The 56550-nt window shown below is 61.5% G+C and carries 54 protein-coding genes and 2 pseudogenes; 28 read left to right on the forward strand and 28 right to left on the reverse strand.

Annotated features, from left to right (window positions below):
- Positions 1–387 precede the first annotated feature (387 nt).
- Both AB4Z15_RS18955 and dprA read right to left on the reverse strand, forming a co-directional pair.
- A complete protein-coding gene (locus tag AB4Z15_RS18955; RefSeq protein WP_442018487.1) occupies positions 388–792 on the reverse strand; it encodes a hypothetical protein in 405 nt (134 codons plus the stop codon).
- A 59-nt stretch (positions 793–851) separates the two neighbouring features.
- On the reverse strand, positions 852–1775 hold the full coding sequence (gene dprA, locus AB4Z15_RS18960) for a DNA-processing protein DprA (protein ID WP_442018488.1): 924 nt from the start codon (positions 1773–1775) through the stop codon (positions 852–854).
- A gap of 425 nt (positions 1776–2200) precedes the next feature.
- Between dprA and AB4Z15_RS18965 the strand changes: the two genes are divergently transcribed.
- Positions 2201–2428 (forward strand): hypothetical protein, encoded by a 228-nt coding sequence (locus AB4Z15_RS18965; RefSeq protein WP_442018489.1) that lies wholly within the window; start codon positions 2201–2203, stop codon positions 2426–2428.
- An 81-nt stretch (positions 2429–2509) separates the two neighbouring features.
- Here the strand turns inward: AB4Z15_RS18965 and AB4Z15_RS18970 are convergent, their stop codons facing one another.
- The 5 genes from AB4Z15_RS18970 to AB4Z15_RS18990 form a co-directional block, all read right to left on the reverse strand.
- A complete protein-coding gene (locus AB4Z15_RS18970) occupies positions 2510–2659 on the reverse strand; it encodes a hypothetical protein (protein ID WP_442018490.1) in 150 nt (49 codons plus the stop codon).
- Positions 2660–2844: 185 nt separating this feature from the next.
- On the reverse strand, positions 2845–3828 hold the full coding sequence (locus tag AB4Z15_RS18975) for a DUF4192 family protein (protein ID WP_442018491.1): 984 nt from the start codon (positions 3826–3828) through the stop codon (positions 2845–2847).
- An 81-nt stretch (positions 3829–3909) separates the two neighbouring features.
- Positions 3910–4260, reverse strand: coding sequence for a hypothetical protein (locus AB4Z15_RS18980; RefSeq protein WP_442018492.1), 351 nt, complete (start codon positions 4258–4260; stop codon positions 3910–3912).
- A 303-nt stretch (positions 4261–4563) separates the two neighbouring features.
- A complete protein-coding gene (locus AB4Z15_RS18985) occupies positions 4564–4797 on the reverse strand; it encodes a hypothetical protein (RefSeq protein ID WP_442018493.1) in 234 nt (77 codons plus the stop codon).
- 118 nt (positions 4798–4915) lie between these two features.
- Complete coding sequence (locus tag AB4Z15_RS18990; RefSeq protein WP_442018494.1) at positions 4916–5350, reverse strand: hypothetical protein; 435 nt, start codon at positions 5348–5350, stop codon at positions 4916–4918.
- Positions 5351–6736: 1386 nt separating this feature from the next.
- Between AB4Z15_RS18990 and AB4Z15_RS18995 the strand changes: the two genes are divergently transcribed.
- Genes AB4Z15_RS18995 through AB4Z15_RS19015 form a run of 5 tightly spaced genes read left to right on the forward strand, consistent with a single transcriptional unit; the run spans position 6737 to position 13062 of the window.
- Complete coding sequence (locus AB4Z15_RS18995; protein ID WP_442018495.1) at positions 6737–7321, forward strand: ATP-dependent DNA ligase; 585 nt, start codon at positions 6737–6739, stop codon at positions 7319–7321.
- Positions 7322–7350: 29 nt separating this feature from the next.
- A complete protein-coding gene (locus AB4Z15_RS19000) occupies positions 7351–8892 on the forward strand; it encodes a tyrosine-type recombinase/integrase (RefSeq protein WP_442018496.1) in 1542 nt (513 codons plus the stop codon).
- A complete protein-coding gene (locus tag AB4Z15_RS19005; protein ID WP_442018497.1) occupies positions 8889–10622 on the forward strand; it encodes a hypothetical protein in 1734 nt (577 codons plus the stop codon). The genes AB4Z15_RS19000 and AB4Z15_RS19005 overlap by 4 nt, the downstream gene beginning before the upstream one ends.
- A complete protein-coding gene (locus tag AB4Z15_RS19010; protein WP_442018498.1) occupies positions 10619–12664 on the forward strand; it encodes a hypothetical protein in 2046 nt (681 codons plus the stop codon). The genes AB4Z15_RS19005 and AB4Z15_RS19010 overlap by 4 nt, the downstream gene beginning before the upstream one ends.
- Positions 12661–13062 (forward strand): hypothetical protein, encoded by a 402-nt coding sequence (locus AB4Z15_RS19015; RefSeq protein WP_442018499.1) that lies wholly within the window; start codon positions 12661–12663, stop codon positions 13060–13062. The genes AB4Z15_RS19010 and AB4Z15_RS19015 overlap by 4 nt, the downstream gene beginning before the upstream one ends.
- Before the next feature lie 256 nt (positions 13063–13318).
- Here the strand turns inward: AB4Z15_RS19015 and AB4Z15_RS19020 are convergent, their stop codons facing one another.
- The 8 genes from AB4Z15_RS19020 to AB4Z15_RS19055 all read right to left on the reverse strand — a co-directional run bounded on the left by AB4Z15_RS19020 (position 13319) and on the right by AB4Z15_RS19055 (position 23168).
- Positions 13319–14221: an ROK family protein gene (locus AB4Z15_RS19020; protein ID WP_442018500.1), complete on the reverse strand. Its 903-nt coding sequence runs from the start codon at positions 14219–14221 to the stop codon at positions 13319–13321.
- A 9-nt stretch (positions 14222–14230) separates the two neighbouring features.
- Positions 14231–14437 carry a hypothetical protein gene (locus tag AB4Z15_RS19025; RefSeq protein ID WP_442018501.1) on the reverse strand — a complete coding sequence of 69 codons (207 nt, stop codon included), beginning with the start codon at positions 14435–14437 and terminating at the stop codon, positions 14231–14233.
- 217 nt (positions 14438–14654) lie between these two features.
- Positions 14655–17150, reverse strand: coding sequence for a glycoside hydrolase family 65 protein (locus tag AB4Z15_RS19030; protein ID WP_442018502.1), 2496 nt, complete (start codon positions 17148–17150; stop codon positions 14655–14657).
- A gap of 41 nt (positions 17151–17191) precedes the next feature.
- Entirely contained in the window at positions 17192–17917 is a 726-nt protein-coding gene (locus AB4Z15_RS19035) for an HAD family hydrolase (RefSeq protein WP_442018503.1), read from the reverse strand.
- A gap of 173 nt (positions 17918–18090) precedes the next feature.
- Entirely contained in the window at positions 18091–19956 is a 1866-nt protein-coding gene (locus tag AB4Z15_RS19040; protein WP_442018504.1) for a glycoside hydrolase family 3 protein, read from the reverse strand.
- A 31-nt stretch (positions 19957–19987) separates the two neighbouring features.
- Entirely contained in the window at positions 19988–20884 is an 897-nt protein-coding gene (locus tag AB4Z15_RS19045) for a carbohydrate ABC transporter permease (RefSeq protein WP_442018505.1), read from the reverse strand.
- Between the two features lie 8 nt (positions 20885–20892).
- Positions 20893–21840: a carbohydrate ABC transporter permease gene (locus tag AB4Z15_RS19050; RefSeq protein WP_442018506.1), complete on the reverse strand. Its 948-nt coding sequence runs from the start codon at positions 21838–21840 to the stop codon at positions 20893–20895.
- Between the two features lie 2 nt (positions 21841–21842).
- On the reverse strand, positions 21843–23168 hold the full coding sequence (locus AB4Z15_RS19055; protein WP_442018507.1) for a sugar ABC transporter substrate-binding protein: 1326 nt from the start codon (positions 23166–23168) through the stop codon (positions 21843–21845).
- Positions 23169–23384: 216 nt separating this feature from the next.
- Between AB4Z15_RS19055 and AB4Z15_RS19060 the strand changes: the two genes are divergently transcribed.
- The 7 genes from AB4Z15_RS19060 to AB4Z15_RS19090 all read left to right on the forward strand — a co-directional run bounded on the left by AB4Z15_RS19060 (position 23385) and on the right by AB4Z15_RS19090 (position 28412).
- On the forward strand, positions 23385–24494 hold the full coding sequence (locus tag AB4Z15_RS19060) for a LacI family DNA-binding transcriptional regulator (protein WP_442018508.1): 1110 nt from the start codon (positions 23385–23387) through the stop codon (positions 24492–24494).
- A gap of 731 nt (positions 24495–25225) precedes the next feature.
- Positions 25226–25480 carry a helix-turn-helix domain-containing protein gene (locus AB4Z15_RS19065; RefSeq protein ID WP_442018509.1) on the forward strand — a complete coding sequence of 85 codons (255 nt, stop codon included), beginning with the start codon at positions 25226–25228 and terminating at the stop codon, positions 25478–25480.
- A 344-nt stretch (positions 25481–25824) separates the two neighbouring features.
- Positions 25825–26256 carry a LexA family protein gene (locus AB4Z15_RS19070; protein ID WP_442018510.1) on the forward strand — a complete coding sequence of 144 codons (432 nt, stop codon included), beginning with the start codon at positions 25825–25827 and terminating at the stop codon, positions 26254–26256.
- Positions 26249–27547, forward strand: a complete 1299-nt coding sequence (locus tag AB4Z15_RS19075; protein ID WP_442018511.1) for a Y-family DNA polymerase — start codon at positions 26249–26251, stop codon at positions 27545–27547. The genes AB4Z15_RS19070 and AB4Z15_RS19075 overlap by 8 nt, the downstream gene beginning before the upstream one ends.
- A 28-nt stretch (positions 27548–27575) precedes the next feature.
- Positions 27576–27878, forward strand: a complete 303-nt coding sequence (locus AB4Z15_RS19080; protein ID WP_442018512.1) for a hypothetical protein — start codon at positions 27576–27578, stop codon at positions 27876–27878.
- A 117-nt stretch (positions 27879–27995) separates the two neighbouring features.
- Positions 27996–28259 carry a hypothetical protein gene (locus AB4Z15_RS19085; RefSeq protein WP_442018513.1) on the forward strand — a complete coding sequence of 88 codons (264 nt, stop codon included), beginning with the start codon at positions 27996–27998 and terminating at the stop codon, positions 28257–28259.
- A gap of 9 nt (positions 28260–28268) precedes the next feature.
- Positions 28269–28412, forward strand: a complete 144-nt coding sequence (locus tag AB4Z15_RS19090) for a hypothetical protein (RefSeq protein WP_442018514.1) — start codon at positions 28269–28271, stop codon at positions 28410–28412.
- A gap of 23 nt (positions 28413–28435) precedes the next feature.
- Here AB4Z15_RS19090 and AB4Z15_RS19095 read toward each other — a convergent pair whose 3' ends face one another.
- The 3 genes from AB4Z15_RS19095 to AB4Z15_RS19105 form a co-directional block, all read right to left on the reverse strand.
- Entirely contained in the window at positions 28436–28651 is a 216-nt protein-coding gene (locus tag AB4Z15_RS19095) for a hypothetical protein (protein ID WP_442018515.1), read from the reverse strand.
- A 396-nt stretch (positions 28652–29047) separates the two neighbouring features.
- Positions 29048–30469 carry a hypothetical protein gene (locus tag AB4Z15_RS19100; protein ID WP_442018516.1) on the reverse strand — a complete coding sequence of 474 codons (1422 nt, stop codon included), beginning with the start codon at positions 30467–30469 and terminating at the stop codon, positions 29048–29050.
- 124 nt (positions 30470–30593) lie between these two features.
- Positions 30594–30980, reverse strand: a complete 387-nt coding sequence (locus AB4Z15_RS19105; protein WP_442018517.1) for a hypothetical protein — start codon at positions 30978–30980, stop codon at positions 30594–30596.
- Between the two features lie 481 nt (positions 30981–31461).
- Between AB4Z15_RS19105 and AB4Z15_RS19110 the strand changes: the two genes are divergently transcribed.
- The 3 genes and pseudogenes from AB4Z15_RS19110 (at position 31462) to AB4Z15_RS19120 (ending at position 34059) form a co-directional block, all read left to right on the forward strand.
- Complete coding sequence (locus AB4Z15_RS19110) at positions 31462–31785, forward strand: hypothetical protein (protein WP_442018518.1); 324 nt, start codon at positions 31462–31464, stop codon at positions 31783–31785.
- 777 nt (positions 31786–32562) lie between these two features.
- A pseudogene (locus AB4Z15_RS19115) lies at positions 32563–33144 on the forward strand (DUF6308 family protein); the annotation flags it as partial.
- Positions 33145–33225: 81 nt separating this feature from the next.
- Positions 33226–34059, forward strand: a complete 834-nt coding sequence (locus AB4Z15_RS19120) for a hypothetical protein (protein WP_442018519.1) — start codon at positions 33226–33228, stop codon at positions 34057–34059.
- A gap of 355 nt (positions 34060–34414) precedes the next feature.
- On the opposite strand, the pseudogene AB4Z15_RS19125 reads toward AB4Z15_RS19120, so the two are convergent.
- Positions 34415–34986 (reverse strand): annotated as a pseudogene (locus AB4Z15_RS19125) (recombinase family protein).
- Positions 34987–35232: 246 nt separating this feature from the next.
- On the opposite strand from AB4Z15_RS19125, the gene AB4Z15_RS19130 reads away from it, so the two are divergent.
- A complete protein-coding gene (locus AB4Z15_RS19130) occupies positions 35233–36006 on the forward strand; it encodes a hypothetical protein (RefSeq protein ID WP_442018520.1) in 774 nt (257 codons plus the stop codon).
- An 890-nt stretch (positions 36007–36896) separates the two neighbouring features.
- Here the strand turns inward: AB4Z15_RS19130 and AB4Z15_RS19135 are convergent.
- Positions 36897–37559, reverse strand: a complete 663-nt coding sequence (locus tag AB4Z15_RS19135) for a DNA-binding protein (protein ID WP_442018521.1) — start codon at positions 37557–37559, stop codon at positions 36897–36899.
- 317 nt (positions 37560–37876) lie between these two features.
- Positions 37877–38497 carry a hypothetical protein gene (locus AB4Z15_RS19140; RefSeq protein ID WP_442018522.1) on the reverse strand — a complete coding sequence of 207 codons (621 nt, stop codon included), beginning with the start codon at positions 38495–38497 and terminating at the stop codon, positions 37877–37879.
- A 419-nt stretch (positions 38498–38916) separates the two neighbouring features.
- Here AB4Z15_RS19140 and AB4Z15_RS19145 point away from each other — a divergent pair, with 419 nt between their 5' ends.
- A complete protein-coding gene (locus AB4Z15_RS19145) occupies positions 38917–39867 on the forward strand; it encodes a hypothetical protein (RefSeq protein WP_442018523.1) in 951 nt (316 codons plus the stop codon).
- 258 nt (positions 39868–40125) lie between these two features.
- Here AB4Z15_RS19145 and AB4Z15_RS19150 read toward each other — a convergent pair whose 3' ends face one another.
- The 3 genes from AB4Z15_RS19150 to AB4Z15_RS19160 form a co-directional block, all read right to left on the reverse strand.
- Positions 40126–40992 carry a GIY-YIG nuclease family protein gene (locus AB4Z15_RS19150; protein WP_442018524.1) on the reverse strand — a complete coding sequence of 289 codons (867 nt, stop codon included), beginning with the start codon at positions 40990–40992 and terminating at the stop codon, positions 40126–40128.
- Between the two features lie 205 nt (positions 40993–41197).
- Positions 41198–41869 (reverse strand): hypothetical protein, encoded by a 672-nt coding sequence (locus AB4Z15_RS19155; protein ID WP_442018525.1) that lies wholly within the window; start codon positions 41867–41869, stop codon positions 41198–41200.
- Between the two features lie 346 nt (positions 41870–42215).
- Entirely contained in the window at positions 42216–42794 is a 579-nt protein-coding gene (locus AB4Z15_RS19160) for a recombinase family protein (protein ID WP_442018526.1), read from the reverse strand.
- 648 nt (positions 42795–43442) lie between these two features.
- Here AB4Z15_RS19160 and AB4Z15_RS19165 point away from each other — a divergent pair.
- From AB4Z15_RS19165 to AB4Z15_RS19175, 3 genes are all read left to right on the forward strand, one after another.
- Positions 43443–43655 (forward strand): hypothetical protein, encoded by a 213-nt coding sequence (locus AB4Z15_RS19165; protein ID WP_442018527.1) that lies wholly within the window; start codon positions 43443–43445, stop codon positions 43653–43655.
- A 593-nt stretch (positions 43656–44248) separates the two neighbouring features.
- A complete protein-coding gene (locus AB4Z15_RS19170) occupies positions 44249–45127 on the forward strand; it encodes a ParA family protein (protein WP_442018528.1) in 879 nt (292 codons plus the stop codon).
- Between the two features lie 362 nt (positions 45128–45489).
- A complete protein-coding gene (locus AB4Z15_RS19175) occupies positions 45490–45807 on the forward strand; it encodes a hypothetical protein (RefSeq protein ID WP_442018529.1) in 318 nt (105 codons plus the stop codon).
- A 198-nt stretch (positions 45808–46005) separates the two neighbouring features.
- On the opposite strand, the gene AB4Z15_RS19180 is transcribed toward AB4Z15_RS19175, so the two are convergent.
- Positions 46006–47844, reverse strand: a complete 1839-nt coding sequence (locus AB4Z15_RS19180) for a MarR family transcriptional regulator (protein WP_442018530.1) — start codon at positions 47842–47844, stop codon at positions 46006–46008.
- Between the two features lie 195 nt (positions 47845–48039).
- Complete coding sequence (locus AB4Z15_RS19185; RefSeq protein WP_017197895.1) at positions 48040–48273, reverse strand: hypothetical protein; 234 nt, start codon at positions 48271–48273, stop codon at positions 48040–48042.
- A 625-nt stretch (positions 48274–48898) separates the two neighbouring features.
- Here AB4Z15_RS19185 and AB4Z15_RS19190 point away from each other — a divergent pair.
- The 3 genes from AB4Z15_RS19190 to AB4Z15_RS19200 are packed head-to-tail and all read left to right on the forward strand — an operon-like array spanning position 48899 to position 50713.
- Complete coding sequence (locus tag AB4Z15_RS19190; protein ID WP_442018531.1) at positions 48899–49348, forward strand: hypothetical protein; 450 nt, start codon at positions 48899–48901, stop codon at positions 49346–49348.
- Positions 49345–49791 carry a hypothetical protein gene (locus AB4Z15_RS19195; RefSeq protein ID WP_442018532.1) on the forward strand — a complete coding sequence of 149 codons (447 nt, stop codon included), beginning with the start codon at positions 49345–49347 and terminating at the stop codon, positions 49789–49791. Before AB4Z15_RS19190 ends, AB4Z15_RS19195 begins: the two co-directional genes overlap by 4 nt.
- Positions 49792–49798: 7 nt before the next feature.
- Positions 49799–50713 (forward strand): hypothetical protein, encoded by a 915-nt coding sequence (locus AB4Z15_RS19200; RefSeq protein WP_442018533.1) that lies wholly within the window; start codon positions 49799–49801, stop codon positions 50711–50713.
- On the opposite strand, the gene AB4Z15_RS19205 is transcribed toward AB4Z15_RS19200, so the two are convergent.
- Positions 50710–51861 carry an alpha/beta hydrolase family protein gene (locus AB4Z15_RS19205; protein ID WP_442018534.1) on the reverse strand — a complete coding sequence of 384 codons (1152 nt, stop codon included), beginning with the start codon at positions 51859–51861 and terminating at the stop codon, positions 50710–50712. The genes AB4Z15_RS19200 and AB4Z15_RS19205 overlap by 4 nt on opposite strands.
- A gap of 190 nt (positions 51862–52051) precedes the next feature.
- Complete coding sequence (locus tag AB4Z15_RS19210; protein WP_442018535.1) at positions 52052–52387, reverse strand: winged helix-turn-helix domain-containing protein; 336 nt, start codon at positions 52385–52387, stop codon at positions 52052–52054.
- Positions 52388–52786: 399 nt separating this feature from the next.
- Here AB4Z15_RS19210 and AB4Z15_RS19215 point away from each other — a divergent pair, with 399 nt between their 5' ends.
- From AB4Z15_RS19215 to AB4Z15_RS19230, 4 genes are read left to right on the forward strand one after another with little or no spacing between them, the layout of a single operon-like run.
- Entirely contained in the window at positions 52787–53863 is a 1077-nt protein-coding gene (locus AB4Z15_RS19215; protein WP_442018563.1) for a CHAP domain-containing protein, read from the forward strand.
- Entirely contained in the window at positions 53860–54369 is a 510-nt protein-coding gene (locus tag AB4Z15_RS19220) for a hypothetical protein (RefSeq protein ID WP_442018536.1), read from the forward strand. The genes AB4Z15_RS19215 and AB4Z15_RS19220 overlap by 4 nt, the downstream gene beginning before the upstream one ends.
- Before the next feature lie 39 nt (positions 54370–54408).
- On the forward strand, positions 54409–55905 hold the full coding sequence (locus tag AB4Z15_RS19225) for a chromosome partitioning protein ParA (protein WP_442018537.1): 1497 nt from the start codon (positions 54409–54411) through the stop codon (positions 55903–55905).
- Positions 55906–55937: 32 nt separating this feature from the next.
- Positions 55938–56546: a DUF6668 family protein gene (locus AB4Z15_RS19230; RefSeq protein WP_442018538.1), complete on the forward strand. Its 609-nt coding sequence runs from the start codon at positions 55938–55940 to the stop codon at positions 56544–56546.
- The last annotated feature ends 4 nt before the right edge of the window (positions 56547–56550 follow it).

Here is a 56550-nt window from a genome sequence, read left to right on the forward strand (position 1 = left end):
AGGGACATTTCCTGCACCGCAGGCCCCGGAGTTCACGGAGGGGCTAGACGGGGTGGAGTGGACGCCTACAATCCGGAGGACAGCAACCAGAAAACGTCGTAGACAACAGGTGATGACGGGCAGGAGCTCCGCGACGGACCGGCAGCACCYAACAGCCGGCCACGGAGCTTGCGGAGTGGACGCCCCAAGGGGTGCGAGCCCTGCGAGCACGCTTTCCCTGCACCCACCAACCGCCCCAGGCATGAACAGACTCCGGTTTGCCGCACACACCAGGTGAGCGTCGCCGGCCCCGTTGCGGGAACGGCGGTCCGTCGCCGGCAACCACCCACCCAGGCGGCCACCCGCGGCGGACCGCCCGCCCACCCAAGGCGAACGGCCCACCAGCGCTTATGTGCCGCCGTCGGTCCTTGTCGGGTTCGGGTGGGTGTTGAATCGATGGAAGTTGGCGGCGATTTCTTGGGCGGTGTCCGTCATCGGTGTTCCCGGCGTGATGGTCTTCTCTTCGTCGTCGGAGAACTCCACCGGTTCCCCGTCTTCGTCATACTGGTCCGGGCCGTAGTAGAGCTCTGCCGTGGTGAACTGGGATTCCAGGGGGTCGTTCCAGTTATACGATCCGGGTCCAATCAGGAAGGTGTGGCTGCCTTCCCTCCGGAGGAAGAACGTTGCGGTACCTCCGCCGGTCTGTCCGACCTGAAGTTCCAAGCCTTCGGCTTTCATCGCATCTACCAGGTCACGCGCGGGAAACCATTCGATCTCTTCGGCGTGGGGCCGTGCTTCGGGGCATTCAGCCATGGTCCTGTCTCCTTCACATGTTGGGGGTGGCCGGGATGTTGTCCCGGCCACCGGTTGTTCTAGCTGGCGAGTAGTTCGGCCACTTCTTCGGCGTCGGAGACCAGCGCCGCCGTACCGTCTTTCAGGAGCCTGTGGCAGCCTGCGGAATTCGCGCTGTGCACGCTTCCGGGTACTGCCGCAACGTGACGGGCAATGGTTTCGGCGTGGTGCGCGGTGTTCAGCGCACCGGAGCGCCACCGGGCTTCGACAACACAGGTCACTCCGGCGAGAGCGGCAATGATCCGGTTACGGTCGAGGAAACGTGCCCGGGTGGGCGCGGTTCCGATGGGCTGTTCGGAGACGATCAGGCCGTTGGCTTTGATCGCGGCCGCGATGTCCGTATTACCTGACGGGTAAACCCGGTCAAGGCCACCAGCTGCGACGGCGATCGTCGCCGGGCCGTTGCCGGTACTGCCAGCAAGAGCGCCACGGTGGGCGTGGGCGTCGATGCCGTAGGCAAGACCGGAGATGACGCAGATGCCACGCCGGGCGAGTCCGTGGGCCATTTCCCCGGCCACGGCAGCGCCGTAGCTGGTGGAATCACGGGATCCGGTCACCACGGCCGCGCGGTGCGGGGCAGGGATTCCCTGGGCGATGTTCCCGACGTACCAGAGCCCATAGGGCGGGTTGGGCAGGTCGTTCAGCCCCTCGGGCCAGTGCTCGTCCCCGGGGACCAGGAACCCGCCTCCAAGGTCTTCGATGGCCTCCAGCTCAGCTTCGATCTTGTCGGTGTCGAGGTCGCGGGGTGCCGGTGCCCAACGGTCCAGCCCTTTTGAGAGTTGGTCAGCTGTGACTTCCCAGAGCGGGAACACGGGCAGCGCGCCAAGGGCCATGCGGTAGGCGGCGTGTGCGCCGTGACGGGCTACAAGCTGACGGGCTGCGTCATCGTCCGGGGTGAACATGCGGGTCAGGGCCGCGCGTGCAATACGGTTTTCGTCGTTCATGGTGTTGCTCCTTCTTGTCCGAGAAGTTGGGTGAGCGGGGCGACCAATGGTGACCGGCCAGCTTCCCCTCTCCCCGGTGTTTTTTGTTGCTGGCACGTAGTGCTCTACGGGGCCGACGGAGGCGTCTGCTCCCGCCAGGGCAAGGTGCTGGAAATCTTCGAAAGGAAATAAGCGAAGCGCCGTCGAAGAATTCCAGTGCCGCAGGGCCCCTGAGGAACGAAGGGGTCAGCAGCTGGAGCCGGAGCGGAACCGTATGATCCGCAGGACAGCCACAAAAAAGGTCGTAGACACAAAGGGCCAGGGTGTCCGGAGCTCTGCGACGGCGCGCCCTGGACCCAAGCGCCGGCCACGGAGCTTGCGGAGTGGGCGCCCAAAGGGGTGCGAGCCCTGCGAGCATGCTTTCGGCTCCTGAGTAGGGTGGGGGCATGACTGATCCGGCACCGCGGCCCGGAACCGGCCGGGCTCATCGCGGTCTTAGGTGGTTCCGCTTCTTGGCGGTGCTGTTCTCCGTTGCCGCCGCTGCTTCGCTCGTGCTGGTGGCCATTGATGTGTTCATTGGACGGCCTGCCGCCGGGGATCTGTTTATCGCCGGGCTAAACGCCCTGGCTGCTGTGGTGCTGTGGCGCGTGGTGGTCAAGCAAGTGGGCGCATGACGAAGGGCCGGCCTTGTGGCCGGCCCTTCTGGTTTCCTCGGACAAGGAAATCTGTGGTGCAGCGTCGTTGCTGCAGTGGTGTTAGAGCTCGCGGTGTTCCTGGGTGTGCGTGAAATCGACCGGCCCCAGGGATTCGCCGGCGGTGAGTAGCTGCAGTTCGATGACGTCTTCGAGGACGCTCGCGTCCGGGGTTGGTTTGTCGTCTTCGGTCAGGATGTATTCGGTTCCCATGCTGGATCTCCTGGGTGCAGTGTTCTCGTTGGAGTTCACTGTAGCCGTGGATCCTTCGCGTTGACTGGGTTTGCCGGCTGCGCCCGCGCAGCGTCGTGGCGGCCGGGGGAGCGCCAGCGGAGGAGGCCGCCCCGCTACTTGAACGGCCGGGCGGGACCTTTGTTGATCCTGCCCGGCCGTCCCGGTTAGCTGATGGGGCGCCTGTAGGCGGTTTCCCTGTTCTTGGTCACCTCCGCGATGTGGTCGGTGACGATCAGCTCGCGCAGCAACACGGCCAGCCGGTAGTCGGGGATATCCTCAGCTGCCAGCTTCAGGTAGCGGTCGGCGTGTGTTCCGGAGCCTTTGAGCCATTGCAGCCAGCCCATGAGTGTCAGCATGGGAGCGCGCTGGCCTTCGGGGACGACTTTCATCAGTTCGAATGCGACGACTTCGGCGTGGTCCACGCGCTTCCAGTCGGGGCGGCCGTCAAACTTGCCCCGCAGCAGGTCAAGGATGCTGCCGTTGTTCGTGGTGATCGTTTCGGCCATGAGCACGTCACGGAGGTGCGGGACTTGGAACCATGCCGCCAGTTTCCGGGCGGTCTCGGTCTCCGGTGTACCGGGTGCCTCCAGCGCAGTGTCCCATTCCTGTCGTGCCTGCTCGACGGCTTCTTCCGTGAGGACGGGCACCTGTACCGGCTCAACCCATTTGCCCAGTAATGCCGGGTTGTAGACGTCCACGGTTGCGGCGCTTCCCATGAAAGTCAGGGTGGCGTTGGCGTTGCTGTCGGTGATCTGTGACAGCGGGTACCGCTCGGTGGTGCCATAGGCGGCCCAGCAGGTGCTGGTGACGAGGTAGACCTTGCGGACCGGCATCCGCGCGGTGGCCAGTTCGTTGCCCAGGGCGGCGACGTGGGCGGCGTAGGGGAACCGGTCATCGTCGCCGGTTTCGTCGGTGTAGACGATGAGGTAAGAGGCCGTGGCGTTCTCGTCTTGCGCGGCGAGGCTTGTCACCGTTTGGGCGAAGCCCAGCGGGGCCGCGTCCATGGGTGCGTCCACGCGCAGCGTGGCGCCAAGGGCTCCGGCGGTGGCGGTGAGCACGACGAAGGAGTCAGTGGGGGTGCCTCCGAGCAGGTGCGGGATGTAGGCCAGCAGGTCAGCGGGGCCGGTCAGGGTGAGTTTTTCAATCATGGTGTTCGTCCTTCTTGTCCGAGAAGTTGGTAAGTGCTGGGTGGTGGCCGGGAACGTTTGGTTCCCGGCCACCGTTGGTGGCTAGGCCGCTGGCTGGATCAGGTGCGTATCGAAGAGTGCTTCGGCCCGGCGGATCAGGTAGTCCGGCACGTCGGTGTCGTGGTTCAGTCCTGCCCTGCCCAGGAACACGGCGTTCCCGGTCACCGGCAGGTCAAGGCAGGTGTCGTGGAGCAGCTGCACCGCGCGGACGTTTGAGGCTCCGGTGGTTTGCGTTTCCGCGTTCAGGTAGACCTGCCAGTCGCCTCGGGCAATGCATTCCAGTCCGCCGCCAACGATGATCTGCAGGCTTGCGTGTCGTGCGTCAAGGCTGTGGACGGTGACGCTTTCGCTCAGGCGTGCCGGTACATACAGCGCTATCAGGTGGTTAAGCATGGTGTTGGTCCTTCTTGTCCGAGAAGTTGGGTGGGTGGGGCGACCAATGGTGACCGGCCAGCTTCCCCTCTCCCCCCGTTGTTTTTTGGTTGCTGGCAAGCTTGCTTGCTTGGCGGCCAGCGGAGCCCCGTCTACCCGCAGGGCAAGCCCCAGGCATGAACAGACTCCGGTTTGCCGCACACACCAGGTGCCCGTCGCCGTCTCGTTGCGGGAACGGCGGTCCGTCGCCGGCAACCACCCACCCAGGCGGCCACCCGCGGCGGACCGCCCGCCGACACAAGGCGAACGGCCCACCAGCTCCTGCTAGAGGAACGTGGGGCGGTGTTCTGCGGCGAACAGGATGGCTATGGCTTCGTTGTGCCAGTCCAGTGCCGCGTACTGCCGGGTGGTGTTCAGTTCCGCGGGGTTCACGCGGGCCCCGGTGGTGACGGCCTCGGCCATGCCCCGGATGTGCGCGGCGAGGTCTTCGGCGGAGTCGGTGCTGTAGGCCACCGGGGATTTCTCGACGATCGCGGCGGGGGTTTCGAGGAATACCACGGCTTGGGCCGGGTCTGGGCGATGCTGCGGGTTTCGGTCATTGTCCTTGGTCCTTTGCGGGTGGGATCGGGGCCTTGCCGGGCGGTGGGGGTTCCGCCCGGCAAGGAGTCGAGGTCTGTTAGGCGGCGGCTGTCTGGAACACGGGCGGAATCCGGTAGCGGCTGGGAAGCTCTGCGGCGGCTTCGGGCAGGTCTGCCGGGCCGTGGGCTTGTCCGTTCTTCCAGTGGAAGAACGCCTGTTCACTGATCGCGTCCCAGTACCGGGCCTTGGTCCGGTAGAACGTCGTTTTCACGTCGCCCTCGCAGTAGGTGGCCATGCCGAACAGGTTGCCGATTTCATCCGCTGTGCGGATCCCGGCGACCATGACATAGGGCCACTGGCCCAAGTCCCAGCCCTCGGACCCCCAACCGGGAATCACTGCCCAGCCGTGCTCTGAGATGAGCCCCATCCAGTCGTAGCCGTCGTTCATGTGGTAGTCGCCCAGCACGGTGACGCCGTCGATGGTTTCGCCGGTGTCCTCGGTGGTAACCGTCGTGATGGTGATTGCGCTCACGTGGTGTTGCTCCTTCTTGTCCGAGAAGTTGGGTGGGTGGGGCGGCGCAGGTGACCGGCCAGCTCCCCTGTCCCCCGTTGGTTTTTTGCTGCTGGCGAAGCTTGGGGAGCTGTGGCCGACGGAGGCCTGTCTACCCGCAGGGCAAGGGGCAGGAAATTCCCGGAGGAAATAAGCGACGAAGGAGCGCCGTAGGGACATTTCCTGCACCGCTGGCCCCGGAGCCTGCGGAGGGGCTAGACGGGGTGGAGCGGACACGTACAATCCGAAGGACAGCAGCCAAAAACGTCGTAGACACATAAGGTCCAGGGTGTCCGGAGCTCGGCGACGGCGCGCCATGGACCCACCAGCCGGCCATGGAGCGAAGCGGAATGGGCGCCCCAAGGGGTGCGAGCCCTGCGAGCATGCTTATTCCCTGAGTGTTGTCAGAGTGGGTTGGTACGGTGGGCCTGTCCCGCCTGGTTTCCCCCAATCCCAGGCGGGACACTTATGTCAGAAGGAGAAGTGGGCAGTGGGACTGAGAAACTTTCTGAACAGGCGCCCCAAGACGGCGGCCTCTTCCGACCTGGAGGAGGCGTGGGTTGAGCTGCGGCAGACCGTCGACGAGTCCAAGCTGACGTCGTTCCGTGCCTGCAGCCGCAACGGACGCTCTTGGGCGGACGACCCGGCGGCGGTGCGGGCGATCGCTGCTGCGATCGGGCGCATCATGAACGACACGGCTGAGGGTCCAAAGGACAGCCCCGGCCCGGATCCAGCTAGCTGCCGTCTCCCCCGGTGCTTTGGAGTTGGCGCGGTACGCCATGATCGACGTTCCCAGTGCTGTGAGTGAGAGAACGAAGTTCACGATGGTCAGTGGTTCCATGAGTTTCCTTATCGGTGAGTAGGACTTAGTCTGAGAAGGAGCCGGTGGCCGCAACCAAAGCGGTCACGACCACCGGGTTTCGTAGCTACACCTACTTCCTTGCTTTACGCTTCCGCTTCCGAGTTCCAGCTCGGGAGCGTTTGCTTGTTAAGCGCGCGTTCCGCAGGGAGAGCAGAGCGATGACAGCTGTCATCAAGCTCACGACCGAAGTCGCGAGCTTGATCGCTTCGTCGATGCTCATGTAGCCACCTCCTTCCTGCCCCGCCGTGCGAGGCCCCCACCGGTCCAGCCGGTCGAGGGTGGGCCGTCAACCCCGAAGAGTGACCGGGGAATCCCGCGAAGTAGGGGAGCGCAGCGACCGCGTTGGATTGTCCGGTTGCGTGGGTTGACGGGTCGGGCCCCCGGACGGCTACGATCAGTGGCCTTGTACGGAGAACAACCCAGCCACATGTAAAGGCAAGGAAATGCTTTTACAGGCCGAAGCGCAGCGAAGGTCCGTTTTGGTCTTGGTCCTTTAGGCTGTGCGCATGGACGAGTCCATTCCGCGGGCACTGCAACCACCGGTTGCTGTTGCCCTGGCCAAACTCGTCAAGACATTCCCAGGCCCGGGGGCGCTGCCTGGCCCGACCTATGCCGAGCCCAAGTGGGACGGATTTCGCGCGATCATTTTGAGCGATTCCGACGGGGTGACCCTGTGGAGTCGCCAGGGCAAAGACCTTTCCCGCATATTTCCTGAGCTATGCGCAGCCGTAAGGGCTCAGGTCCCGCCCGGTGTAGTCCTCGATGGTGAGACAGTCATATGGAACGGCGACCGGCTGGACTTCGAGGCGTTGCAACGCCGCATGGTCAGCTCCAGGGCAGCTCTGCCGGCACTGATCCATAAACTGCCCGCCGCGTTCGCGGCCTTTGACGTGCTGGCCGTTGCCGGGCAGGACGTCCGGGGCGTCCCGTTCATGGGTCGCCGGCAGCTTCTCGAAGAACTGGCCCGCGACTGGGCCGCTCCGTTGAACCTCTCCCCCACCACCACGGACATGGAAGTGGCAAAGACCTGGTTGAAGGACCTGCCGGCTACAGGGGTGGAAGGACTGGTCCTGAATTCCCTGTTGAATTAGCGTGTTGATGCGGTTCAAGAGGGGTGTGAATGGTGCGAGGATGGCGTATTTTCTGGGTGCCGGCGGGGCGGTCTGTCGAGTCGAAGCGATTGCCGGTCTTGGGCGGTTGGGATGGCCTGGCGGAGGACGAGGAGCGGGCGGGTGTGCGTCCTGGGACGCCGATCCTGCTGTCGCCGGACTGCCAGATCGATGGACGGTTGGCCCGTTTCCTGGTCCGTTCGTCCTTCGCCCGGCTGGAGCAGGAGACGAAGCGGAACTATGCGACGGACTATTGCGTCTTCTTCGACTTCCTGTGGCGTCGAGACAAGAACTGGGATGAGGCAGGCCCCGATGACCTGTGGGATTTCGAGGACTGGCGCACGAGGTCGCTGAGCAACCCGCGGCGGGTCGGCGGTGCCCGTTGGAATCGGGGCCTCGCGGCTTTGGGCCGCCTGTACTCGTGGGCGGTCAAGCAGGGATACGTGTCCGCGAGCCCGATTGAAACGCGGGAGGCGATCGGGCGGCACGGGCAGGCGGTGGAGGTGCCTGCCGCCCGGGCGAAGGATGCGAGGTCCAGTGATGTGCGGTGGCTGACGCCCAGGATGTTCCGGCGTTGGGTGGATGTGGGCTTGCGCGGGTACTCCGCGCATGGTGTCCCGGCCGCGGCATGGGGCGGGCGGATGGAGGACCGGAATTCGGCTTTCGCCAATCTGCTGTTCTCATCGGGTCTGCGGCTGACCGAGGCCGCTTCGCTTCTCAGTCTCGAGGTCCCGCAGTCCGAGGTAGGACACCGACGGTACTATTCGGGCCGGCTGGCCCCGGTGGTGACGAAGTCAAAGCGTGCCCGCACGTTCTATATGGCAGCACCGGTGGTGGGTGAGATCGAGGCATACTGCGATGCGGGCCGGTCGAGGGTGATCCGCCGTGCCCAGCGGCAGGGCAGGTATGACGTGCTGCCGCGGATGCGTCTGGTGACGTCGGTCTCCGGGCACCGGATGAAAGTCCTTCACTGGCGCGATCGCGACGGAATGCTCGGTGAGACGGCCCTGGCCCGGGCAAGCGTCGAGGAACGGGCGATTCTTTTCACTGAAGGCCCCGAGGGTCCGGAACCGCTGTGGCTGTGGCTCAACGAGTCCGGTCTGCCGTTTCGGCCGGCATCCTGGGAGGGCGTGTTCCGGACGGCCACGGAACGGTCCGCGAAGACCCTGTCGGGAGAAAAGGGTGATGCTCCGTTCTGCACCCCGCACATGTGCCGGCATTCCTTCGCGCTCTACATGCTGGTCGCGCTCCACCACGCGATGGATGTCCGGCTCGGCCTGACACCGAAGGAGCGCCGGGACTTCCGTCTCCTCTACGGGGATCCGTGGCGGATGGTCCAGGACCTTCTCGGCCACGCGGACGTCGAAACTACACGCAGGATCTATCTGGCCCCGGTCTCCGACCTCCAGCTCCACTCGCTGATCTCCTCGCCTGCGCCTGGTTCGGGGGCCCCGGAGGGCGGGGCGGCCGACGATGTCTCCTGGATTCTCGCCCGGCTCGCAGCCGAAACGGGCACGATCCAGGACCTGATTGACGACGAGGCTGTCCTGTGAGCGGCCAAGGGCAGCGTGCTGCCCTGCCGCCGGAGCCCCACCACCGGCCGGTTCCGCGGCCCCATGATGGGCTGAAGGTCGAGCACCGCGACAGGAAGGGACGGGTGGGCACGTTCAACTTCGACGAAATCCCGGTGGGCCCGGAGCTGCAGCGCGCCTTTGCCCGGTGGTTCGCCGAGAAGTGTGCTCCGGGCGGCGGGTGGGACTCGCTCCCGTCAAGCAAGGCCATGTGGTTCCGCCTTACCGCATTCGGGCGCTTTTGCGCCGAACAGGACAATCCGCCCCAGCGCCTGGTCGACATCACACCGGCGTTGTGGAACAGGTGGCGGATGCGCCGACCGGAAGGCATCTACGGCTACTCACAGGTGATCGCGCTGGGTGGCTTCCTCAGGAGACACGACGAGCTGAGCGAGCCTACGAGGTCCGCGATGGCCAAGCGGCTTCCCTTGGTCACGTCCACGGGACGGGCGTTGGCCCCGGACGAATTCGAGGAAGTTCGCGCTGCAGCCCGGAAGATGTTCCGCTCCGCCCACCTGAGGATCCGGGCCAACACAGAACATCTACGGCGATGGCGTGAGGGATCCTTCGAGCAGCAAAGCCCGGACTGGATCATCGGAGAGGCCCTGGACTCGCTCGCCCGCACCGGACATGTCCCCTACAGGCTTCGCGAAAGCGGGACCAAACGTACTATTCACCGTTACGTCGCAGTCCTCGGCGGAGAGGCCCCGCAGTACACGTGGATGCGGCTATTTCTGAGCCGGTCCGAAGCCTATGCGCTGGCCGTATTGCTCGTGATGGAGTTCGGACTCAACGCGACCGTGGTGTCGGAAATGCGCACGCCGCGGGCCTTGCAGCACGGCGGATCCGGTGGCTTCCCCATCTACCGGTTGGAGCTGGAGAAACGGCGGCGGGGAGCCGGCCGCCACTTCGAGACCCGGAATGTCCCGGACACCGGCGCCGACACACCAGGGCGGCTGATCTCGAAGGCTCTGGAGGCGACTTCCCACGCGCGGGCCTTTGTCACCGCCGCCGACAGCGCCCTGGACTTCCTGCTCATCTGGCGGAACTCCCTGCCGGGGCCCAGGAACGCGTCCCCCGTGACGCCATTCGGGATCGGCCTGACGAAGAACGCGGCCGACTCCTGGCTCCGGGAAACCGGCCTAACCGGCGCTCCCCTGCAAAGACTGCGGAAGACGGTCAATGTGCTGCACCGCAGGGAGCCCGGCCAGAACAGCCAAGACACCCACGACGCGGTCTATGTCCTCCCCGAACCCCAAGTGCAGCAGGCATCCGTCCCGGTCGTCGCAGAGGGCGCCGAGAGCGCCCTCGCCCACGCCAGACACACCGTCCTGCGCGCACAGCTTGCCGACACGGCCGGCCCGGATTCCCAGGAGACCCCCACTGCCGCCTGCTGCGACTACAAGAACAGTCCATTCAGCCCCCAGGGAACGGGATGCCGGGCCTCGTTCCTGATGTGCACGGCGTGCCCGAACGCGCGGATACACCCGAAGCACCATCCACGCCTGGCATACCTGCACCGCTCGTTGGCCAGCCTGCGTTCGGTCCTGGGCGACGAGATATGGGCAGCGGACTGGGGCAACTCGTTTACGCGTCTGGAGGACCTCAAGCGCAGGGTCGGTGACCCGGTCTGGGCGACCGCCCTGGCCAGCGTGACCTCCACCGACAGAGCAACCATTGGCAGCCTTCTGGAAGGACAGTACGACCTGTGACCCTCGAAATCGAAGAGACCGCTTCTCGCCCGGCACCGCATGCCCACGCCATCTTGCCCGGTCTGGTCGCCGAGGGCTTCACCGGCTCGGTCCCCCGATATGGGGACCCGTCCTGGAGCCTGGACGCACTGGCGCACGGCCCCGGTGTATCGCGCGCGACGATCCACTGGGAGACTGTGCCCGCGGCATTCCGGGAGGAACTGCGGCACCTGACTTGGCTGCTGATCAACACTTCGCTGCCCGCCAGCTTCCTGATCGGCAGACACCCTCGGTGGCGGACCACCGTATCGCCCCGACACGTATATCCCACCGTGGCGATATGGAGGGCATTCTGCCAATGGCTGGAAGAAAGGGGAAACTCATCCCTCCGAGACTGCACTCCGGCAGACCTGCAGGCCTACGCCCTCCACCTCGTAACGGACCGGGCAATGACGCGCAACCCTGCCCAGAAAGTCCTCGCGGCCCTGACACGGCTCTGGGCCCTGGACGCCTCGAACCCTTTCCCGGTCGGCCTGTGCGAACCGCCGTGGCTGATCGAGGGCGCCGATGATTTCCTTCCGGCCGGGTCTTCCACGGGCGAGAACTCGACAGAGCCAATCACTCCGGAAACCTTGGGGCCACTGCTGATCTGGGCCGTGCGCGTGGTCGAGGACTTCGCCGATGACATCCTCACTGCCGTCCAACGGAAAGAAGAGATACTCGCCCGAAGCAAGCAGAACCGCGCCACTCCGGAAGGCCAAGCTGCGCTCGAGGATTACCTGGGACGTTTCATGGCCGCTGGCGCATCGCCACCGAGTATGGCAGCCGGGAACAAGAGCGGTCTCGCTGCCACGTACATCGCACACATGACGGGGGCGGCGGTCCATCAGGTCCACCATCAGGTAATTGCAAGCCCCTGGCGGGAACGGCTCCTGTCCGCCGATGGTCCCGCTCCCGTTCTCACCGAACTTTCCGGCACGATCGACGGCCGCCCCTGGAAGGAATTCATCGACTACTCCGAAGCGGGCACTCTCAAGACCCACCTGACGACCGCGGCCTACATCGTGGTGTCATACCTGACAGGAATGAGGCCCCGTGAAATCCAGGGACTCGAAAGGGGCTGCTGCCCGGAGCCGGAATCAGGGCGCTACCTGATCCACGGCCGCGTTTACAAGACGGCCGTCAACGACGACGGGAACCACGTACCGCAGGGAATCATCCGCGACGTTCCATGGGTGGCCATCGAACCGGTGGTCCGGGCCATCCGCACAGTCGAGAGGATCAACCCCGACGGGTATCTGTTCGGCGGCCTGCCGCCGGACACCATGAATCTGCGCGTCGAGAAGTTCATCGCATGGGCTTCGAACCTGGCCAAGACCTTGGACCGGCCTCACGAGGTGATCCCTGAGGACAAGTACGGCTCGATCGGGGTCTCGCGGTTCCGTCGGACTCTGGCATGGCACATCGCCAGGCGCCCCGGCGGGCTCGTCGCCCTCGCCGTTCAATATGGCCACATGCGCACCGCCATGAGCGCCGGCTATGCGTCCCGGAGCCGGAACGGAATGCACGACCTGCTCGACCTGGAAACGGCTCTCGCCGCAGCCGACACCCTCGCGTCGCTAAACGACGACCTGGCGAACGGCTCAGGCATCTCAGGCCCAGCGGCACGCAGAGCCATCAACGCCGCCCGGCACGCCCCCGAATTCGCGGGCACCATCGTCAACGCGAGACAGGCCCGTGCGCTTCTTGAGAACCCATCGCTGACCGTCTACGAGAACCCGTCCGCGATGCTCATGTGCGTCTACAAACCGGACCGCGCTCTCTGCAACCGCATGCCCGAACGCGAAGCACCGAGCCTCGACCGCTGTGTCCCCTCCTGCGGGAACATCGCGCGAACCGATGATCACGCACACCTGATGCGACAAGAGGCGGAATCCCTGGAGAAGCAAGCCCCGAAGTCCCCCGAGCCTCTCGGGCACCGGCTGGAAGCCCGGGCCCAGCGGCTCCGTCAAGAAGCCGATCAGCACGACCATTCCCGCATCGTTCTCGAGGAGACCAGATGAGCCCCGACCACGACGAACGCGCCCGCATCCAGAAAGCCATGGAACGAATCCTTGACGGAACCCCGGAACACTCCAACGGGGCACTGACCATAGTGGCCCTCGCCACAGAAGCGGGAGTGCCCCGCAACGCACTCACACAGAGGCACCTCGACCTCAAGAATCACTTCTACGAGAAGGTAAAGGCACTCGGCGGGACACCAGACAGCGAGAGACGCCTCCGGCAGGAGACAGCCAGACTGAAACGATTGCGGGAAGTCGACAGAAAAGTGATCCAACAGCTGACAGCGGACAACGAAGCGCTCGTCGGGGCCCTCCACCTCGCACAGCTCAAAAATGAAGAGCTCCGACAGCGATTAGCTGAGTCCGGAAGCAAAGTCCAGGCCATCGGCAGGAGGTGACGCGATCCTGCCCTACTTCAACACACTGATCGGCCATTGATTCCTTTGACATCTCGGCCTTCCAACGTTGGCTGGAATGTTCTTGATATCGTCTGCGGGGCAATTAGTGGTTCCCGAACTCAGCCCGCGGCTGTGGTCGCGGGCTACTGGTCGGGGACCAGCTGCGCATCGTGGGCCGCTCAACTGTCCTGTCCGCGAAGGTGAGTCGGGAGCTGGGCATGCCGTCCGGGCATTCCAGTTCTTCGGGTTCCGTATCTCATGCGGTTCGGTCGGGTTCTTGCGCGAGGTCTGCCGCGCCTACGGCTCCTGCGAGGGGGCCGAGAGTGGCTGCCCTGATGATCGGGCGGAAGCGTGGCGGGGTGGTTTCGAGGGACTGCTGGGCCTCCTGGACGATGGCGAGGAAACGGCGGTCGGTGCCGAGCCCTCCACCGAGGATCACCTGGGCGGGGTTGAGCGCGGCCGTGACGAGGGAGATGCCTCGGACGAGGTGGCCGGCTATCCCAGCGACAAGGTACCGGGCCGCGGGGTCGGTGGCGGCCGCGGCGAGGAGGTCGCGCCCGGCAGTGGCGGTGTCCCAGCCTACGGCGATTCCAGCCCGGTGGAGGGCGCTGCCGCTGGCGTAGCGCTCCCAACAGCCACGTGAGCCACAGGTGCAGGCCTCTCCTGAGGGTTCGAGGGGCATGTGCCCGATCTCGCCGGCGGCACCAGTGGCCCCTCGAAGGAGGCGCCCGTTGAGGACGAATCCGCCGCCGAGCCCGGTGCCGACGGTGATCATCGCGAAAGAATCGCCTCTGGAATGGCCGCCGAAACGGTACTCGGCCCACGCTGCGGCATTGGCGTCGTTGTCCACCCGGACCAATGTGCGCGGGGGAAGGTGTGGGGCGATCCGCCGGGCGATATCCAGGTCCGTCCAGCCGATGTTCGGGGCCGCGCTGATCACCCCGGTGGATGGGTCGACGTCTCCGGGGACGGCGAGGCCGATGCCAGAGAGCGCCTGCTGCCCGGTGTGGGCAGTGACGAGGTCGGCGATCTGGTCTATCACGGCGGGCCCGCTGCCGGCGGTCGGCACCGTGGCTGTGTGCAGGACCGTGCCGTCGTGATGGAGGAGGGCTGTGGCGATCTTCGTGCCGCCGATGTCGAGACCGAGAGAGTAGGTCATGGTAGTTCCTCAGCGTTGGTCGGCTTCGAGCGTCACGCCGTAGGGCATGGCATGACTGAGGTCGACGGTGATGGTGTGGTGTCGGCGGGTGCCACGGGCGCCTCCCGACGGAGCCGAGGCTGCGTTCCCAATGTCTTGATGGCACGGTCGACCTGAGCCTGCGGTGCTGCCTGCCAGGTCAGCGACTCCCATCCGGCGGGAGGATGCCTTGTTCATCGGATCAGGTAGGTCCTCCTCAGGATCGGAAGCAGCCCCTGCCGGGCATGCTGGTGAGGATGACTGTTACAAAGGAATCCTCGTATCGGCATGCGAGAACGCCGCGAGAAGGTTCTGGATGTGGTGTCGGGCCAGGGCCAGGGCCAGGCTCGATTTGAACTCCCGGTCTCCGCTGAATAGTTCCCGTTCCTGAACCGCAGATGGAATGTCGAGAGCGTCACGAATTGCTCAAGCTCATACGCGATCCATGGGACGCATCTCCAGGCGGGCGTTTCTGGCGACTTCTCCCGGCCAGCGGTCCCTGGGCTTCTGACCGGGGAACGACTATCGGGATTTCAGCGGTCGGAAAGACGCTCGGGAACACCGATGGCTGCGGCACGGCTATCGCATCGAGCGGCACTGTCACTCCGGCCGGGGTGACCACGACGCTCTGGTCACGCACGCTAACGTCCAGCGGACCGCCGTCGAACCCTGTTCCCGCAACGAGCGAGAGGCTGACGACGCCGGGGGCGAGGTCCACGGCAAGGAGCCGGCCGCGGATCCTGAGCCGGAAGGACAGGCTGTCCCAGCCGTCAGGAAGGCGCGGATCGAAGTGCAGCAGCTCGCCTTGATCACGCATGCCGGCGAAGCCTGAAACGAGCGAACTCCAAATCCCCCCGGTGGAGGCGATGTGCACCCCGTCCATGGTGTTGTTGTGGGTGTTGTCCAGGTCGATGAACAGTGCCTCGGTGAAGTGCTTGAGCGCGACGTCGGAGTAGCCCACCTCGGCCGCTATGATGCCCTGCACGCAGGCGGACAGGGTGGAGTCGCCCGTGGTGATGGGATCGTAGAAGTCGAAGGCGCGCTGCTTTTCCTTGGCGGTGAAGTCCTGCCACTGCAGGAACATCGCCAGCACGGTGTCGGCCTGCTTGAGGACTTGGTGCCGGTAGATCACCAGCGGGTGGAAGTTGAGCAGCAGCGGGTACTTGGATCGCGGCGTGGACCAGTCCCACGGCTCCAGGGTCATGAAGTCGTTGTCCTGGCTGTAGATCTCCATGTCCGGATCGTAGGGAAGGGACATGCGTTCGGCGGCCTGTTGCCACACCATCCGCTCGGTTTCCGGGACATCCGGATGTTCCAAGGCCGCGGCGGTACGCAGGTTAAAGCGGGCCATGACGTTGGTGTAGAGGTTGTCGTTGACCACGGCAGTGTATTCATCCGGGCCGGTGACACCGTGGATGTGGAACAGGCCGTCCTTGCCGAAGAAGCCCAGCGAGGCCCACATGCGGGCGGTCTCAATCAGCAGGTCGGCGCCCAGCTCCGCACGGAAGCTGGCATCACCGCTGGCCCACTCGTAACGCCAGGCAGCGAATGCGATGGCCGCGGCGATGTGGAATTGCGCGGTACCGGCGGCGTAGTAGGCGCTGGCCTCGAGGCCGTTGATGGTCCGCCACGGGAACAGGGCGCCATCCACGCTGAGCTCCTTGGCGCGGACGCGCGCGTCCGGCAGCATGGCGTGCCGGGATTCCAGCACCTTTCGCGCCCCGGCGGGGTTCGTGTAGGTCAGGTACGGGAGGAGGTAGATTTCCTGGTCCCAGAAATAGTGGCCCTCGTAGCCGGATCCGCTTACTCCCTTCGCCGGGATTCCTGCGATGCCGGCCCGAGAGGTGGCCTGGGCCAGCTGGAACAGGCTCCACCGGACCGCTTGCTGCAGCTCGGGCTGTCCGCCGATGACGATGTCCGCGGTCGCCCAATACTGGCTGTAGTGCGCCGCGCTTTGCGCGAAGATCTCGGGGACGGGAACGACGGCGGCTTCTGCCGAGGCGGCGGTATCCTTGTCGGCGGCTTCGGCCGCATCCGCAGATATCCGGGCGGGGAGTCCGCTGGCGTCGGGAATGGCGGCATCACCCACGACGTATGACACGGACTTTTCGAGCCGGAAGGACTCGCCTTCGTTCACCGGTAGTACGTAGCGGACCGTGGACTCGTCATCGGAAACGACCGTCTCGAAAGGCTGGTGGTCGGAGGAAATCCAGTGGTCCACGGCCATGCCGATCCGCTGCTTGGACGCAGCGGTTTCCCAGACCAGGCGCAGCGAACCATCGGCACCGTGCAGGTTCACCTGAAGCAGGACCCGGCCGGCGTGCCGGCCCGAGCGCCTCGGGTCGTGCGCTGAGTGGTCCTCCACAGGCTGGTCCTGCCGGTTGATCACGGCAGAGGTGATGTCGGCAGAAATCGCCCGGTCCGCGGTCAGGGTCAGCTCAATCCCGAGGGCTCCGCGATCCTCAAAGCCGACGGCACGGCGTTCCACCGTAGTGACGGTCGCCCCGGAACGGCAGGCCCATGTGACTGCGCATTCGTACGCGCCCGTGGCGAAGTCCACGCTGCGACGATAGTCCAGCACTGTCGACTCGGCCAGGGCCAGCTGCTCGCCGTCGATGCTCAAGGTGAAGTTGTTAGCGTCCGGGATGTACACGATCCGCTGCCCAGTGCGGGCGAAGCCGTACGCGTTCTCGGCGTGTTTGATGTCCCAGATCTCATGGAAGCCGTTGATGAAGGTTCCCGCCAGTTCGGCGTCGGCTGGCGCCGAGTGAGCACCGCGGATGCCCAGGTGGCCGTTCCCCACGGTGAACAGTGTCTCCAGCGTTCCCGCATCACCGGGTACGTGGACATTTTCGACGAGCTTCCACGGGTCGCAGGAGAAGCGCAGCCGGTCGGAGCTGATTAGTGCCATGAAGGTGTCTTTCTCGAAAGAACGGAGGTCAGAGATGTCAGTTAGAAAAGTTCGTTAAGGTCGTCGACGACGAGCGTGGCCCCTGCGTCGAGCAACCTCTGGTGGCCCGCGCCACGGTTCACGCCGATCACGGCCCGGAAGTGTCCGGCGCTGCCGGCGTTCACTCCGGACACGGCGTCCTCGACCACGATGCAGTCTTCCCGCGGGACGTCCAGCAGCTTGGCCGCGTATTCGAAAGTGGCCGGATCCGGCTTCCCGGGAAGCCCTGCGTCGGCGGCCACCTGGCCGTCCACGACCACCCGGAAGTAGCCGTCCAGACCGGCCGCCTTCAGCACCGCCGGGGCGTTGCGGGAGGAGGAGACGACGGCGACTTTCAGTCCCAGCGCCAGCGCGGCGCCGATGAAGCGGACCGAGCCGGCGTATGGCACCACGCCATGGGATTCGACGATCTCGTTGAAGATCAGGTTCTTGCGGTTGCCCAGGCCCTGCACGGTGGGATGCGCGGGGTCGTCATCCGAGGGGCCCTCCGACAGGATGATGCCGCGCGAGGCCAGGAAGTCCCGGACGCCCTCGAAGCGCGGCTTGCCGTCGATGTAGTTGAAGTAGTCAGCCTCCTGGTAGCCGTGAGTGTGGCCTGTTTGCGAGAGGTAGCCATCGAAGAGTTCCTGCCAGGCCTGTTCGTGCACGACGGCGGTGGGTGTCAGCACGCCGTCGAGGTCAAACAACATCGCGGCGGCGCCGGTCCAGAAAGTGCGGAGTTCAGTCATAGGAGTTCCTTGTGGGGGCGCAAAGGATCGCGAATCGTTCAGCCGGCTCGCATTCCGACGCCAATAGGGGGTGCGCCGCGGGCAAGTCACCGGTCTGCCGTTTCGTGGGCAGCAAATTTTGCCTCGCGGACATTCTGCTGAATGGGCAACAGGCGCCCGCTGTGGACAGTAGCTCAGGCGGTGGAGGTGCCCCGGATCAGTGACAACCCGTGCCCGTGGGCGAAGAGCGGAGACGGAGTGTCGGATGCTACATCAGGTCGTGAGGCGCGGACTTCGTCCATGGAGGACGGCAGCTCGAAGGGCAGACGGCCGCCCGGGAGGATCCGCCCCGTGAGGGCATCCACCAGTGCGGCGTCGGAAACGCCGAAGGTTCCCACCAGTACGCTCGCGAATGGGATCAGCGGGGTGAGGATCGCGGGGCGGTCCAATCTGACGTCAATGATCAACGGAACCTTCCTGGACAGAGATTTCAACCGAGAAACGAGCCCGGGCGGGAAGTTGAGGGAGCCTGCATGGAAGCCCTCCTCAAGAAACAAGTCCTCCCTGTGCTCCCACGGTGCATGGAGGCGGATGATGGCAATGTCTGCGTCCTCGGGCGCTTCAACGAGGGTGCCTGCTCCGGCCAAGGACGCAGGATCAAGGCCTTCCGCATAGACGCGTGGCGCGCCGGACAACGGCAGCACATGACCGCCGTCGGCCCCTTTGTCTGCCAGCACGGTAACAGAGAGGGCTTGGGCCCGGTGTCCTTCGGCACGGAATTCTTCGTTGCCGACGAGGACGGCTGCTGCGTCCTCCGATACGTAAGGGTTGTCGAAGAGGCCCAGCTGGAACTTGACGATCAGCAGCCGGCGGGCGGATTCGTCGATCCGCTCTTCGCTGACGATGCCATCACGGACCAGGCCAAGGAGCAAGTCCGTGCACTCTTCTCCGCCGAACTGGTCCACGCCGGCGTTGAGGATTTTCTCCATGCGTTCAGCTGGGGAGAGGTCCTCCACACCCCAGGCGCGGGCGGGTAGGACCTTGTCTCCGACGACATTGTCATTGATGAGTTCCCAGTCGCTAAGCACCACCCCGTCGTAGCCGAGCTTTTCGCGTAGGAGCCCGGTAATGATCTGCCGGTTGTAGCCGAAGCCGACCTCTTCGACGGGTTCGCCGTCGAGCTCGAGGCCGACGGGCATTCCGTAGTAGGGCATGATGGCGCTGGTGTGGTTGGCGATGGCGGTCCGGAAGGGTTCAAGGTGCTCCTCGAAGCGTCCTCCGGGGTAGACCTGCTCGCGGCCGTAGGGGAAGTGCGGGTCTTCGCCGTCGCGTTGGGGGCCGCCGCCGGGGAAGTGCTTGGTGGTGCAGGCAACGGAGCCCGGGCCAAGGGACTCGCCTTGGAGTCCCTTGAGGTATTCGACGGCGAACTGCGAGGTTTGCTCTTTGTCCTGGCCGAAGGTACCGGCCTGTCGGCCCCAGCGCGGTTCGGTGGCAAGGTCCACCGTTGGGTGCAGCGCGGCGCGGATGCCGACGGCGGTGTATTCCTGCCGTGCGATGTCCGCGAATCGCCGGATCAGTTCTGTACTGCCGGTGGCGGCGAGACCGATGGGTTCGGGCCACTGGGAGAAGTGGCCCGCGTTGAAGGAGACGCCGGTGTTTTCAATGAAGGCGTGCCTCGGGTCCGTGGAGATGGTGACCGGTATGCCGTGCGGGTTTGATTCGGCGAGTTTCTGGATGGCGTTGTTCCAGCGGGCGGCGTGCCTTGGGGTCCCGAGGGCGTGCACGTTGAAATGATTCATGAACTTCTGCGCGACGACGGCAGACGTTCCCGACTTGCTGATATTTCCGGGGTGCTCCAACAGGGTCCCGTCAGGTCCAGTCTCAATGACTGTGTGAAACAGCAGACCCACCTTCTCTTCGAGGCTAAGACGAGGCAGGAGGTCAGCTGTCCGTTCCTCCGGGCTGAGTGATGGATCCTCGAATGGATCCATGACCCCGTTGCTGTTCAAATCCCGGTAAACGGTTCCGTTGGGTGCGATGGAAGTCTGCAGGTGGTTCAAGGTTGTACCTCTCAGCTGTTCGGGGAAAGCGTTACTTGATGCCGGTGGCGGCGACGCTTTGGATGAAGAAGCGCTGCAGCGCTACGAAAAGGGCGACGATTGGGGTAATGACCAAGACCGATCCGGCCAGCAGCAGGCCGTAGTTGGTGGCATTCTGCCCGGTCGAGAAGAGGGACAACGCCACCGGCAGGGTGTACATGTCCTCGCTCTGGGCCGCGACCAGCGGCCAGAGGAAGTTGTTCCACGAGCCCAGGAAAGTCAGGATCCCCAGCGTGGCCAGAGGCGGGCCACAGAGGGGCATCACCACGCGGGTGAAGATCCGGAACTCGCTGGCTCCGTCGATCCGTGCCGCCTCAATGATTGAATCCGGGATGCCCAGCATGAACTGGCGCATCAGGAACACCCCCACGGGCGAGGCCAGGAACGGAAGGAACAGGGCCGGGTAAGTGCTGACCAGCCCCAGTTTGCTGACCATCACAAAGAGGGGAACGAACGTGACCACCCCGGGCACCATCAGGGTCACCATCACCAGCAAGAAGAGGAACCGCTTCCCGGGAAAGTTCATCTTCGCCAGTGCATAGCCGATCATTGAGCAGAAGAGCAGGTTGCCCAAGACCGTGACGACGGCAACGATGAGGCTGTTAGTGAAGAACGTCTCTATATGCAGGTCAGTGAACCAGGCGGTGTAGTTGGCAAGGGTGCCGTCCTGTGGCCACCAGGTGACAGGCCTGCGAAGGAGTTCACCCTGGGTTTTGAAGGATCCCAGCAGCATCCAGGCGAACGGCAGGAGGGTAGCGGCCACGGCGAGCAGCAGCAGGGCGTACACGAGGGGCCGGCCGTGCTGACCGCGACGGCGGGGACGGCGTGCAGGTCCACCGGATTCGGTCCGCAAGGGTCCGGGCGTGAGGGTTTCTGTGGGAAATGTCATGGCAGTGCTTAGTCCTTCGACCGGAGGGCACGGAACTGGACGAGGCTCAGTAGCGCTATGGCGACGAAGAGCACATAGCTGGCGGCAGATGCCAAGCCGTATTTGCCGAACCCGAACTGGTTGTATGTGAAGTAGCTGATGGACAGGGTCGAGTCGAGCGGCCCGCCCTTGGTCATCACGAACGGCTCTTCGAAGAACTGCAGGTAGCCGACGGAGAGCAGCACCGCGCCCAGCAGCAGTGTCGGCCGCAGGGTGGGCAGCGTGATCCTGGTGAACCGCTGCCAGGCATTGGCACCGTCCACCTCGGCGGCTTCGAGCATTTCCGCCGATACGTTCTGCAGCCCCGCCAGGAAAATGATCATCAGCGTGCCCATGTTCCGCCACACGGCCATCAGGATCATGGCCGGCATGGCCCACGTGGTGCTGTTGAGCCAGTCGGGGCCGTGGATTCCCACAGCGCCCAGGATGGTGTTCAGCAGGCCATCCGGCTGCAGGATGAACCGCCACACGACGGCCACGGCAACAATGCTGGTGACCACGGGGGTGTAGAACCCTACGCGGAAAGCCGTCCGGAAGCGCTTGATTCCACTGTTCAATGCCACCGCCAGGGCCAGCGCCACGGCCATGGTCAGTGGTATGCCGACGACGACGAAATAGGCCGTGTTGAGCATCGAATGGACGAACTGCGGGTTGGCGAACAACGTAGCGTACTGCTTGAGGCCGACGAAACCGACCGCGGCCGGGTTCTGGACGTCACGGCTGGTGAAGTCCGTGAAGGACATCGCGAAGGAGGAAACCAGCGGCACGAGCATGAACACGGCGAAGATCGCCACGAACGGGAGCGCGAACATCCATGCGATAAGCGCCTGCCTGCGGCGGCGCGCGGAGGGTCCGGCCGCACCCCTGGGCGACCGGGATGCGGTGGACAACGGGGTGCGGCTGGACGTCGTGCTCATGTTCAGCGGCCTGTCCCAATTGAGTCGGCAGTGGACTGCAGTTCCTTGAGGGCCGAGGCCGGGTTTTTGTCGGCCTTCACGATCTGTTCCAGCTGGGTGTCGGCGGCGGCGGACACCTGGGTCCACGTCGGGAAGGACGGCGGGGAGTTGACGTCCTTGAGCTGGTCGCCGAAGACGGCAAGTTTGGAATCACCGGAGAGCGAGGGGTCCTTCCATGCAGACTGGGATGCTGGCAGGTCCCCTGTCGCCTTGTACCACTTGACCTGGATGTCGGGCTTGGAAAGCCACTGGATGAACTTCCATGCCGCGTCCCGGTTCTGGGATTTCTTGAACACGACCAGGTTGGAGCCTCCGGCGAAGGAGGTCGCCGTCTTCTGCTTCGGGACCATGGCCACCTTGTACTTGTCGGCGAATCCCGCGCCGCCGGCCTTTTCCAGCTCGCCGATCCCGGACGGACCGCCGATCCACATGGGAACGGTTCCGTCGACGAACGCGGACTCGGCCGCACCGGCACCGGTGGAAGGGTTCTTGTTGGCAATGCCTTCGGTGAAGAAGCTGTTGTAGTAGTTGAGGGCGTCTGCGAGCTCGGGCGTGTCCAGCGTCCATTTGGTGCTGTCCTGGTTCACCAACTGAGCCCCGCCCGACCAGACAAGCGGGAGAATGCGCTGGAAGGAGTCCGCTCCGCCCGCGGGGAGCGCGACTCCGTACTTGGCGCCGGCCTTGCTCTGGAGGTCCTTGGCCAAGGACTTGAAACCATCCCAGTCCGTGGGAAAGGTCTCATGGCCGGCCTTTGCTGCAAGATCGCTGCGGTAAAAGACGACGTTGGCGTCCACGTACCACGGGACGCCATACCTGGTCCCGCCCACGTCGGTCGACTTCACCGAACCGGGAAAGATGTCGCCGGTATCGACGGCGTTGGGCGTGGGGTCGAAGGCATCGCTGAAGTCGCTCATCCAGGTGGTGCCCATTTGGGCGATATCAGGGGTGGTGCCCCCGGCGATGGCTGTCTGGTATTTATTGTGGGCGGCATCCCAGGGGATGGCCGTGACGTTGACCTTTACGCCGGGATTGGCGACCTCGAATTCCTTTGCCAACGCAGGCAGCGCGGCGCCCTCGGCACCCTGCGCCCACACCGTGACTGTTCCGGTCGCGGGGCCCGAGGCAATTGGGGATGCTGATTCGGTGGATCCGGGACCGGATCCATTGTCGCGTCCGCAGGCAGTCAGGAGCAGGGCTGCGGCAAGGCCGATAACGGCTGCTTTTGTGGCTTTGGCATGGAGCATCTTTGGTGCCGGCAGGGCTGCTCGTTTCTTATTCTTCAACATCATTGTTCCTCTCAAAGGAAGGGGGAGGGGAGAGCATAGGGGCTGCTGTTCGACGTCGACGATCGGCCCGTGTTCAAGAGTGTACGCGCATACATTTTGCTGTGGCAAGGGTCACGCCCCCTTTTATTTCAGGGATGTATGCGCGTACAGTGTGTGATAGCCTCGGCGACACGTCGGGCAACGTGACCTCGCGGTCGACCGCTCTCGGGGAAGGGGACTATGTTGTCCAGCAGCACTACGCCAACCGTTTACGACGTCGCGGAGGCCGCCGGAGTTTCCACGGCCTCCGTCTCTAGGTTTTTCCGCTCTCCGGACAAGGTCCGGCCTGCCACGCAGGAGGCGATCCGCAAGGCAGTCGACACGCTCGGCTACATCCCGAGCGGACTCGCACGGGGCCTGGCCGAGCGCCACAGTGGCGTTGTCGGCATGTACTCGTTCAGCGGCCACGAGCCCGACGAACTGGCGATACCGGCACGGCTCGACGAGGACTACGTCCCCTTGGTCCGCGAATCATCGACGAGTCCAAGGCTTTACCCGCTCTTCGCCGACGAGGTGCTCCGGGGCGTGGAACTCGAGTGCACTGTGCGCGGCCTCCCGCTCGCCGTTGGCTGGCAGAAGCTGGACTCCGGCGGCGTGGCCCTGGACGAGATCGCCCGCCGGGTAGACGGTCTCGTGGTGCTCCCCCATGTGGTGTCCGAGTCAACGCTCGTCCACCTGGCTCGGACCAAGCCCATCGTCCTGGTTGCCCAGTTCCCGGAAGACCCCATGGTCATGTCCTCGGTGACGGTCAACAACAGGGCCGGGATGCGCCGGCTCGTCGAGCACTTGATCGAAGACCACGGGCGCAAGAGCTTCTGGTTTGCCGGGCCCATCGATGACTACGACCGCTACGCGCGGCACAAGGGGTTCCTTGACGCTCTCGAGGCGGCCGGTCTGGCCGCCCCGGACGGCACTGTCCTGGGGGGCACGACCGGCAGGTCAGACGTACGCGAAGCCGTCACAGCGCTGCTCGCCGATAAGGCCGGCCGGCCGCACCTGCCCGAGGCGATCGTATGCGCGAACGATCAGACCGCCCTAGGCGTCATCGAGGGCCTCACCGAGGCCGGGGTCAAGGTTCCGGAAGAAGTTGCAGTCACCGGGTTCGACGGGATCGATGCAGGCCGGTTCATGCGACCGGCGCTCACCACGGTCCGCCAGCCCATGGACCTGCTGGGCCGGGTCGCCGTCGAGCTCCTGAGCAAACGGATGGCCGAGATCCCATCAGCCTGCGAGCACAGGGTCCTTCCTGTACAGGTCCTGCTTCGGGAAAGCTGCGGCTGCACGCAGTAGATACCTGTAACCGATGATCTCGCTCCAAAGCCCGCCTGATTCTCACCCGCCGCGTCAACGCGGATGTCCTGGAGGAGGTGCTCGAGCCCTCATACCCGACCGTGGAACCGGTCACCGCCGAGGTCGCAGTTCGGCTATTGGCGGACGTTGCGCCCACGGAAGCGGTCAAGGCCCCATCCGACCAACCCGTGTAGCTTCAACACGCTGAACTTGACAGGGAATTTCAAGGGCGGGTCCCAGCCCTATGAGGCGTCGCGCTCCTGGTTGAAGTTGAAGCGCAAAGACACTTTGGATGTGGTGTGCGCAGCCGTCATAGGGCCAATAGCGCAACCGCAGGCGATCATCGCCGGCTTGCCCATCGATGGGCAAGCTGCGGATCGTCGGCAGGTCCACGGTGCTCTCAACACAGCGAGGCCGTGAGCTGGGCCTCAAGCTCCGCCCGGCTGAGCCAGGGCACCCATGGCCCGAAGAGATCAGCGAAACCTCATTGAACAGATTCAGCAAAGACAAAGGCCCCGTACGCCTGACACTGGTGGAGCCAATGGTGGTTGAAGTGGAGGCCGACGTCGCGTGGTCCGGTAGGTCGTTTCGTCACCCTTTGTCTTTCATTCGGGCCCGGCCCGAACTCGATCCCCAGGACGTACAACTACCACCAACCCTTGCTTCAGGCTCCCAGCAAGGATGTAATCAGCCGTGATTCAGGACATTGCCGTTGTCGTAGCATTTTCATCATGCCCGAAAAGACACCCCAGCCAGCGCGGTTCCTCACCGTGGAGCAAACAGCCCAATACTTGAACGTGGGACAGCCGCTCATCCGGGCGCTCCTGAAGACCGGCGACCTAAAGGGCATCCAGATCGGCGGACGCAATATCTGGCGTGTCGGCCTGAACGACGTCGAGGCATACGTTGAGGAGGCCTATCGGAAGACCGCCGAGCGGATCGCTTCCGGAGAGCTCGATGACATCACCACCGACGAAGATTCCTGAGAAGAACGCGTCACTACCCGCTGCCAGTGCGCACTAGGTAGACGTGGCGGTCCAAAAAACCACGGACCCCTCTGTAGGCGAAACAGACCGTGACTTTGGCCCCGTCACAAGCGCACCGCCTGCACAGTTTGTCCGGACTGAGTATGCAGGTCAGTGCGTACGCCTGTCGGCCAGGGAGACGAAGCCCCCTTCCTGGCCAGCGGGCGTTGTGGCCGGCCACCTCCGGTTGCCCGGTCACACCCTCCGGGTCACAAGGCATCGAGGGCAATGTGGTGGAGTGCTTATTCTGTCGGTGCAACGGCATACACTGTTTATTCGAAGATATATTCGAATAAAGGTGTGTTGTGGGCGTGATAGTTGGCCCCCGTGTGATAGATGCGGGACTCTCTCTGGTGAAGGTGTCGCTGGCACCCGTTGCAGTAGCGGCGGGCTACCCCTCGCCAGCCCAGGACTACTTCGATGGCCGTATCGATCTGAACGAACACCTGATCAAGGACGTGACGAGCACCTTTATTGTCAGGGTCACCGGGCAGTCCATGGAGCAGGCCGGTATCAGCGACGGCGATGAGTTGATCGTGAACCGTGCGCTGGAGCCCAAGGACGGTTCTGTCGTTGTTGCTGTTCTTGATGGCGAGCTGACCATCAAGAGGCTGAGGATCACGGCACATGGTGTTGTCCTGCAGGCGGACAACCCGGACTTCCCTGATATCAGGGTTTCAGCGCTCTCGGACCTGAGCATCTGGGGCGTTGCGACACGGTGTTTGCATTATGTCTAAGCCCGCGGTCATGCGTCGGATGCAGGAGATAGCGCACGTGGACGTGAACTGTTTTTATGACTCAGCTGAACGTGTCTTTAATCCCGCGTTGGAGGGCAGGCCCCTCATTGTGCTCTCCAACAACGATGGCTGCGCGGTGACACGTTCCCCGGAAGCCAAGAGGCTCGGCATTGCCATGGGTGAGCCGTGGTTCAAGCTCCGCCCCCGGGCCAAGGAATGGGGGCTGGTGGCCCTGTCCAGCAACTACGAGTTGTACGGAGACATTTCGGCGCGCGTCATGGAGCTCCTTGGCAGGTACTCGGCTTGGCTTGAGGTGTACTCCATCGATGAAGCATTCCTAGGAGTCAAAGGCGAGCCCGATGAGCTGCTGGCTCTGGGCCGGGAGATGAAGGCCGCGTGCCGGCGGCATGTCGGCGTGCCTGTCTGCGTTGGCATCGCGCCGACGAAAACCCTTGCGAAGCTAAGCAATAAATGGGCGAAGAACAACCCCGTGTTCGACGGGGTCTGCCGCTGGGAGTCTGTGCCGGCTGAGCAGCGCGAAGCGCTGATGGCGAAGCTGTCGGTGATTGAAATCTGGGGCGTGGCTACACGGCTGACGAAGCGCCTGAATGCGATGGGGATCTTCTCGATCCTGGACCTGACCCGGGCCAACCCGGTCGCGATCCGGGACAAGTTCTCCATCGTCATGATGCGCACCGTCCTGGAACTTCAGGGAACACCGTGCATCCCGATGGAAGAGGAACGCATCGGCCGGGACCAGCTGATCTTCTCCCGATCCTTCTCCGCACCGATCACCACGGCTGCCGGGTTGCGGCAGGTCATGAGCGTGTACGCGCAGATGGCCTCGGCGCGGCTGGCCAAACACGACCTGCAAGCGAAAGTGTTGACGGCGTTCGCGGCGACGTCGCACTTCAACCCGAACGAGAAGTCCTTTCCCTCGGTGTGCCCGGTCCTGCCGACGCCGACCGCGGATCCTGTGCTGCTGACCCGGGCAGCCCACGCGCTGCTCCCCCAGGTTCACGAGGGCGTGAAGTACGTCCGGGCGGGGACCATGGTCACGGATCTCCGGCCCACTGGTAATCAGAAGCCCTTGGAGTGGTTCGAGAACCCGCACGAAGAACGCGGCATCGGGATCCTGCTGGAGGACGCGGCCAAACGATACGGCCGCGGGTCCATTGGACTAGGCCATGCCGGGATCAAAGGCGGACCGGACTGGTCCATGAAACGCGACATGCTCTCCCCCAGGTACACCACACACTGGGACGAACTCCCCCTCGTCAAGGCCGCCTGACCGGCGCCGAGTAAGAAAGGAAACCACAATGACCCTCGCACCCGAATCCCCCACGACCGGCAATGACGTCGCTGTCCGGTTCAGCCCCGACGGCACGCCGTTGGCGATCCGTCACGACGGCCGGATCTGGATGGTTGATCCCGACGTCCACACCGCCCACTGGTTCACCAGGGACGCATGGTGGGAACACCGGGACCGGGCCGCCGTCGGCACCGGCGATGTTGTCAGCATCGAGCACTGGCAGGTCCAAGCCAAACTCCCCCAAGCCGGTGGGGAGCTGCGCACGTTCACGCTGCGCCGGGAGCCGATGGCATCAGCTAGTGCCCGCTGACTTGTACCGGTCCCGTGTCCCCGAACAGCTGTGGGAGCGGATCCGGATTGAATTCCGGCTGCCCAGCCTGGGGAAGGTCCGCGAACGACTTTCTGCTGTGCAGGAGGACCCGAACAGATGATGCGACAGATCTTCCGCGTCATCGACGGGGGGACCTATTGCCCCGGTTTCCAGTTCCGCCCGGACCTGACCCTGGAACCGGTAATGGTGGCGCTCTTCGAATGGGCGATGGACTTGGGGATCCCGCACAACTTGGCGTTGTGGATGATGGTCCCCTCCCCCGTGCTGCAGGGATCCCGTCCCGTGGACCTGCGCGGCAACGCCGATTCCTCAATACTGCCTGAGGCGCTGGAAGAAACCTTCACCGAAATGGCGGCCTAGGATATGGGAGTGAAAGTGACCCTGACCGTAGAGGCCGGCAACGGCGAACTCAGCCACGTCGACGCCGAAGGCGAGACCTACGAGAAGGCCAAAGCAGCCGCCGAAACGCTGATCCCGGAGGGCGCCAAAGCGATCGCTATTCGCACCAGCTAGCACCGCCAGGGCCCAGCCGCTTTCTACTTATCGGCCCAGCGTTCGTGTGCGGCCTGGCGGCTGATCCCAGCGGCACGGCCAATGTCCGCCCAGGACGCCCCGGCTGCATTCGAGGCGGCGACGGTCTTATCCAGGCGATGCCCGGCCTGCCGGTGTTCCTTCGCAGCTGCTTCCACGCCCAGGATCGCTTCGGACGGTGCGATGTGAGCGAGCCATTCCTCCTGGACGGCGTCCTCCACTTGAGCCGAAACGAAGGCTGCGTCCCCTTGGATGATAAGGATGGACTCTTTTCTTCCAGGAGTGGACCTCGAAGTGAACGTCCTCTTCAGCGTTTCACGCGGCTATTTGGGAGGCTTTCAACGTTGAAGGCATTCATGCTGCCCAAGGAGTGGAGGACGAGGAACGCGAGATAGGGATTTTGAATCCTTATCAAGAGATCGACTAGCCGCCTAGCACGGAAACGGTCGTTTTTGTGCACCATCCGACCAGTCCGAGGTGGGGATCCTACCGTCGCGCCGTTTTTTCATTTTTAGAAGCACGTATGCAGCATTTCGGCCCTTACCGGCATGGGGGAACTGCGGATGAGAACCGCAAGAAGGGCCTTTTTGCTGGCCGATAACCAGCCCTATTTCAACCTAGGTTGACGTTGAGTTTGTGTCTACTGGTGGAACAGCAGGCCGCTCCACGATCTTGCCTTCCGCATCGATGAAAAGATCATTGAGCTTGAACAGCTCCAGTGGCTCCCTGAACACCTGCGATGCATCTACTTGTGAATATTCCTTTTCACTAGCCACGAGCTTCAGGGCATTCAGACGAACAACACCCATCGAGATCTGCGCCAGCGTGCGAGTGTGAAACCCGTCAGGGAACTCCTGATTTCCTGGGTGCTTAATGGAGTTGTAGTTCTGCGCGATAGCTCTTGCCAGTCCAACTTCAGATGCCGCGATACTGTCCCACTTGAGACCCAGAGCCTTAGTACCACGGTAGATGTAAGTTGCGGTGGTCGGCCGGTCATTACGGTAGGTTTCCTCTTCCCCTTCGGCTAGCGTGACAATGGTTTTGCCGAACGCTTCAAGGCTCATGGCAGCATTGATAGCCATGTTCTCCACAACCAGGTTGCGTACTCGGAGCACTCCTACCACGGGCAAGAGGAACCTTGCCCAGCTGTCATATCCTTCCCCCCATTTGGTAAGAGTTGCCGAACTTAGACACTGCATCGCCGTCAGGGGGAACCGGAGGTGGTCCTTTGAAGGCTTATCCCCGACATACTCACGGACAGTCTGACGACTGATCAGCTCAACGTAGGGGTAGCCGTGAACTGTTCCCTCAATGGACTGAGTGGGGAAGCGGGCGTCCTGAATCTCGTGTTTACGGAAAGAAATGGAGGTTCCGAACATCACTGACAGGAACGCTACAAACTTGCGCTGCTCCACCAGATGGTCTCTGAAAGGACGAGGCTCGGGGAATGTGCTTATGAGCACGCCCCGATCGTCAACTCGAATGCCCTGCCCGTGGTTACCCGCCCATGACGTGGAAATCGTCAATGTGGCGTCACCTTGCGTCCAGCTAAGCCCGTCGGCACTCTGCACGGTGTAGGTGACCGTGTTCCGAAGATCCATTCCCTCTCCAGTTCGGGTAGAGGCGAAGGAGACGGAGCTTAGACCGGACCACTCGATCAGCCCGTCTATCTCCGACTTGACCTTTTCAACCAGGAGCGGATCTTGGAGGCTGCCGCCCCTCGACGCGATTACCGCTTCTTCGACATCGATTAGGCCCTCGGCTGTTCCGGTGACAAGTCTGTGTGTGTGACCGTGGTATCGGAGTCCGAACAAGGAAATTCGTAGGTCCTTAGATTCGACCAGAAGGTTTGGAGGTGGGGTTTCCCCATCGATCCATTTACTGACAGTTTCAAACTGCTGAACTTGAGTTACATAAGGCAGAGCCACACGGACACCGGCGTCCGTAAGAGTTAGCGTCCCAACTACCCAAGGGGTGTCTTCCACACCATCCACAAAAAGCGCAGGGACAACTGCTCCAAGTCCAAGGTGTTCACTCATTTTCTAACCTCTCCCCGCGGTATGCCCACGATCAGATCCTTACGCCGCTCACTCACAAGAGCGCTAGCAGGGCCCCGGGCACGAGGGCCCCGACCGACGTTGAATCCCCGAACTGAGGTCGAAATTATCGCCTAGTTCGGATGGGAATGGGGAAAGGCGCGGCTGCTTCAAGGACGGCCCGCAGGAAGCTTGTGGAATATGTTTGTAAGAAGCCGGTGCTCGTCGCCTCCCCCACGACGATGTCCGTGTTGATCAACCGGCCTCGAATCTTCGGTTGACCAGGGCCTGAGACTATGAATTCGAAGACCCACGTGGTGCCTTTCGGCAGGAGTGTGGCGCCGACACTGATGTCGCCATCTTCCCTGATTGCCAAGGCCTTCACCTGTGGGCTCACCCCGTCACTGCTGGCGACGGAGACAATGCCGTAAAGCGTTCCGTTTTGTAGTTCAATGAAGAGTTTCCCTTCGTCGAATTGCTCCCGCGTAATGTCGTGGGGGCCGATGTTCTTCACATAGAACCTCACAAGGTGGGGGGTCTTCCACAGCGCGGTCCTTGTAGGTCACCCCGAGATGGCTACCCTGCGATCCTACGGATGCCAGCAGCGGTGTGGAGGTTCCTCCCACAAGTACTTTGCCGCGACGGGTTCCGAACCTGCGGGCAAACCACATTCCCCCGAGACCAAATAGCACCGCGATAACTATCGCAATCAGCCCGAACCATTCGGCGGTTTGCCATTTATCCATCCGACAATTTCGTTTTCGTGCACGCTCCAAGGCGCCCAGGGCGTGCTTGTGAACTCTGCCGATAAATGGCGGTGTTCTGGGATCGCTAAGTGTCCCCCTGTGGGAGCGGACTCGGCAGGATGTTCTGCGGGGAACTCTCTACGAAGGTGATGGATCCTCCGGCAGCTTGGACGTCCTGCGCGTCTGTTTGACTAGCTTGCCCGAATGGGCTTGCCGGTGCCATGCGAAATAGCCGCGTGATCGCTCGTCATGAGCCCGACATTTGCGGCCCATGAGGCTCTCGACGCGGTCTCTAACCTGCTTGGGTCCGGGCTGGCACGCTTCGATGACGCCCGAGTCGTCGACTACGACGTAGCCGAGTTCGAACAGCGCGTCACAGCCGAAGAGGCACGCGAGCATGGACACGTTACGGGTGTCCATGCGTTCCTTCTCAGAGCACGCGGAGCGGGGTTTGATGTGGGCCGCGATCAAAAGCTGTTCAGGGAAGGAATTACCGCAGAGCGAGCAGGAACTACCCCTAAGCTGCAGTTGCTGGTCCCGGAGGAAACGCTGTTCTGTTCGGACGGCCCCTAGTGTCCATTTGTCGCTCGGACCGCCAGAGTATTGGTCGACTGAGACGGCCTCGTGCCGGTCCTCATCAGTCACCTCTAGCCCTGCCTGCTGCAGCAACTGCATGGCACCCTCGCTGTCCAAGTTATAGAAGTAGCCCCTGTTCAACGTGCCCAGTCCGGTCAGAGGGCCTTGTCCCGGCGGCAAGATTCCGAGGACGTCTTTCCATGGGATGTGGACTTCGCATAGAGGGTCTGTGAGGACCAGTACCCCCTCCGTATCCGCGGGCTCTTTGTATCCCCGGGGCGGTGGATATGCCGATAGCGGCCGCGTGGCCACGCGACTGATTCCGCGGATCGCGGGACGCGAATAGTGCAGAACAAGGTCCCCTGGCCGAGCGGTGTGCAACGATTCCCAGGAGGCAACCCGTTGTCCGGAACTGCCTCGCAGGGGCGCCCACAGCGTCCCGTCGGGAAAGACATCAGGGAAGTTGTCCGACTGGATTGCCCACCAGAAATTGATCCCGGAAAAGACGGATACCTTCATTGGTATCTCTTGCGAGCTGATGGTCATATCCTCATTCATACTGCATATTCGCCAGTCTTTACCTCTAGGGATATGACACGACGCGGGCGCTGCCGCACCGGGGGTCGGCGTGGTTCTTCCACAGGTAGCGTGTCAATGGGAGCGCCCGCTCTTAGGGGTAAGCCAGTATCGACGCAATCAGGGGAACCGTGGCGAAGAAGATAAAGAAGAGTTTGGCCTCGTTAAAAGGGACAGCTCAGGAAAAAGCTAGCGCGCTACACTTCCCGGACGCACGCGTACGCCTTCAATGCATATGATCACCAGGGCGAGCCCGATGTACCGCTTTCGCCATCAGATGTTCTGATGGCGAACCTCCTGAGCCTGAAGCTCAGTGCCCGCGATGTCATACCCCTTTTTACCGAAGGCGATGGTCCTGCGCAGCGACTCCGGAAGGCGATCGATCAAGCGCTGGTTGAGCTGCGCGATGTGGCCTGCCTTGAGTCCTACGACGACGTATCTCGGCTGGAGGAAGCAGTGGAAAGCTTGGCGGTAGCCAACAGGGCGGCCTTAGAAGTTAAAGGATGGACGGCAGTAACGGTTTCCAAGGTACTCCACCGTCGCCGCCCGCACATCGTGCCTCTGATCGATTCCCGTGTGTACAGCTTTTACGGTACAAAGTACCCAAGCGAAGTTCGAGCATGCCTCTGGGAGGATATCCGCGCGAACACCGACTGGATGGCACCACTCGCCAAGACAACGGCCACCCCGGACGGGAGGCCGCTGTCGCTCCTCCGTTTGGCAGATATCCTGATTTGGACCCCCGAGCAGGAGGAAGCGCTAGAGGTAACGAGTGCGTGATCTGGGGAACCTGAGACAACTCGAGGCAGGGCAGAGAGCCAACAAAATCTTGGGCAGTCCCGCAAGAACTGGAGCAATCCTTTGACGCATGATGAATCTGCCTTACTGTCGCTGGAACTGGTACCGAAAACCGTCTTCGGAGAGAACCTCCGAAACCGGCTCACCCGCACCGAATGGGAGAAATGCAAGAAATATGCCAAGCAAACCTCGGGTAACGTATGCGGCATATGTGGGGGCACCGGCGCAAAGGGGCGACTGGATTGCCACGAACGATGGGAATGGATCGAGGCCGGCGAACTCCATACTCAAAAACTCGTAGGGCTTACTGCCCTGTGTCCTAGATGCCACAGCGCCAAACACTATGGCAGAGCCCAAATCATCGGCTATGCGGACGATGTCAATGACCAGCTGATGACAGTCAACGGTTGGTCAGTGGAAGAACTGCAGGACCACCTACGAACCTCCAGGAATCAATGGCGTGAAAGAAGCGCCCACCAGTGGACACTAAACTTCGACTGGCTGGTGGCAACCCTGGGAATCATGCCCGGGCCGCCCAGAAAAACAGCCTTCTCAGTCCCGCCGCTTTCAAAGGCCAAACAACTCAAACAAGCCGAAGAGAAATTGTCCCACCTCCAGGGACAGCTCATGCAAGCCCGCTACAGAGTGAAATACGCGAAGTTCTGGAAGACTAAAATCACGGTCCCAGAAGCGGGCGAGCAGCGTTCGGCCGAAGCCGCTATCGAAGCCAAAGAGGCGGCCAAATGTGTCCGGATACAGAAAGCTCTGGTCGAGCAACTCGCCGAAGAGCTGAAGAGGGAACAGAAAGCGGCGAGGGCAGCGAAGAGACCGGCGAATAAGACTCCGCCCGGACCACGGGCATCGCCCCCAGAAAATCCGCCTGACGACGGCACCTAACCGAACTGGATCCGTTCGATCTCGCCGGGTCTTCTGGCCGAGGTTTTTCCGGCCCGGGCTCGCTGCTGTTCACGGCCCGGGCCACGTCTGGCACAGTTCCGCTGCCTCGAAACCCTTGGGATGCGAGACGCCTCATTTTCCCCTGGGCAGGTTTCTAATTTCTCTGAAAGTGTAGTTTTCAGAAGGTGACTGCACTGGGCCCTGTGCGTTTGCGCGAGTAGTTACACCGAGTATGGACAAATCTGGTGTCCGATATCCCCTGTACTAAGCCTCAATTTGGCCGGAATTCACCTGCACCAGGGCGCTCAGGCGCTTGAGCGAAGGTTCACGAAGCGCGGTATCCATGGACGACAGGTCAGGCGGTTGGTGCTGCACGTTGAATGGCCCGGTAGACAGTGGAACGCGCGACGCCGAAGAGTTCCGCGATTTCCGTGGTTGTGTGTGCTCCATCCCGATGCAGGCTGACGAGGTGGGTTTCCTGGGCCTTGGAGAGTTTCGGTTGCTTTCCCCGAAGTCGGCCTTTGGACTTGGCCACGGCCATGCCTTCCCGTGTTCTGGCGCGGATGAGGTCAGCTTCGAACTCGGCAACCATCCCCAGCACGTTGAACAAGAGTTTTCCTACGGGATCCTGGGATCATAGATGCTGCCGCCAAGGTTGAGGGCTACGCCTTTGCGGCTGAGTTCATCAGCGATGTCCCTAGCGTCCGGCAGCGAACGAGCGAGACGATCAAGTTTGGTCACCACCAGGGTGTCCCCGTTCCGGCACGCCGCGAGGGCTTTGCCCAGCCCAGGCCGTTCGCGCTGCGTGCCGGTGAACCCATGATCGACATAGATCGCATCGGGGTCCACGCCAGCGGCCGCGAGAGCGTCCCGCTGCGCGGTCAGATCCTGAGTGTTAGTCGAAACGCGGGCATATCCGATGAGCATGCCCCCGAGTGTAGCGTTTAGGGCACCTTCACCGGGCAGTTTTGCGGGCGGGTCATACGGGAATCTCAAAGGCCTGGAATTCCGGGAAATTCGGCAGGTACAAAATTCCGTGATGTCGGGGCGATGGAGGACCGGCTTACGGGCACCCTCGGCGCTTCCCCTGGCCCACGTCATAGGGGGCCTACACGGGCTAAGATCGCCTCACCGGTATATCCAACCAGGTCCACGCTCATTTTGGGGGTTCCCTTGAACATCCGCCGCATCGACTCGTCCAAGGTCATGGTCCCTGTACTGACCGGAATCATGGCAATCAGCTTGTCAGCTTGTGCCGCCCAAGCCAGTTCAGTTGCTCAAGGTAGCGTATCGGCCGCGCCACCGGTCACCAGCACCCCCTCTCCCGCAGGCCTAGGGACAACCCCGGCTGCAACTAGTAAATATAACTTAGATACCCTAAAAACTATGCCTCCAGAGGAATTCAACAAACTATCAAACGCAGAAAAGGGCCCTTACCTTAAGTTCCTTCTCTCAGAAACGGATAAGCACGCCGAATGGTTTGCTGGACCAACTGGGGATCTCTACAAGTTTAATCCGCTTGATATTAGCGCTGAGACAAACACAGCCGAGCAAATCATTAGGCAGTTTGAGTTTCAATCAGAATTAGCTTACGCTCAACCGCTAAACAATGTTATTGGTGACTTCACGTTAAATAAGAACACATCGAAAAAAGCACTGTCAGCACTGTTCTACGACACTACAAGCGAGCACACCACTCCGCTCTACCAAGCAAGAATTACAGAAATCGACGGTGGAGTTCAGGCTATCACTTACTCGGTCTCCCTGACTGACGCGAAGCTCGTCGAGGGCTTAACTAGCGGTGTCGACGACAACGGCAAGCCTATAAAAACCGTGATAGTTAGTGCGTCAGCCAACAAGGTACAACATACTTACCAAATGGTCTACGACAAGCTTGACGATGAAACTTCTATTTGGAAAGTATATAAAGAATTACCGAATGGCTAGTGACCGTTGAGGATCATGGCACCCACGACGTGCCGTTTAGCTCGGAGCAGAGGCCGTCGCTCCGTGATCGTTGCCTGCTGAATTGTGCGAGCACTGCATGCAATCTCAGACTGGAGCCTCTCCCCACCCACGGCTCAGTGACCACGACGTTGTAGCCAGCTCTCAGGGCAAGGCGAACCTGGCGCAGAAGGTGTACTCCCTCTGCGACCCAGCCAGCGTCACCTGGGCCCGAGAGTGGGACTGTGTCTTCTTCGAACTGAGAGTTCCAAGACATGAGCTGCTCGGCGAGCTCGCGAGGGAGCCCCAGAGATCGCAGAGCAGCAGGTTTTCCTTGCTCCCACAGCGGACTTGGGCCATAGTCCGGCCAAAATTCTAGTTGGATTTCTATCTGATTATGACCTGTCAGCGGATGTCGGCGGTGGCTCCTTGAACGCAAACAACCCTCATGAGCTGTCCCGCTGAGGGATCCCCTACCGGACGTAGGCATACGTCAAATAGCGTTGTAAAAACACCCGCCACTTACCGTCAAAAGTCACAGGTCGCTGCTTCGGTGTCACGTGCTCACAAACCGCCGATATCGTGCACACAGTGGACGAATCGTTCCAGGGGCCCTTCAAAGAAGTGGGCGTGCTCCTGAGGTTCCTTTTCCCCTGCGTTCAACCTTGCATGCTGCCCTGACATTTTGATGCCTCAGAGCACCTGCCTATTTGTCAGACCAGCGTTCGCGTGCGGCCTGGCGGCTGATCCCAGCGGCGCCGGCCAATGTCCGTCCAAGACGCCCCCGGCTGCTTTCGCTGCGGTGACGGTCTTATCCAGGCGATGCCCAGCCTGCCAGTCGTCCCAACCTCGGTGAGCGAGCCATGGGCACAGCCTCGACCCATGGTGATCGATCAGTTCTTTTGCTCTTTCACTGCGCGAATACTCTCACGGGCGGCAGACAAGTCAGCTTCCAGACGTTTCGCTTCATTTTCAGCGGCCTCGCGGCGGCCCTGTTCACGGTCACGTTCACCGATAACACGGTCACGTTCTGCTTCGACAGCCTCAAGGCGGGCTTCAGCTTTGTCAGCCCGGGACCGCTCCCCCGCCGCAGCTTCAGCCGCGGCAGCTGCCGCTTGGGCTGCCTGTTTCCGTACCGTGACGGTTTCACGTCGTGCCTCGTCACGTTCGGCTTCGGCACGCTCGATCTCCTCAGCAGCGTCGTCACGCTCGGCCTCTGCCTGCGCGACTTTCGCCAGCCATCCGGCACGGGACTGCTCAAACTCTCCACGGGCCAACGTGAAGGCTTCACGCCACACTGCCCCCAACCTCGCTTGCACCGCAGCTGGCGGCTCAGGCACCAAGGCAGCCTGCGATTCCCGCTCATTCCAGACCCTCGCCGCCTCGGCCGCCACGGTCATCCGCACACCCGACCGGGCACGCACCGCACGGGCCGTTACTACGCCACCTTCGGCGGCCAGCGCCTCAGCCGCCTCCGCAGCGCGGGCCTCCGGGCTCCCGTGCTGTGGCGCTACTGGATCGAGATCCTGCTGGCCAGTATTCCGTTCATCACTCACACCGCCCGCCCTTTCCTGAAACGATAATCTTCCAACAAGTTATCATGGAAACAAGAGTAACGACGTTTCCCGTTACCATGGTTTCCCAAGAAGTGAAATGTGGAGCTGCACGGGGCGCGAAGGGTGCCGCTCATGTAATGGCATACGCAAGAGAATGCAGGTTGACTTGTAGCGGTCTCCCCATTCCAGGACAACCACGGCGATTCATGTTGGTGGACGGTCTCCAGCAGCTGGACACGTACCGTCCCACTTACTCTGAAGTGGGACGGCCGATCGTGAGGAAGACGTGCCGCCCCAGGCGAAATGACTGTATGTGCCTAGTGGCAACGCATTGAATCGACTCGGAACGTCGAGCCGTTCCCGGACAGGTCAAGAATTTCGAGTTGGGCCTGTTCACCCGTTGCTAGTGCTCCCGTGTTTCGGACCGAGTTGTATACGGAGACACCAGTCGAAGATATGAAGCTGACACTAACGCTCATCCCTCCGAGACAGCCATCCGGCAGCTTATTGTTGGTGACGATAATCGCCGCACACCGGTAGCGGTCTGGGCAGCGGTACTCCCCAGGTGCCTTGGCATAGTAGAGGTAGTCCGAAACATAGGTCCAGTCGTTCTCTTCCATTGCCGCCCTGTCCTGCTTGGCGGCGTCTGCGAGTGATTTGGCAGCAGCCGCAGCCAGATCCTTGATGGACTGATCAAGTTCTCGGTTGGCCTTGGCTTGAGCGGCCTTCTTAGATGCCTCAGCCGTTGCCCTGGCCTCCGCACTCCTAGACGCACTTGCCATCGCCTCTGCGGCTGCCGCATTGGTGCTGATAGCGATAGCACCAACTACTCCGGCTGCGATGGCCAGGACACCCACTACAGCGATTTTGATCTTCCACAACAGTCCGCTCTTGCGAGCCTGTGGTGCCGGCGGCATCTCCGGTTCCTGGTACGTCATCGTCCTCCCCCAAAAATGTCACTGCCCGCGCCCACCGTCAGCGGCACTGGCTCAGCCAACAGCGTGCAGACTAGTGAGTGCTTTACCTATCTCATGATGCTACTGGCCGCTGGCCGGAGAACATCCCCTGTAAAGACACAGCTTTTACCGAGGATTACGCAAGTTTCCTCTTTGGTGTGCAGAGCATTCCATTACCCTTGGCATGCCTCCGAAGTTTGCCCCCTGCTATGCCACCAACGCCGTCGATTCCTCATTCCTCCGGCCTCGGTGTCAAGAACCTGCCACGTCGGGAGGCGAGAGCGACGGCTTTCGGCCGGCCTGTGTCCATATCCTTGGACTGGGGACGCGGTTGCCGACACTCTCAGACCTCCAATGGCGCCGACATGGACGTCCTCACGAATTGGAGGTTACGTTTGGGGATGACGTACATGTTCCGTGTCCGGTTCAAGGTCGGCCCGACGACGCGGATTGACGCCAAGGTCGATGAGCTGGTGCTCGATAAGACCGGGGGTGTGCAGGTCTTCCTAAGATCTGTTACGGCTGGGCAGCTGGTGAGTGATGCGGACGAGCTGGCCATGCGGGGAGAGGGCTACGCGACAGAGGCTCAAGCGTCGGCCGGGGGAAAGCGCTGGGTTGGTGCGCTCGTTCTCGGAATGATTTCCGAGTTCGTTGCCACTGAGTTTGGCGAACGCGGTTCGACTGGAGGGTTGTCCCCAGCAGGTCTGGAGCTGCTCAGAGCTGCCAACCCCGGTGTACGCGCCTACAACGACATTGCAGGACTCCAAGTCGTCTCCGAGACTCCGCAGCCAGTCTTCATCCGTACCCAAGCTACTGCCATCGCAGGGAAGAGTGGCGACGCTATTGCCGCGCACGTGCGAGACGCATTCAGCCAACATGCCGAACCTGATGAGCGCAGTCTCTTAGCCTCCGAAATGTACGCCGCTTCGCATTTCATGCCCTCCGAAGACTCACGCTTTCTAATGTTAATGATTGCAGTCGAGGCACTGATAGAGGCTGGAACCCGGCAGACCGCGCAGGTGAAGGCGATCGATGCGTTGGTCGGGCGTCTCGCTTGCCTGTCGCTCTCGGATGAGGAGCGGGAATCATTGACGCAAACAGTTGCTGGGCTGAAGAGGGAATCTATCAACTCCGCAGGTAAGCGGCTAGCGGGCACTTTAGGGGACCGGATGTATGCGGGTAAGTCGCCAAAGCGGTTCTTCAGAGACTGCTACGACGCTCGAAGTAACCTTGTCCACGGAAACTTGGGGCGTCCAACTGCCGAGACGATCCGAGGGCTCGTGGGACCCTTGGAGCATTTCGTGAGGGATCTGGTCCTTGAGCGTAACGGGTTCCACCCTCGGGGTGAGTAACCCCAACGGCGTCGGTAATCTAGGAGCAACCGTGGCCCGACACCCATCGAGGGTGTTCCACTTCCTTGGTTGTGGGGCAGGCTCGGGGGGACACTCTCCCACCGTTCAGGGTCCGCAGGATCCCACGTAACTTGGCTGTCCCGTATGTTGTTCCAAACTCCCGACACAATCACCCGTCACAAGTGGAACTTTCGGCACCATGCCCGAACGGATATTGGGTACGCGCGTGTATCAACGGCGAAACATCCGATCGCAACGCTAAGGCGAAGGTGCGGCGAGTTTCTGGTCCTCTATCTGCTGATAGGTGAGACCAGCTGAATTCTTCCAAGTGACGCGGCCGTTGATGTTAGCTCCTATCAGCACAGCGGCTGCAGTGCTGGGGCTTCCAAACAGGTGATCCTTTAACAGGGTGTAGTTGCCGTTCTGGACGCCGGCAATACCCTGTTCAACCAGTCGTCCTCGGTAGGCCCGGATCGACGCTGCCGCCGAGGGGGCTGGCTCAGCGCGTCCATGAGAGCCGGCCAGGACCACCACTCCTTCGGGCGTGGAAAAGCCTTTCAATTCTGAATCTCGAACGTTCGCGAAGATCATTTCGGGGGCGCCGGCTGCGTGGCTTGGGTGTACAAGCGGTTCCATGACAGGGTAACCAAGAGTCGTGACAAGCACCGAGATGGTTTGGAGATATTCCTGGCAGTCGGCTTCCAATGGTGCTGGGGTGTGAGGGTTGGAAGCGTCGTTACGGTTGGACAGCTCATACCGGCCCGCAGCCGTGGCCTGCCGAATCGCCTGCCATTCCATGTAGCTGACGTGAGTGCTGGTCCAGGAATTGGTTAGGGACACGGCGATAAGGGCCCTGCTCCAGAATTCCTTCGAACCATCGTGGTTTTTGATCCGGGTTCCTACATCTCCCGATTGACCGATATACGCCTCATTGAGGCCCGCAGTCGACTCGCCAAAGAGGAAGTAGAGGCCTACGTGTTTTGATTCTGGCATCGCCTTGAACTCGCTCAGCAGCGTCCTGGGTACTTCGAAGACACGAACGGTTCGAGTCGTAATTTCCGCCATGCGAATGCCCGCCGGGTCTCCCCCGGGAAGGAAGATCTGAATGGTCTGAGGTATACCCATACAGACAACATGCTGCTCAGGACTCAGAAAAGCAAACAAGGACGGACCGCTCCGGCTCCATAACACCCGCCCGCAAAACAGCCCGCCGGGGCGCCCTAAACGCTCCACGATTTGCCGTCCGACTTCATTAGAGCCCAGATCCCGAGTAGTTTCGGGGAAGCAATAGTGGCGACCATCGCTGAGCTGACTTCTCTGACTAGAAACGTCATCCCTTCCGGGCGGACAGAACTTCATTCACCCGGTTCAGGTAGGGGCGCGCATGGGACTCCCACCATTTCTGTGGATCTTCGATCATTTTGGCGCCTGCCGGAAGTTCGATGACGATTGCCATTGTCAGGGTGCATCCTGTCGGAGTCGGTTCAAGGGTGTAGGTGGAGCGGCTGTTCATTTCACCGCGGGTGACGGGCCGTGTTGTGGCCCACCGCGGGCTTTCCTCACCGATGACTTCGATGATGGACACCGAGCCATCGCGTCCGATGAAGCACTGTTGCTCCCCCACACCGCTTGGTGTCCCGGGAACAGTGAACGCCCGTTGGGCGTCCGAGAGAAGTACGGCGCTCTCGGCCGTCCGAATGAGCGCCCAGACCGTCTGAGCATCGTGGTCAAACGCCTCGGTCGCCTGTGCGCTGTAAGTCGTGGTCGGGGCGGAAGCGGCAACGACCTGAGCTTCCTGGGCGGCTTTGACACCCCGCTTGTGTCGGAGGTTCACGATGCCGGTAGCGACAGCCAGCGTCAAACCCAGGACAGAAGCAATCACGATAATGCTCAGCCCCATTTCCGGTTTGCCATAGTAGCTGATGACGGAAGCGAGCACGGCGATGGAGAGATAGCCGGCGATAAAGAGGATGTTGTGGAGGACCTTCACGAACGTGATCACGTGGTCATTATGACCGACGGAAGCTTTACCAGCCGTTAGGTCCGCCTGTGCCAATGTCACCACTGTAAGGGCGCCTCCCAGCGTGGCGAAGACCGGCGGGCACTCCCGCATTTCAGCTGGGGCCTACGGGTGGCCAGTTCATGAGTCGGTGCAGCTGCGCTGGTGCAACGCGTTGGATCTCCTAACAGGCTTGCTTTGCAGACGGCTGTGGAAACACGTGCGGGCCACGTCGAGATCTAACAACCCGGTGAGGTCCCCGCGCAATATTTTCGGCCCGGAAGCTGTCTAAACCCGCACCACGACCGTTCGTCATAGAGAAGACTTTCGGTACTAGTAGTTGTTCGACTCAGGATTCCATGCCCAGGTACCGGTATACGGTGGCCCGGCTGGCGCCGATGATCTTTCCAATGTCGGCCGGCTTGAGCCCTCTTGCCCTCAGTTCATGTGCACGCTTTACCTTTTCGTGTTCCGCAGTCATCTCCCGTCGACCTGCCTTCCGTCCGTTGGCAGCTGCAGCAGCCATCCCGGCTTTGGTGCGTTCGGAAAGCTGATCACGTTCCAACTGGGCGAAAGCAGAAATGATGGTAACCATAGCCTGGGCCATCGCTCCCCCGACCTCACTGTCCGGGTCTGTTGCAATGCCGTCCCGAAGCGACCGGAATTTGATGCCCCGTGACTTGAAGTCATCCAGCAGCTCCAGCAGATGACGGGTATTGCGCCCCAGCCGGTCCAGCTTCCACACCACAACCTCGTCGCCCCGACCCAGACGATCCAACATACGGTCGAGCTCCGGACGCCTCGCTCGGGTTCCACTGATCCCCTGGTCCGTGTAGATCCGCTCGCACCCTGCCGCATTCAGTTCGCGGATCTGCAAATCAGTGTTTTGATCCGCCAAACTGACCCGCGCGTACCCAAGTCGCGACATCCACTCCCCCAGTCTTATCAAAGGACAAAAACAAACAATATTGAGAATACCAAAGTGAGACACATTGTTGGGACATGATCCGACCCGGAAAACGCAGGACCCAACTCACTGACCATTCGAGCCCCGCTACGGTCTCATCAAGGGATCCTTTTGTGGGAACTATTCCAAGGATGGTCAACCCAACCCTGCAATAGGGCGTCGACCCGCACGTTGCGGTTCCCAAGACATCAAGAGTGAATCGGCTGCCTCCGCACGCAGGCGACGTCAAAGAGCCAGGAAGAGTCTCGTCAGGATAACCTGACGGGGGCAACATCGAGGAAGGGTCGGATGTACTGGGATTTTGGGGATGGCCGCCACGAAGGCAGCGCTTGTGCAGTTGTGCCAGACGGACGACTATCCTACGAATTGGGCGACCTTGGCGTCCTTGTTCAAGGGGTGACCGGAAAGTTTCCACGAGACAGTCAGAAACGCGATCATGAAGTCGTCAACGACGATGACGTTGTTGGATGGCGTGGATCATGTCGTTGTGGATGGACCGGCCAGTTCTGGAAAAGAGTTGCAAACAAGACCGATGCAAGCTTAGAGGAGTATTCGGTATTTGTGCCGTTTTTGGGATTTGCCACTCCCCCGCTTTCGGCGGAGCATGCAATGAAATCCGAATGGCAGACGCATGCCGAGTCGGCCGCTGCTGCTGACGAGCTCGCTGCCGCCCAAAACGCCCTGCTCGCCGCCAAGAGGCGGTTGGACATCGCCGTAGCCAGAAGCCGAGCAAGAGGACTCTCCTGGTCCGCAGTTGCGTCCGCACTCGGAATCACTCGACAATCCGCCCCCACGCTCGATGGAAGGAACTCGGATAACTGATCCCGTGATCACGCAACTCTCCGAGGCTCAGGTCACGTTTGAGTTTGCACCACTGTAACAACAAGTCCCACACCTTGGGGTCATGCCTCGATTCATGCCATAAGGCATGCCATAAGCTCTATAGGACGTTAAGCTACATGAGACACCCTAGCGCCCATAGCCAAAAGGGCAATGCGGTCTATTTTCAGGAACATTTGACGCTCAATCGAAATGCAAGTGGGGACCATAGGCGGATAGTCCCACTGCCCCTAAAGCAGAAGCACCAATCTGCGCCACGGCCTGAATGTAGGCTTGCATGCCAATATCAACGAACACTGGAGCATCAATTGTTCAGCGCATTAGAGACTCAACGGCAGTAAGCACCTAAAACAGGGCGGGCAGCACTATTCGACTGCCCACGGCGGCTACAGCGTCCGACGACACAGCATTCAACATTGTGAAAAAGGCGTGTGTCACTGCGGTATGCGGCAAGGTCGAGCCCATAGGGTAGAAGGCAGAGCGTCAGACCAGTAGGGGAGCTAGAACGAATGCCACGATCGTCGCTGCAAGCACCAGTGAGCGTGCCGCGGAGTCAAGCGCGCGCCATTGAACGCGTGATTTCCTTCGCCAACGGGAAGGGGGGAGTGGGAAAGACGACCACCGCAGCCAACGTTGGGGGCTATGTCGCTCTTGCGGGCTCTAGAGTCTTGATGGTGGATCTGGACCCACAGGGTGATTTGGCTAGAGACCTTGGCTATGACCGCCAGAGTGGACGTGAGCTGTTTCAGGCCTTAATTGCCGGTACTACTCCGCTGATTCTCCGCGACGTCCGAGAGAACCTGGACGTGATACCAGGCGGTCAAGAGCTTGAGGACATTCAAGGTCTGATGGTGTCCCGTTCCAGCCGTTCCGACGCGGCTGACTTCGGCGACATGCTCTATGCCGTGTTGGCACCCTTGGCTGACGACTACGACCTTATTCTGATTGACACTCCGCCGGGGGAGAGGGTGCTAGTCGAGGGTGCATTCGCCATCTCCAGTGCTGTCGTGATTCCCACCAAGTCAGATGACGCAAGCATTGACGGAGTCGAGCGAATCGCCCGGAGGTTCATGGCCGTACGAGACCGGAATCCTTCACTCCAACTGGCCGGAATCGTGCTATTCGGGGTTGGGCCAAGATCCATGAGACTCGAACGCAGTGTCAGAGACACCCTCAGCGAAATGCTCGGAGAAGTGGCGCCTGTCTTCGAGACCAGAATCCGGAGCCTTGAGAGCGCAAGTGCAGACGCTCGGCGGAAAGGCCTGCTCTTCCACGAACTCGAAGGCGCAGTAACCGATGCCCAAAAGAAGCGACTGAAAGCACTCCGGGCAGGGGAGAAGCCGAAGGATGGGTTCTTCTCTCGGAATGCAGGGGGCCTGGCTGAAGAGTTTGAGCAGCTGACCGGGGAAATTCTGTCACGACTCAATGCGATCGAAAGCGAGGAGCTCGCGTGAGTAGTAATCGGCCAAACCTAGCTAACGCATTCGCGCCCGCATCCTCTCGCGGCGCAAAGCTCGAGGGAATACTTGCCCCTAAGCGGCGCAAAGCTCAGGAAACGGAGGTCTCGGCAGAACCGCAGCATATATCCGTTGTTCCTGAATTACCGGCCGATCTTGAATCGGTAGCTGATCGAGCAGAACCCGCGGCCGCAGACTACGACAATGCAACCGATGGGCCTACAGACGACCAAGACTCCGCTTCTGCAGGGGACGCGACACGCGGGACGTCTACCCAGAAGCGCAAAAAGCCCTCTACGGGTTCAAATACAAAGGCATCCGAAACCGTTCCAGGCGCGTTACGAAATGTTGGCGTCTACTTGGCACCTGATCTCCTGACCACTGTAAAGGAAGCCCTGCACTCCCAGCGGACAACGTACGCAGATCTCCTGCTGGATGCCTTCGATGCCGTGTCCGGGGACACCATTGCGAAGGAATTCAAGCCTGAATCTGTTCCGTCAACTTCTTCGGGCATGCCCCGACGAGTACCTCGCCGGCGTGGGGAGGCGGGCATTCAGATTCAAGTACGGCTCGACGGTAATCAGACAGCCTGGCTTGATGACAAAGTCATTGAGTTCAATGCACCATCACGCAGTGCGCTTGTTTCTACTGTCTACAGGCTCCATCTCGCCAACTAGCTTCGGCTTCTGCATCCGACGGGGATGGGTCATCCTTCCCCGTCGGAGCCCGGCCGACATGTCCGGTCGATTTATGGCATCAATTCCAATAGAACTTATGGCAGAGTTATGGCGTGTTTTGTCCTGCGTAGGTGGGGAAGTGACTAACAGCAAGGGTATTTAAGGCTTATCCAGCACCCGAATTGGATGCTCGGTTTACTACGGTCTCGTGAAAGCCATGTCAGCCAGGACCCACTCATCAGGTGGTCCTTCGTATTCCTCCCAAGGGTAGTCATCGGTGGGGGAGAGCAGCTCCGCTACAGTATTCACATTCCTCGAAAGCCATTCCCTCCACACAATCCGCTCAATGCGGTACCTCTGCACCTGGGCTGCTACAGCTTCTAGCACTCCAAAGCTCTCCGCGAGTTCCTTCAGTGAGGTTGACTCGACGACCGTCCATGACCGTCCGCGGCTCCTCGAGACCATATTCCAGGCAGCTAGAACCTCGAGACTTTCGCTCACAGCAGTCCTGGACAACCTTGTACGGAACACAAGTTCCGTTGTCGTCAACCCTGGTGAACGTTCCAACGCTTCGTAGACAAACGCGGCTGGAAGACCCAGCTCCCTGAAAACCGGCCTGAGAGCATGGATCTTGCCCTTTCGCCACGACAGATCCTCTGCCGCTGCGCGGAGGCCTTCGGGGATAGTCAACAGATAGAGATCCCCCTTGGTTCCTCTCCCACGTTCTACCAACGTCACCAAAGGATCCATCTCAGAGCGCAGGGCTCTTAGATGCGATCCTACGGTGGTGTGATCAAGTCCTGTCGCGACAGCTATTGACCGGTCGCCAAACTCGACGAAGCGCGATGCTGTCATGTGGCCTGCTTCTCCAATAGCTCTTAACACCATCCTTCGCGCTAACCCAGTACGCGAACTGGCGTAGCTGGGTTCTTTTAACGCCAGTGCGTTCCTCCAAGTCCGGAGGTACCGGTGCTCGTTGCTTGGATCTGTTGAGAGACGTGTTCCTAGAGGGGGCTGTGTATTTGGCTGGCTTGTGGGGGATTTGCGGACATTGTCATTCCAGGATGCGGTGTCCTGGTTTTTTCGCAGGTACTCGACAGCCTTTCTCCAGTCCCGCTTTAGCGATGGGAGCCGGTGGCGACTGGAATAGCGGGCATAGAATGACGCGAGCCCGGGCCATACGCCTTGGAGAACTCGTCGTTCGACATCGACGAGTTCCAGACCCGCGGCGGCCGCTGCAGTCAGGACAGCCTGACGGGCTTCTGAATCGGAGGCGTACCGATTAGCGTCGTATAAGCCTGACTGGGCCATCTGCTGCATCGGCCTAGACATGCGGCCGGCCAATCGCAACGATGTAGGTGCTACCTCATCGACTGGAAGGGACTGCTCAAGCCTCAACGTACGTACGCCAGCGATTTCTTGTTCAAGTTCTGCGCGCATTGCCGCCCAAACTTGAACGCTATTTGGTCGACGCGCTACGTCGTAGGCCATACTGAGGCTCATAGCGAGTTCCTGGTATCCGCCACGCTTGTGTGGTGACCCCGGCGTGCGCATACAACCGTGAAGTAGATTTTGGTGTGGCGTTTTATCCAACGTGCGATAGCGAGTGCTGAGGGCCTCGACAAAGTCGCGCGCGTCCGAAAATGCAATTCGCTTTTCAAGCGGTAAGTACACATGTCGTCCGCCATTGGGGGAGCGGTCTTCGATCCACCGAGCGCCGCAGCTATGTAGCCATGACTGAAGGGATTTCACATCGGCTTCGACCCAGTCGATGCCTGCAATCGAAGAGTCGAAGTCGAGAAATATCGCGGAGCAGCTACCGTCTTTGCCGAAGATCCTGACGGCCGCAGGAAAAGTGGGGAGAGTCTCAGTCAAAGCACGTTCGTGCTTCTGAGGATAGGTCTTACCCCCGTCACGGGAGAGGCGAATACGGGGTTGACCTGCAAGAAGGGGCGCTAAAGCGGCCCATGCTTGAGCAGCGTCGGATGTCTGGGAAAGCTCGCGAGACACGCCAGCAGCAGCGGATGCTGGCACCACGAGAGCGTGCTGTTGTACGATGACTTTGTTCCTGTTCAGGGAATGAGAAGGAGCCGATCCTGCCAGATCGGTTATGCAACACAAATGAAGGCCTGTTTAGGACTTCCATACGATTTACGATCTGTCTGCCGGCAAGCTATCCGGATCGTGAATCTTCAGCTTCGAAGGCCCGCTTATGGCGGGCCTTCCTTGTATCTATGAGGCCATGCGGATCGGGAGCTCATCCTGTTGGGTGAACTGGTCCAGCAAAGCCAGGTCTTCGCGCAAGGACCGGTCGACTGCAGAGGCAACATAGTCTGTGACAGTCATGCCTTTTGCGGCGGCGATCATGTGAACGTCCTCCGCGGTCTTGGCTGGGGTGCGGAAGCCAATGTATTTGCGGAGGCCCTTACTGGGACGACCGCCTCCACGATTGATTACTGCGCTCATTGTCAGGTCCTTTGAATCTCGCACAACCAAGGGTTGTCGCTGGTTCATTGTTGGTGCCAAATGCAGTCGATCGATGTGAGGGTTTCTGTTTACAGCTATCGACTGAGTCGAACGTAGCACCGCCCAGGACTTGATCGGGGGATTTGTTTACAGAAAACGGCTCCGCGTGTCGCTTGCCTGCTCATCAAGCTGACCGCTGACTTCATCCCTGAGACTGCTAAACGCCTGATCCGTCTATTCGTGCCCACAGGGTTCCCGGGCGGCATATCCGGGGCGCGGCAAGATCTGTGGGCGGTGGGGCTCAGTTCAACAGCGTGGGCACGTCCGCGGCGGTCGTCATCTAAATCCAAGCTACGCCATCCTTTCAATCCCGCGACAAGCGTCCGCCGAAACCCGGTTCTAGGAACCTCTAGTTACCCAGCGCGGGTTCCGGCGGCATCGACTTGAATCCCCCAAGAAATCAAGTAAGGGATAGACTACAGACATGCTCCGCACATGTACAACTCAGTTGCTACTCATGGCCTATACGCTATGAATGACATCAGGTAAAGTTTTGTGTCGGCTGTCCGCCTGCTCTATAGCGGTCGCGTCATAAGCAGCTGACCTGGGCTGAAGGAGCTTTGAGATGGCAAATGGGGGTCGTAGCGTGTTCCTTACGCAACAGCAGAAGAAGGAGCGCCTGGCGGATCGCATGGGCATCCTGGTGGATGTCTGGGAGTCAGACAACAACATGGCGCTCACTTACAACCACGTTGAGGAAGCACTTTCTGCCAACGGGATCCACCTGTCGCGAACACGGTGGTCATATTTGATCAATGGCACTGGCAGCCTGGTGACCGATCAGGAGCTCCTAAGGGGCATCGCGGAGTTCGTTTTTGCCGTCCCAGCCAGCTATCTCGTTGATCTGAACAGTGAAACCCCTCCCGAGGTAGAAGCGCGGATGGAGTTCCTTGTGCAGATGCGCAAGCTCAAGGTGAAGAACTTTGCGGCGAGAAACTTGGGGGCAACTTCGCCGGAAACACTGAGGATGATCACCAGGATTATCGACTCGTCGATGAGCGGCGAGGATGAATGACTCTGCCGCCGGTGCAGGACAAGGTCCGGGAGTTGTGCGGTGACGGCACGACGTCGATGAAGGAAGTCGTCGAACGCTTGACCGTGATCTGCGAGAAGCCGATCAATCTGATCGAGTTCAAGGAGGATTGGGGTTCACTGACGGCGTTCAAGGCCGAATTTGAAGATCGCATAAACGTCTATTTCCCTCCTCAGAAGTCGCAGCAATACAAACTTCACTGCATATATCATGAGCTCGGACACATCTACCTGGAGAGCCTTCGGATTGCCCTGGCCATGCCGGATCTCTCTGAAGAGATGCTGAGGGAAACCGCGGACGCAATTAGTATCACCTGCCGGTCGGTTCCGAATCACCCTGTGGAACGGTGGGTGGAGGATTTCGCTTTCGAGATGTCAAAGAAGACCCGTTCACGCGGCTCGTCCGATCCTGATCCTTTCCTCTGATTAGCCCATGAAACTGTTGCTTTTTGCTCTGTTGAGCGCCCTATGCCTCCTTCGGATCCCTTCGGTGGTCAAGGTGGCCGAATCCCGGGCGTCGTGGGTGGCATCGATGTTCGGGCTCGCGGCGCTCTATGTCCTGGGAACGGTTACACCCCTGGAGGATATCGATCGCTGCCTCGGTGGCGTCAACGTGACGAACCTGCTTCAGGCCATCTTCGCGCTCCTGGCGATCTTCTTCTTCAACGACAGCGTGAGGCGTTTGGCGAACGTACCCGTTGTCAGACGGACCTACTACGCGCCGTTGCTGAGCATTCCCGTCATGATTGTCAGCTTCGCCCTGATTGAGGACAAAGCTCCAACGGCTGCGGACTTTATTGATACCCGCATGGAGCAGCTCGCAACTGCCGCTTACAGCGGCACGTACATGCTCGCGCTGTTGTTCACCGTGCTCAGGATCATCTACATGCTTCGGCACAAAGCCAGGGGCCTGTATGCCACATTCTCAGCGGGTCTGATGGTGGTTGCGGTGGCCGTTTCGTGCCACATTTCTTACGTGGTGCTGTTCTATTTCTCGCCTTGGGACGCCCTGGCACGGGCTATCGGCGCTTGGTTTGACCGCCTTTTCTATGTAGGCCTTTCAGTGACGGCCGCGGGTTGGTTGATTCTCTTCCTGTCGAAGCAGCTGCCCAGGGTGCGTCTCTGGATGATCGACGCTCTGTGGCTGACCGCTTTAAGGACGCGGGTCCGTGCCGATCGGTCACGAGTCAGTCCGGCCTGGGATCTCTTCAATGAAACGCTCGAAAATGGCGTCTATAAGAGCCTTATTGTTCTGCACAACTACGAGCGGGTGAACTTGATGGACTTCCCGGAACCTGTGCAGGGAAGAATCAGCCAAATCGAAGCCAAGCTGGACGCGCGGACCTAGCTCTGTTCGGTCAAGATCGTCTTGCTGACCCAACTGATCAGTTCGTTGGTGAAGGTAGAAGGCGAGGCGTTCCACTCCTGGGTGTGGTGAGCCTCGGGTAGTGAAATCAAGGTGACGGTGGCCGGATTCGCGCGTTGGAACGCATCCGAGATCTCCCAGGGAACTTCTTGGTCAGCCCTCGAGTGCAAGACCAGGGTCGGGACATCCACCCTGTTAGCTACGTCCACCCAGTCAAGTGCGTCGAAGTCGATCGGTTCCTCCAGCCCGAGCATCTTCGCGAACACGGGGGCCTCCAGCAGGCGCAGAACTAGGGCCGCACCAATCGTCGGCACCCCCGCCCGGACCGCTCCTGCTGTAATGGCTTTTCGCCAGCTGGTGACAGGACCTACCAGGACGAGCCCGACGATTCTTTCCCGGTGGGCGCTGCGCTCTGCTGTGAGCAGGGCTATGGTCCCACCCATTGACCAGCCGGATAGGACGATGCGTTTCGCTCCGTGAGTGACGGCATAGGACACAGCGCTTTCCACGTCACGCCATTCCGTTTGCCCAAGGTGACTCGATTCTGCCTGTGGGGGGCTGACCTCGGCGTCACTGCGAAATGTGGGAACCAGCGAGGTGAATCCTAAGGAGCTGAACGCATGGACATCTCGGAACATGATCGAGCGGTCGGTCCAGCTGCCATGGATATGGATCACCCATACGTCCGTGTTGTCAGCTTCAAATAGCCATGCCGGCGCCGCACCGTACTCGGTGGGGACGTCCACCTCTCGGTAGTCTCCGCGGATAGCGGAGGGTTCGAAGAACACATCCGGGGTCCAATCGACGATTGGACCCAGACCTCCCGGCGTAGAGCCCGAGTCATCGAGCAGCCTTTCTACGAATTTTTGATCCTCGTTGATCATGGTGACCTCGCCGACTCGCACGTATTTTGCTGTCGCGGGGTCAAACACGCCGAAGTCGCCCGGGGCTTTGGTGTAGTCGTCCAGATCAAGGCGGATGCAACGTCCGCCATCCAGCACCTCGGCCCGGCGGTAGTCCTTTGGGGCCCGTTTGACGATTTTCCGAGCCATGACGACAGCGAACACGGATAACCCTGCAGCCGGCACAAGGAACGCCAGGTAGCTCAGGGTGCGCCGTGTCGTCAGCATTAGGTCTTCGTCCTCCAAGGCCGATCAAAGGCGGAAATGGAACCCAGACATCGTAACGTCCCTTGCTGCCTAATGCGTGCATAGATCATGCTCACTACAGGCGTTGCACATGTTCACTGCAGGCATGTAACGTGCTTAGTGAACAAGAAGGTATTGCTCTTTGACAAGGTTTGTTATGAACTGCGGGCGCTCATTTACCGCGGAGGTAGTTGACATAGGCAGGAAGCATTTCGAACTCCACAGCATCAATGTTGGCCTCGTATTTCACGCGTTTGCCATGCCGCTGGCCTGCAGGGAAGTCGGCCGTGACGGCGCTGGAGGCTTCGAGGGCTTCCAGATGGTGCTGAAGGCTGGGGCGGGTCAGCGTCTTGTTACCGTCCAGGACAATTCCCTTGAGGATTTCGCCGGTGGTGCAGGGGCCGTTCTGATGCAGGTAACGCAGGATGGCCGCGTGGGCTCGGTTTCCGAGAACTTCGATAGCTGCCTCAACCTCCTGCGGATGATTGGGCTGGATGAGGCGCGGCATGCGTCTATCTTGCCCGATTATTTGGATGGCTCTGAGTCGCAGAACAAAGTGTATCGCTAAGTGATGAACTTTGCGCTACAGTCAAATTGTAGGCCTTATTCGAAAGAAGGACGCGCAGGGTCCTTCTTTCGGGAGGGGATCCTGCCGCCCGACAAGATGCGCCTCATGCTGACGATGTGACAAGCGGCTTGGTTGGAGCGAGAGAAGAATGGCACGTCAACTAGCGCCTTGATTGTCACTAGCTGGCAAAGAAGCGGTGCCCATGGGGGAGGGACAGGTTTTGAAGAACATGCTGCCGTTCGGCGCAGAGTGGCCGATGAACGCTTATCTGCATACGCGCGCCGAGGACAGGCGTGAGAGCTTCCGTTACGGGATGCTCGCAACTGGATCCACCTTATGATGCAGCGCAAATCGGTGGGCCTCTTGGCCCTCATTGTCATCCCCAGCCTGTTCTTTGGGCTGGTCTTCTCCTTCATCCTCCTGCTCGCTCCAGCCAAACCAGCCGCCGCTGACTGCGGCCCGGTGTCCGTTGTCGTTGACGGCGACACGAAAGTTGATGGGTATTCCGCTGAGCAGTTGAAGAATGCCGCCGCCGTCATGGGAGCCGGCAAAGCTTTGAACCTTTCCGTGAAGGGCCAGACCATCAGCATCATGGTCGCCCTGGGGGAGTCGGGGCTGCGTGTCCTGGACTACGGTGACGGTCCCGGGCCGGACTCCCGTGGTTTGTTCCAGCAGCGCGACAACGGCGCGTGGGGCTCCTATGCGGATCGCATGGACCCGACGATCAGTGCGACGAACTTCATCAAGGCGTTGCAGGCTGTACCGGGCTGGGAGCTGCTGGAGCCGACGATTGCCGGGAATAAGGTCCAGCGCAACGCCGACCCGTACCACTACCAGAAGTACTGGCCCGAGGCCGTCAAGATCGTCCTGGCGCTCTCGGACGGCAAGTTCTCCCTTGAAGGCAGCGACTGCGCGATCCCGGGCAAGTCAGGCGTGGGGGATGACTACCCGTGGAAGGACTCTCCGACCTGGTTGCAGGTCGGAGCAGGCTCAGCCGCTGCTTCACCTCTGGGCATGTTCTACCGCGAATGTGTGGACTTCGCCCTCTGGCGGGTCAACCAGCAGATGGGCTCGACCAGCGCACCGTTCAAGTTCCTCAACGGCAATTTCCGTCCGGACGGGCAGGGTCTCGGCTCTGCTGTGACGTGGAAGGCCGGCTGGGACGCCAAGGGCTGGCCCACGGGAAAGACGCCCAGCGTCGGCGCGGTCGTCTGGTACGGACCGGGCACCGGGGGATCGGATCCTACGTTCGGTCACGTGGCCGTGGTCAAGGAAGTCAGGGACGACGGGACCTACGTAGAGGAGGGCTACAACGGCAACCCGCCCCCTGATGACCACAACTACTACACCCGGACCGTCAGCAGCAGTGTCCCTTCCGCGTTCCTGTACTTGCCCAACCAAGAGGAGAAGAAGTGAAAAAGCCCCTGGTTCTTATTGCAGTGGTCCTGCTGTGCGCGGCGTGCGCACCGGCGCCCAACACCACGCCAGCACCGGCAGAGACAACGGCCACGCCCCTTGCCCCGGTCTCCCTCAGCGTTGATAGCGGCCCGCAGGCACCCGGCGGAACCGTCCCTCCCACTATCGGCATCTCCTGGGACCAGACCAGCAAGGATCAGGCCGTGGATGTCGCACAAAAGACCATGACGGACTTTGCCCGCCCGAGGGTGGAGGAAAAGCAGTGGGCCAACGATCTGGCCCGCTGGCTCACGCCACAGGCCACCGCCGGCTACTCGGCCGTGGACCCGGCCAACATCCCAGCCAGCCGCGTCACCGGCCCGGCCACGCTGAGCGTCGATGAGGCCAACGGCTACGGCGTGATGGCAGCAGTGCCCACCGACGCCGGGACCTACAGGTTGCAGCTGCTCCGCACGGGCAAGGACGCACCCTGGAAGGTCAACCGACTGACACCACCAACGCCCTAACCGCCCCACCTCCATCCCACACACGTAAGGAAGAAGTTCATGGGTACTACACCAACCGAGGTCCTGGCTTTTCCAAGCATCAGGGCCATCGTCCGTGATAACGGAACCGCTGAGGTCGTCGTCGCCGGTAACTCCCGCGTCGTCCCTGTCGGGGAGACTCTGCAGGACCTCCGCAACAACGCCCTCGCCCTCGTGGTCGGAGAAGCCCAGACACTGCAGCGCCCCGTCCGGGTCCAGATCGAGGATCCCGAAGGGCACGGCGAACTGATCGTCCACCCGGACAACAAGATCGAATCGGTCAGGTACGAGCCCCGCCCGGCCCGTCGTCGGGCGCAGGCCCCGGAGACCACCCCCGAGACTCTAGCCCCGGCCGTCATTGAGACCCTCCCTGTCGCTGCTGTTGAGCCGAGAGCGGCTCCTGCCCAGCCTGCCCCGGTCGAAGCGACGGCAGCGGCAGTGGAACGCCAGCAGTGGCCGCCCACTCCGGTAGAGGCCGAGGAGAGGGGGCCTGTCAGTCCGAAAGCCCAGAGGAATGCCGCTGCTGAATCACCAGCTGCAGTTGCTCCGGAGGAGCCCCTGACCCGTCGCAGCTTGAAAGAGACTTCCTTCCTGGTCAGTGCCCCGGTTCTGGAACCGGCCACGCAGGGCTGGCGTGGAACACTGACCCGTCTCGGGTTCCGGATGGACCCCTCACCTGAAGAATTGGCCGAGCGCGAGGATATCCGCACCGTGAGCCAGCACTGGCCAGGTCCGCGGACCATCGCCGTGGTAAACCGTAAAGGTGGGGCGAACAAGACGCCCACGGTTGTGATGCTCTCGGCCATTCTTGCCCGGTACAGCGGCGCGGCCACCGTCGCCTGGGACAACAACGAATCCCAAGGCACCCTGGGCTGGCGCACGGAAAAAGGTGCCCATAACCGCAGCGTCCTGGACCTCATTGATTCCTCCACGGAACTGCTCTCGCCTTCAACGAACGCGGCCGAGATCGCCAAGTTCGTCCACCACCAGACAGCCGACAAGTTCGACGTGCTGCGCTCGGATGAGAACGAAGAAGGCGACCACGAGATCACCGCCGAGGAAGTCGACATCGCCCATCAGGTACTGACCCGCTATTACCGGCTGGTGGTCATGGACTCCGGTAACACCGCACGGGCCGCGAACTGGCGTCGGATGATCGATCACACCAATCAGCTCGTTGTTCCCGTCACCGCCATTGAGGACCGCGCAGAGGCCGCCCGGCTGACCCTGCAAACCCTCGAATCCCGTGGTGGCCACGATGCGGAGCTGGCACGCAACGCCGTCGTGATCGTCTCGGAGTCTACGGACGCCAAGCGCAGCATGACCGGGGATGCACTCAAGCGGGCGAAGGCAGAGGCCCAGCGGATCGCAGACGGTTTTGAACCGTTCGTCCGCACTGTCGTCCGGATTCCCTACGATCCCGCCCTGGTGAATGGCCCCATCCGTCACGAAGCCCTCCAGCCCGCCACCCAGCGGGCGTGGCTGGCTGCTGCCGCGGCCGTCGCCAAGGGCTTCTAACCACCCACAGCCGACCGAAGAAAGGAGGAACCATGCAACTGTCTGTAAACCCCTGGGTCACCAGCCCGGCCGAGAGCATCGAAGAGGAAACACTCGATGTGTACGTCCCGCCGGCTGCCGGGATCAGCACACCGCTCAAGGGCATGGTTGAACCCGACACCGCTGACCGTCTGGCGACCCGCACCATGTCCGGCGCCGCGGCTTTGTGGGTTGTCGGCAGCCACGGGGGAGCGGGCGAGAGCCGCACCGCTGACATGCTCGCCGGGGCACGCCCTACCGGGCACTGCTGGCCTGTCCTGCAGGACGGAAGCAAGCCCCGCGTGCTGTTGGTCTGCCGGGCAGACATGCGCGGGCTCACCGCCGCCCAAAGCGCCCTGACGCAATGGGCGTCCGGAGCCGCGCCTGTCGTTGAGCTGCTCGGCCTCGCTGTCCTCGCGGACGCACCGGGAAAGACACCCAAAAATCTCCGAGACTTCACAACCATCGTCGGCGGGGGAGCGCCCCGCCTCTGGACCCTTCCCTGGGCTGAGGCATGGCGGCACGGAGACTCCACCACCACGCCAACGGCCCGCGAATACCAACGCTTCACCACCGACGTAACCACCCTGACTACCGAAACCAACCCAAGCACCAACCACTGAAAGG

Source organism: Paenarthrobacter sp. 2TAF44, assembly GCF_052114885.1.
Classification (GTDB): domain Bacteria; phylum Actinomycetota; class Actinomycetes; order Actinomycetales; family Micrococcaceae; genus Arthrobacter.

Excerpts from the sequence above, each read along its gene's own strand:
- AB4Z15_RS18955 (WP_442018487.1), bottom strand. The coding sequence starts at position 792 with ATGGCTGAATGCCCCGAAGCACGGCCCCACGCCGAAGAGATCGAATGG.
- dprA (WP_442018488.1), bottom strand. The coding sequence starts at position 1,775 with ATGAACGACGAAAACCGTATTGCACGCGCGGCCCTGACCCGCATGTTC.
- AB4Z15_RS18965 (WP_442018489.1), top strand. The coding sequence starts at position 2,201 with ATGACTGATCCGGCACCGCGGCCCGGAACCGGCCGGGCTCATCGCGGT.
- AB4Z15_RS18970 (WP_442018490.1), bottom strand. The coding sequence starts at position 2,659 with ATGGGAACCGAATACATCCTGACCGAAGACGACAAACCAACCCCGGAC.
- AB4Z15_RS18975 (WP_442018491.1), bottom strand. The coding sequence starts at position 3,828 with ATGATTGAAAAACTCACCCTGACCGGCCCCGCTGACCTGCTGGCCTAC.
- AB4Z15_RS18980 (WP_442018492.1), bottom strand. The coding sequence starts at position 4,260 with ATGCTTAACCACCTGATAGCGCTGTATGTACCGGCACGCCTGAGCGAA.
- AB4Z15_RS18995 (WP_442018495.1), top strand. The coding sequence starts at position 6,737 with ATGGACGAGTCCATTCCGCGGGCACTGCAACCACCGGTTGCTGTTGCC.
- AB4Z15_RS19000 (WP_442018496.1), top strand. The coding sequence starts at position 7,351 with ATGGTGCGAGGATGGCGTATTTTCTGGGTGCCGGCGGGGCGGTCTGTC.
- AB4Z15_RS19015 (WP_442018499.1), top strand. The coding sequence starts at position 12,661 with ATGAGCCCCGACCACGACGAACGCGCCCGCATCCAGAAAGCCATGGAA.
- AB4Z15_RS19020 (WP_442018500.1), bottom strand. The coding sequence starts at position 14,221 with ATGACCTACTCTCTCGGTCTCGACATCGGCGGCACGAAGATCGCCACA.
- AB4Z15_RS19025 (WP_442018501.1), bottom strand. The coding sequence starts at position 14,437 with ATGAACAAGGCATCCTCCCGCCGGATGGGAGTCGCTGACCTGGCAGGC.
- AB4Z15_RS19030 (WP_442018502.1), bottom strand. The coding sequence starts at position 17,150 with ATGGCACTAATCAGCTCCGACCGGCTGCGCTTCTCCTGCGACCCGTGG.
- AB4Z15_RS19035 (WP_442018503.1), bottom strand. The coding sequence starts at position 17,917 with ATGACTGAACTCCGCACTTTCTGGACCGGCGCCGCCGCGATGTTGTTT.
- AB4Z15_RS19045 (WP_442018505.1), bottom strand. The coding sequence starts at position 20,884 with ATGACATTTCCCACAGAAACCCTCACGCCCGGACCCTTGCGGACCGAA.
- AB4Z15_RS19050 (WP_442018506.1), bottom strand. The coding sequence starts at position 21,840 with ATGAGCACGACGTCCAGCCGCACCCCGTTGTCCACCGCATCCCGGTCG.
- AB4Z15_RS19055 (WP_442018507.1), bottom strand. The coding sequence starts at position 23,168 with ATGATGTTGAAGAATAAGAAACGAGCAGCCCTGCCGGCACCAAAGATG.
- AB4Z15_RS19060 (WP_442018508.1), top strand. The coding sequence starts at position 23,385 with ATGTTGTCCAGCAGCACTACGCCAACCGTTTACGACGTCGCGGAGGCC.
- AB4Z15_RS19065 (WP_442018509.1), top strand. The coding sequence starts at position 25,226 with ATGCCCGAAAAGACACCCCAGCCAGCGCGGTTCCTCACCGTGGAGCAA.
- AB4Z15_RS19075 (WP_442018511.1), top strand. The coding sequence starts at position 26,249 with ATGTCTAAGCCCGCGGTCATGCGTCGGATGCAGGAGATAGCGCACGTG.
- AB4Z15_RS19080 (WP_442018512.1), top strand. The coding sequence starts at position 27,576 with ATGACCCTCGCACCCGAATCCCCCACGACCGGCAATGACGTCGCTGTC.
- AB4Z15_RS19085 (WP_442018513.1), top strand. The coding sequence starts at position 27,996 with ATGATGCGACAGATCTTCCGCGTCATCGACGGGGGGACCTATTGCCCC.
- AB4Z15_RS19100 (WP_442018516.1), bottom strand. The coding sequence starts at position 30,469 with ATGAGTGAACACCTTGGACTTGGAGCAGTTGTCCCTGCGCTTTTTGTG.
- AB4Z15_RS19110 (WP_442018518.1), top strand. The coding sequence starts at position 31,462 with ATGAGCCCGACATTTGCGGCCCATGAGGCTCTCGACGCGGTCTCTAAC.
- AB4Z15_RS19140 (WP_442018522.1), bottom strand. The coding sequence starts at position 38,497 with ATGACGTACCAGGAACCGGAGATGCCGCCGGCACCACAGGCTCGCAAG.
- AB4Z15_RS19145 (WP_442018523.1), top strand. The coding sequence starts at position 38,917 with ATGACGTACATGTTCCGTGTCCGGTTCAAGGTCGGCCCGACGACGCGG.
- AB4Z15_RS19150 (WP_442018524.1), bottom strand. The coding sequence starts at position 40,992 with ATGGGTATACCTCAGACCATTCAGATCTTCCTTCCCGGGGGAGACCCG.
- AB4Z15_RS19160 (WP_442018526.1), bottom strand. The coding sequence starts at position 42,794 with ATGTCGCGACTTGGGTACGCGCGGGTCAGTTTGGCGGATCAAAACACT.
- AB4Z15_RS19165 (WP_442018527.1), top strand. The coding sequence starts at position 43,443 with ATGAAATCCGAATGGCAGACGCATGCCGAGTCGGCCGCTGCTGCTGAC.
- AB4Z15_RS19185 (WP_017197895.1), bottom strand. The coding sequence starts at position 48,273 with ATGAGCGCAGTAATCAATCGTGGAGGCGGTCGTCCCAGTAAGGGCCTC.
- AB4Z15_RS19190 (WP_442018531.1), top strand. The coding sequence starts at position 48,899 with ATGGCAAATGGGGGTCGTAGCGTGTTCCTTACGCAACAGCAGAAGAAG.
- AB4Z15_RS19195 (WP_442018532.1), top strand. The coding sequence starts at position 49,345 with ATGACTCTGCCGCCGGTGCAGGACAAGGTCCGGGAGTTGTGCGGTGAC.
- AB4Z15_RS19200 (WP_442018533.1), top strand. The coding sequence starts at position 49,799 with ATGAAACTGTTGCTTTTTGCTCTGTTGAGCGCCCTATGCCTCCTTCGG.
- AB4Z15_RS19205 (WP_442018534.1), bottom strand. The coding sequence starts at position 51,861 with ATGCTGACGACACGGCGCACCCTGAGCTACCTGGCGTTCCTTGTGCCG.
- AB4Z15_RS19210 (WP_442018535.1), bottom strand. The coding sequence starts at position 52,387 with ATGCCGCGCCTCATCCAGCCCAATCATCCGCAGGAGGTTGAGGCAGCT.
- AB4Z15_RS19215 (WP_442018563.1), top strand. The coding sequence starts at position 52,787 with ATGCAGCGCAAATCGGTGGGCCTCTTGGCCCTCATTGTCATCCCCAGC.
- AB4Z15_RS19225 (WP_442018537.1), top strand. The coding sequence starts at position 54,409 with ATGGGTACTACACCAACCGAGGTCCTGGCTTTTCCAAGCATCAGGGCC.
- AB4Z15_RS19230 (WP_442018538.1), top strand. The coding sequence starts at position 55,938 with ATGCAACTGTCTGTAAACCCCTGGGTCACCAGCCCGGCCGAGAGCATC.